Source organism: Paenibacillus sp. CF384, from assembly GCF_900106745.1.
Taxonomy (GTDB): Bacteria; Bacillota; Bacilli; order Paenibacillales; family Paenibacillaceae; genus Paenibacillus_Z.
The window spans coordinates 1-57,671 of record NZ_FNNV01000012.1 but is presented as its reverse complement, the minus strand read 5'-3'; the positions used below and the strand labels follow the sequence as shown (position 1 = coordinate 57,671).

The window sequence follows — 57,671 nt, the reverse complement described above, 5'->3', positions numbered from 1 at the left end:
GGCCCATGTTGGTGCCGATGAAGTCGATCAGCTGCTGTAGCGGGAAGATCATGTCCTGCGGACAGCCGGCTTGCACCGTCTCCTCGTTCTTAAGCAGGCTAAACGTTAACTGCGTGAAATCCTCCACGCCTGTGAACGGCACAAACGGACTCAGCACCGCAGAGCCGACGAAGCCTTTGGCCAGCAGCCAAGGATGGCGCTTCTCCTTCAGCTTCGATTGCACATCGCGCGCCGTCAGGTCGATGCCGAGCGCAATGCCGTCCACCAGCTCTTCGGCCTTCATGCCCGGCCGATAACTCGCTCCGATGCGCACCACAACCTCCAGCTCATAATGGATTTCGCCGATGGTGCTGGGCAGTTCAAGCTTGCCTACTGCGGGATGAAGCGCATGCGTAGGCTTGGAGAAGATCATCGGCTCCTCCGGCACATCGTTGCCGAGCTCTTTGGCATGCAGCGCATAATTGCGTCCGACGCAATAAATATTACGAATTGATTCCATGGATAAACGTCCTTTCGCTAATGGCGGTTAGTGAGTTTTATCAAAGTTCTAACGCTTCTAACATCATAGCACGACAGAGGTGCTTTCATTAAGTTTTGAAAGTAGTCCCGAAAGTGGTCTCGAAAGTGGTTTGAAAGTTGCAAACCGCTCGCCCCCCATACATAACTCACCGGCAAATGCTTGTAAACCTTTACATATTTGTTTGAATCCACCGACTAAAGCCGCGTTTTCTCGTCTTCATATCGCCTCAGAAGCAGTCTGTTTTTTCACATAACCTTGAAAAAGCAAACCTCACTCCTTAATTTCGCGCATTGTTGCTGATGGCTCTGTGCATGATAATAAGCGTATATCAACCCGAGGGGGAATAGAGAACATGGCAAGCAAAACGATGAAAACAACTGCAGTTGCGTTGACGGCAGCAGCATTGCTGCTTGGAGCAACAGCATGTGGTAACAAAGACAACAACACAGCAGATAATACGAATACAGGTACAAATGCCGGTACAAACGCTGGCGGCAACGCAAGCGACGAGAAAGTAACGATCACGTTCCAGAACATCTACCCGGATCCTGAAACGCCTTCGTACAAAATGCTTCACTCCATCGTAGATCAATACACGAAGGATCACCCGAACGTAACGATCGAGCTGGATACGCTTAACACGGACCAACAGAAGCTGAAGCTTAAAACACAAGCCGCTTCCAAAGAAGTGCCGGACATCACAATCGTGAACCCTTCCGCACAAATGAAGCCTTTCGTAGATGCTGGCCTCTTCGCTCCGCTGAACGATATGCTGGATCAGAACGGCCTGAAAGATACATTCCAAAAAGGTCTTCTTGACTACTACAGCTTCGACAACAACGTATACGCGTTGCCAGACGGCAACAACATCGAAGTTGTTTACTACAACAAAGATCTGTTCGCACAAGCAGGCATCACTGAAGTGCCTACAACTTACGAGCAGTTCATCGATGACGTGAAGAAATTGAAAGCGAAAAACATCACGCCAATCGCAATCGGTGAGAAGGATTCCTGGACAGGTTCGTTCTTGTTCATGAACGTATTGCTTCGCACGAACGGCGGCCCTGGCTTCCTGCAAGACGTACAAGACGGCAAGAAAACATTTAACGATCCTGCATTCGTAGACGCAGTATCCAAAATGCAAGATCTGATCCAAGCTAAAGCGTTCAACGAAGGCGCAACTTCCGTTGACTACAACACTGGCGGTAACCTATTCAAAACAGGTAAAGCAGCTATGATGATCATGGGTACTTGGGAAACTGGCGCAATCGATGCTTCCTCCGTTGGCGGCAAAGTGGGCGCATTCAAATTCCCAACTGTAGGCGGCAAAGGCGATCCAGACCAATTCATGCTTGCTCCGGGTTCCGCATTCGCAATCTCGGCTAACAGCAAACATCTGCAAGCTACAAAAGATTTCTTGAACTACTTCATGCTGAACATGCCTAAGAAACAGTTCGAGCTGAAAAACGCAGTAGGCAGCGGTCAAATCATCGAAGGCGACTTCAAAGCAGCTGGCTACTCCGACCTTGCAATCAGCGTACTTGATCTGTTCAAAGGCGTTAAAGGCGGCGACCTGGCGTTCGATAACACAATGAAACCGGCTATCGCACAAGCTCACCTTAGCAGCATCCAAAACATGTTCGTTCAAAAGGTTGACCCTGCAGCAGTAGCTCAGGAGCACCAAGCAGCATTTGACGCTAACAAATAAGAATGACTAAATAGCTAGTTGTTTGCGGGTGGAGGCATACTTAGCGGCTTCCATCCGTTTACGACTTATTTTCAATCTATTACGATCAGGAGGCAACCCCAGTGAATGTTTTAAAAGTCCCGGCCCGCACTATTGCTGTTTTCGTCCTGCCGTGTCTGCTTCTCTATATCTGCCTCGTGTTCGTTCCGATCGTCGTTTCGGTATACGACAGCTTGCTGGATTGGGACAGCATCAACAAGGCGAAATTTATCGGGCTCGATAACTTTAAAACGATCCTGACTGAAGATACAAACTTCTGGCCATCTGTTCGCCGCACGTTAATGTACTCGGTATTTTCCATGTTGGAAATTCCGATCTGTCTATTTATCGCAGCACTGATGAATCGTTACGTACGTAAAGCAAACACGCTGGTTTCTCTTTATTTTGTACCTGTTATCTTGTCAGTCGTTATTATTGGTCAACTTTGGAAAACGATCTACAACCCAACTGAAATGGGCGGAATGCTCAATGGCGTTCTGACCGCGATTGGACTGGAAAGCTGGACACGCAGCTGGCTGACAGAGCCTAAGATTGCGATGTACTGTTTGTATTTTGTATCGCTATGGCAATACTTCGGTTACCATCTGCTCATTCAATACACAGGTGTGCAGAACATTTCGAGTGAAATTTATGAAGCAGCTAAAATCGACGGTGCGGAAGGCTTCAAATCCGACTGGTACATCACGTACCCAATGGCGATTCCGATCTTCAAAATCTCCATCATTCTTGCCTTTATCGGTTCCTTGCAAGCCTTTGACCTTGTTTGGGTTATGACAGGCGGCGGTCCTGCACATGCGACGGATACGATTTCGATGCATATGTACAACATGTCGTTCCTATCGCTCAAATACGGATACGGAAGTGCACTTGCTACAATCCTTGTTATGATTTGCTTGATTTTCACTGTCGTCATCAATTTCGTCTTCAAAAAAGTCGAAGCGAAATACAGCTAAGAAGGGAGAACAAAGAACATGGCAGGTATTAAAAAAGGGCTCGTGTATCTACTTCTCTCGATCCTTGTCGTCACGCAAATTTACCCATTGCTCTGGCTTGTGATGTACTCGCTCAAAACGAACGAGCAAATTCTCGGCGGTCATTTCTTCTCACTGCCGACCACGCCGCAATGGGGTAACTATAAAGCCGCTTATACGAGCGGTCACTACTTGAAATACTTGAGCAACAGCCTCATCGTAACGTCGATCACACTCATTTGCGTAATCGTGCTGGCCTCTATGGTCGCTTATGCGATTTCGCGTTTCAAATGGAAGTACGGACCACTGGTAACATTGATCTTCTTGCTCGGGATGATGATTCCGATGCAAGCAACGCTGCTGCCGCTGATGGTTATTTTCAGCCATTTGGACATTCTTAACACGCGTTTGTCGCTCATTCTGCCGTATATCGCGTTCTCGACGCCGATCGCCGTCTTTATCCTCAGCGGATTTATGCGCGGCATCCCAGCCGAGATCGAAGAGTCGGCCTTTATGGACGGAGCTAGCGTATACCGGATCTTCCGCAGCATCATCCTGCCGATATCGGTACCGCCGATTATGACAGTCGTCATCCTGACGTTCATCACGATTTGGAACGAGTACATTATGGCAGCGACGTTTATTTCTGCAGAGAAGTTGAAAACTCTTCCTTTCGGCATATATAATTTCGTTAGTCAGTACAACGCCAATTTTGGTGCAATCGGTGCATACCTTGTACTTGGCGCCTTGCCTGTTATGCTCGTTTACTTCGTACTCTCCGAGAAAATCACGAAGGGTATGGTAGCCGGAGCGGTGAAAGGGTAAGGAATGGGTTCATGAGAGGCGGAAAGGCCAGTGGCACGCGGATTTCACTCCATTCAATACCGATTATTCGTGCTGTTCCTCATCAGTATGTCTGCAATCTTACTGATCGTCAGCATTCTGTACTATAACCGAACGACGGTGCAATTTCATGAGAAGGTCAGCGGCTTATCCAAGCAGAACGTATCGCAGACGGTAGGTTTGTTTGACCTTCTTCTGAAAAGCTATGACAGTCTGTCCAAGTCCGTCATCGGCAATAATGATCTAGCTCGGATCCTGAGCAATCCCGTAGTCGACAGCCCTGCTGTCGATTATTTTAATGAGCGGAACATTACGAATATCCTTGGCGCAGCCTTCCTGTCGCAGGAGGATATTATCGGCATTCATGTATTAACGGACAAAGGGAAAGTGTATAACTACGGAAACTACGCCAATGTAGTGGACCCGGACTATGCGCAGACCGATTGGTATAAGCAAATCAAAGCCTCTACCGGCAGTATGGTATGGCTAGGTGTGTTTGAACGCTCCATTATCGATCAGGTGGAGAACCGCTCTGTGTTTGCTTTTGGCCGACCGATCTACGATCTGAATAATCATAAGCAGGTTGGTATCGAGCTGTTCGAGACAAGTCCGAGGGCGATAATTGCGGCTATGGAGAATTTGAAGCTTGGCGCGCATAGCCAGGTTTTTTTGATGTCCGGCGAGGGGAAAGTCGTCTCCACGACCTCTATCACTTGGGATGAACCTTGGCTTGCGAGCTTAGAGCGCCCGATTGACGGGATACCGGTCGTGATGGAGAAAGATGATCAGCTAATCGTAGCTTCGAAGCTTCCTTATGCAGATTGGACGGTGCTCAGCGTGACGCCGGATAAGGATCTGAACGTGGAGCTGGCGGAGACGCAGCGGTTTCTGCTTCTGGTAGGCTCAGCGCTCGTTCTGGTTGCGACGCTTATTGCGACGATTTTCTCGCGGACGATATCTTCGCCGCTTAAGCGGCTGATCTCCGAGATGAAGCAGGTCGAAATCGGTAATTTCCGCGGCTCGCTGAATGTGACCTCGTATCAGGAAATTAACATACTGGTCGCTTCTTTTAATCAGATGGTGAATCAGATCGCCGAGCTTATTGAACGGGTGAAGATCTCATCTGTCAGTGAGAAGAATGCGGAGCTGAAGGCGCTGCAGTCGCAGGTGAATCCCCATTTTCTCTATAACACGCTCGATATGATCTACTGGATGCTCGATGAGAAAGGCCATGACAGGTTGGGCGAGGTGGTGCTGTCTCTATCGCGGCTGTTCCGTTACAGCAGTTATTGGGAAGATCATGCGGTCAGCATGCGGGAGGAAATCGAACAGACCGAGCATTACCTGACGATTATTGTGACGCGGTTGGAAGGACGCCTAACGGTGGACATCGACGTAGGGGAACCTTGGCTGAACATCCCATTGCCCAAAATGACCCTGCAGCCCATTATTGAGAACGCGGTGAAATACGGGTTGGAACCTCTAGTTGATCGGTGCGGCTCGCTGCGCGTCTACACGGAATCCGATGAACGTCAATTGCGCATCATCGTGCAGGATAACGGTGCGGGGATGGATGAGGCAGCGCTGGCGAAGTTGAATGCATCGCTGTTGAATCCGGAGGATGAGGCTGAACATGGGGAGCATGAGGCAGTCCGGCATGAAGGCGGCATCGGTCTGGTGAACCTGCAGCGGCGAATTCGGCATATGTATGGTGATGCCTACGGCGTGGAACTTAGGAGTGTGCTGAACGAAGGGACAACCGCAATCATTACGGTGCCGCTTCATCTGCCGCCGACCAAGGAAGGAGCAACTGTCCATGGCAGTGAATATTCTCATCGCGGATGATGAAGGCGTCATTCGTGAAGGTGTGAAACGGACGATCAAGCGGGCTTTTCCCGACTATTCCATTCATTTGGCAGCTTCGGCGGAGGAAGCGGTTAAACTCATGGACAGTCAGCCGATTGATATTGTGCTGACCGATATATTGATGCCCGGCATCGATGGCTTGGAGTTCATGAAGATGTCTCGCCGTAAGTATCCCCATGCCAAATGGGTCGTGATCTCTGCGCATTCCGAGTTCTCGTACGCTCAGAAAGCAGTGCGGCTAGGTGCGCGCGACTACCTCCTTAAGCCGATCGGCAAAACGCGTCTGGTCGAGCTGATGGCGCAGCTTGCCGATGAAGCGAAGCAGGAGTCCGCGATTACGAAGGAAAGCGAGCTGCTGAAGACGAATCTGAAGTACTTGCGGGAAGCTGTCTTTCAGCGGCTCGCGTCGGGACTCGATATCGGCAACTTAGACATCGGCGAGTTAATCGAGCGATACCCGGAATTCCGTTTGATTATGGTGCGCATAGAAGAGGCGGTTAAGAACGTACAGCTGGAGCATTTTATTATCGAAAATGTACTGTCTGAGCTGATCGATCGGCACGGACAGGGGGTTGTCGTCAACTTCGACCGTCAGAGCTTGCTTGGGCTTGTTCAATTGGAGGATAACCGGACGGAGGGCGAGTTGCTGCAGGAGCTGCGCACGCATCTCAGCCATTATCTGAAGGTGCCGTTTCATATTACGTCTTCGGATATGATTCGCGAGTTTACGCACATCCCGGACGAGGTCAGGCGTTTGCGCCAGTCGTCGGTGATGATGGCAGGCGATCGCCAAGAGGGCGGGGACAAGGCAATCGAGGTGGCCTTGCAATACTTGAAGGCACATTATAACGAGGAACTGTCGCTCGAGAAGGTGGCGTCGGTCGTGTTCTTGAATCCGATCTATTTCAGCCAGCTGTTCAAGCAGAAGACAGGGCAAGGGTACAAGGACTACGTCATCAGTCTGCGTATCGAGCAGGCAAGGGAGCTGCTGCTGCAGCCGGGCCTCAAGCTGGCCGAGATCGCCGAGCGAATCGGCTACTCGGACGTGCGTCATTTCACGCAGGTGTTCCGCAGGAAGATGAACGTAACGCCGACGGAGTACCGCCAGCAGCTTCTGGCGGAGCGGTAGCGGGGCTGGGCGAGCCGCAGTTGTAGTAGTAACAGTTCAGGGCTGAGTGATCGTATGCGATCACTCAGCCCTGTTTGCATCTAGGAGTTACACTCGGAGTGAATATGTTGCGCGATATGCAACATTTTCACCTTGCAGCAGCCTTTACTTCGAAAATGCTGCTCAACATGCAACATTCGTATGATTTTCGCCATATCTAGCCCGAAACAACCTGAAATGTTGTAGTGCATGCAACATTTGGCGATTTAGGTGAGCAATTGAGCTGAAATGCTGCATATCATACAACATTTTGCCAAAGTAACTCTACGGGAGGTGAGTAAGAGGTTAATGCTCCTCCTCATCATCCACGGCAACGCCAAGCTGGCGATTCTTCTCCTTGAAGCGCGAGTTGTGCGAGGAGACGTAGGCCGTCTTGTCGGCGGCAGGGTCGAGATAGGTTTTGACGCTGTTCGACGCGTTCACGGCATCGGTGAATGTGCCTGCGATGAGATGCACTTTGCTGTCGTGCATGACGAAATCGCCTGCTGCGAAGACGCCAGGGAGGTTCGTTTCCATTTTACTGCTGACATGGGCGTTCCATTCTCCCATCTCGACGCCCCAATCGCGAATCGCGCCGAAGTTATACCGCAGCCCGTGGTTGACGATGACCGCATCGACACTAAGCTGTTCTACTTCGCCGGTTTCCACATGGGTAATCGACACGCGGTCGATGGCACTCCCGTTGCTGCTGTGCAGCGCTTGAACAGCGTACGGCGTCCGAACGGATGCAGATGATTCCTTCATCTTCGTCACATTGCGCTCATGGCCGCCGAACTTATCCCGGCGATGCACGACGGTCAGGCTTGCCGCGATCGGCTCGATCATGTTGGCCCAGTCAACCGCAGAGTCGCCGCCGCCGGAGATGAGCACATGTTTGCCGCGGAACTCCTCCAGCGACTGCACGGTATAATGCAGGTTCGTTACCTCGAAACGATCCGCACCTTCGATCTCCAGCTTTGCCAGCTCCAGAATGCCGTAGCCGATCGCGAGCACGACCGAGCGTGTCCAGTGCTTCTCTCCGGATGCGGCAGTAAGCATAATCGTACCGTCTGTTTGCCGCTCGAGACCGATAATATGCTGACCGAGCACGACAGTCGGCTCGAACGTCATCGCTTGTGTCACTAGCGACTCGATTAAGTTGGCGCCAAGCGTCGGTGTTAGGCCCCCAACATCCCATATCATTTTCTCCGGGTAAATGAGAATGCGTCCGCCAAGCTCTTCACGGGCTTCGATCAGCTTCGTCTTCATCTCCCGCATGCCGCTATAGAAAGCGGTGTAGAGGCCGGCCGGGCCGCCTCCGATTATGGTAACATCGAATAATTCCAGTTGATTGTTCATGTATGTGCCTACTTTCTTCTACGCTATTTAAGTGGGTGTCCGCCGCTGCTCGCAACGTAATGATTAATGGTGTATATAAATGAAAGCCCATGAATCAAACTCAATGATACTGAGAATCATTATCACAATAATCATCATACAACGAAAGTAGGAGAAAGAAAATGAACAAAATGTTAATTTATATAGAAAAGACCGAGCAGCGAGTCCCAGACTCTCTGCTCGGTCTATACGGTTGCAATTACGATTGTGGGAAGAACTGCGGCAAATAGTCTTTGTTCGCTTCCAGCATCTCATCCAGCAGTTTAATCGCGATTTCTACGCTCGGTACCAGCGGGTGGTGAACCATCGCTTGGAGTGCGATATCGCGGCTGCCGGTGACGGCTGCTTCTATGGTTAGCTGCTCGTAGGTCTTAACGGCATGAATTAATCCTTTGACATGCAGAGGCACATTCGTCAGAGGAAGGGGCAGCGGGCCGGTCTTCGTCACGACACAGTTCACCTCAATGGATGCGTTGTCCGGCAGGAAGTCAATCGTGCCATTATTAGCGACATTAAGCGTTTGAATGTCGTTCTTGCCGTTGTAAAGCGACTTCATGAGATTAACGGCAGCCTCGGAATAATAGGCACCGCCGCGCTGCTCGAGCTGCTTGGGTTTCTCGCTCAGGTTAGGGTCTGCGTACAGCTGGAACAGCTCATCTTCTACGCGTTTCACGACTGCTGCGCGGTTGCCGTCTCGCTTGAAGGATTCCTGCTGCTCGGCCAGCATCTCATCGGTCATATAGAAATACTTCAGATAATAGGAAGGCAGTGCACCAAGAGAGCGAAGGAAATCCGGATTCCAGCCTGTCTGCGGGACGTTCTTGCCGCTGAAGCCTTCCGTATTGTTCAGCAGCTCAGGAAGCTTATCTACGCCGTTAACGTCTACACGCGTGACCCAGTGCAGGTGGTTCAAGCCAACGAACTCGGTGTAGATATGCTCTGGCGCTGTTTCGTATGCCGTGGTCAACCATTTGGTCAGTCCGATCGGAGCATTGCACAGACCGACGCTGCGTACGCTCGAATGCGTGTGGATAGCCTCGGTAACGATACCCGCCGGGTTCGTGAAGTTAAGGAGCCATGCTTGAGGCGCCAGTTCCTCGATATCCCGGCAGATGTCCAGCAATACCGGAATCGTCCGCAAGGCTTTCATCATGCCGCCTGGGCCGGTCGTTTCCTGGCCGATTACGCCGTATTTCAGCGGAATGGACTCGTCTCTGCCGCGCGCTTCGAGCATGCCGACGCGCATCTGGGTGCTGATGAAATCAGCGCCTTTGATCGCCGTGCGGCGGTCTGTCGTCAGGTGCACCTCGATCGGAAGGCCGGAGCGTTCCACCATACGTTTGGCTAAATTGCCGACAATGTTCAGCTTATGAAGACCTGCCTCAATATCGACGAGCCACAGCTCACGTACCGGAAGCTCATGATGGAAGCGAATAAATCCTTCAACCAGCTCCGGGGTATAGGAGGAACCGCCCCCAATAACAACAACCTTCAATCCGTCTGCCATCCCAGTCACATCCCATTCCATATCGTTAGTTATGCGTTATTGTTTGATATCATCGAATTCGCCAAGTGCTCGCATGCGGTCATATACATGCTGCTCAATCGTTAAGCCATCGGCTTCCATGGCAGACCAGACCGCGCCGAAGACCGGATCGACCGTCAATGTGACAAGTGTTGCCGCCGGTGCGGCGGTCGATACAAGCTCTTCAAGCGGCCCGCGAATCCAGCCGCCGCGGTCTCCGCGTGTCAGCAGACTGCCCGCCAGCACGACATCAAAGCTGTCGCCGGTCATCCCGAGGCGCCGCGCTACAGCGACTACCGACTTGCCCAGCTCTGTTCCTTGATGGTGAAGGATAGCGATTGCGGCTTCATCACCAAGTGCGGCTGCTTCGAATAACAGCTTCGTTACATCGACAGGGACCTTCTTGTTATGATCGAGAAAATCGTTAAACATCGTTTCTACGTCATCATATCCCAGGTAACGAAGCAGTAAGTCGGTGAGCAGCGTAGGCTTCTCACGACCATCCCAGGCGCGGATTACGGTACGGAATGCTTCTATGTTAAGGGAGCCGCCTCCGCCAAAATCGCCATGCATATATTCAAAGCCGCCGCATTGTAAATGGATACCTGCTTGGTTACGGCCGGCACAGTTGGTGCCGGTACCGCAAATGACCGAAATCCCATAGGAACGATCTGTTCCGGCGCGCAGTCCGATCATGGTATCGCAAGTAATCGAGTAGCGAGGTAGGCCGATCGCACTCACGATGGGATGCAGGATTCGATAATCCGCTTCCCGGTCAGCGCCTGCAAGACCGAAATAGGCATGTTGTACATCCTCATGGTTGATTCCTGCTTGCGCTAGTGCCGCGGATACGGCTTCCGCCAAGTGCCGAGCAGCGCCTTCCGCATCAAGCTGATGATTGCCGTTGCCGCTTTGGCCTTTGCCAAGCACATTCCCTTGTTCGTCGGTGAGCAGGGCGTGTGTCTTGGTGCCCCCGCCGTCAATGCCCAGATAATAAGCCATTCGTGCCACTCCTGTCTCCGTAGGTAGGTCAAGCCATTAAATATTGTTCACGGTAGAGGCCGATGAAAGTTAAAGCGGTTATACTTTACTTCAAAATAATATGGGATCTTATCCCGATGATAATTCATTTTATTGTTCTAAAAGTTAAAGTGCTTTAACTTTAGTCGCTTATCCCTATTGTAGTGGAGGCCACTTTGTTTATCAAGTGTAATTTCTGTTCCTTCCTATACAAGCTATCGCAAAAAGCATATAATAAATCCAAAATTACCCGTATGCATAAGCTGGAGCGCCGGAAGAGCTGACGAGCGCGAAGGCGGCTTGGCGGAGGAAGAGACAGACCTCGGGTCATGTCTCTTTTTTCTTGCTTTTAGGGCTGTTTTTGCAACTGATTCGTATGAAGTGGTATGGTGTAAAGAAGCACTAGTAGGAGGAAGAACATGGCGAACGATTCGAGAAAAAACAAACATATTGCTAATATATCGCTTGGCATCATGGCGACGGGTTTCGCGGCTACGCTGCCTTTCGGCGGCACGGGGATTAGCTTGCTGCATGTCGGCTTCGAGGCTGGCGTCATCGGGGGGCTCGCGGACTGGTTTGCCGTGACGGCCCTGTTTCGCCATCCGCTGCGCATTCCGATTCCGCACACGGCGCTGCTGCCGCGCAATCGCAAGAAGATGTCGGACGGCATCGTGCGCGTGCTCGAAGATCGGCTGCTTGCCAAAGAGAGCATGATCGAGAAGCTGCGGCAGATCGAGCTCGCGAAGCAGCTGCTGCCTGCTCTTCGCCAGGCTGCTCACTCGGCGGTACACAGCGAGCGTTTGCCTCATCTGCTTGAAGGTGCGCTCCGTGCGATCGAGATGGAGAAGCTAGTCCCTGTTCTCTCGGGGGAAATTCGTTCCGCGGTGGAGCGAATTGATTTGGAAGCAGCGCTGCGCGGCTTCTTGCGCAACGCCGTGGAGAATGGCGTAGACGAGCGCCTGCTCGATCTGCTGCTGGAACGTGCGGAAGAATGGGCAAGCACCGAAGGGATGCGCCGCGAGCTCGGCAATGCGGCGATGCAGCTCGTGAAAGGGCTGAATCTAGGCGGCCTGATGCAATTTGCTGTCAACGCGTTTATCGGTTATCTGGATGAGGATCGGCTGGGCACGATGCTGCAATCCTTTATCCTAACGAAGATTCATGAACTCAAGGTTCAAGGCACGGATCGGCGTGCTGTTATTATGAAGCATCTGCATCAAGGGCTGGAGATGTTGATCTCACGTTTGGCCGAAACCGGACAGCTCGATGCGCTGCGCGATGAATTGCTTGCTTCCTTCGATCTGGATGGCGAGATGACACGGTTGTTCGAATCGCTGCGCGAGAGGGGCATTACGTTCCTTTATTCGGAGGAGTTTGCAGCTAAGGTTTGGCCGATGCTGGAGGGTCTGCTTGACCGCCTGGAGGAGAACCACGGCTTGGTTCAGGATGCCGAGCATTGGTTGAAAGGGCAGGTCGCCGGACTCATTGAACGCAATCACGCGAAGATCGGCTCGTTCGTCAAGGAGAACCTCGATCGCCTCGACAATGATCAGCTGGTGGAGTTAATTGAAGATAAAGTAGGGCAGGACCTGCAATGGATTCGGGTGAATGGTGCCGTCTGCGGCTTCCTGATCGGGCTATTGTTACGATTAATTGAAATGGGCTTCGGTTATAACTAGCGCGAAGCATGAGGCAGTCTCTTCTATTTCGCCTTATTTGTGAGAAACGGCAAATTAGTGAGGTAGAAGGAGACTGCTTGCGATCTACTCCGTTGTAAGCGTTATATTCGCGTCAGTTGGCTGGAAATGAGAACGAAACCGTTTGCGGCATTCCTTTACAAAAGACATGCGCAGGCGTAACATACGATTCATGCTTAATCTTCTGCTATAGCGCTGAATTTCTCAATAGAAATCGGGGGAACCACTCATCTGGGGTGAATCTTGAAGAACGGACCGCTTGGTCGATGCTTCAAGTAGGGCGACTCTCACGCCCGAATCCGTCAGCTAACCTCGAAAGCGTATAAGAGAGGCAACGAATGTTCGTGCAATAGACACTTTGATGATAACTTGTGCCTAGAAGCCGCGAGAGGCGTTCCTCTGTGTTAAAGAGGCAATTCCCCTGCAGGCTTCTTTTTTGTGCGTTTTATGGGATAAGAATGGACACAAAGAAGAATAAGTTTGCGAAGATTATGTAAGTTTAAAGGTGTAGAAAGGAAGGCGAAGTTGTCATGGCTGGTTACCGCCGCAAAACCCCTGAAGAAATGCTCTTATCCATCTCCAAAATTCATCGCGGCCGTCTTAAAATTTATGTTGGTGCCGTGAGCGGCTCAGGCAAAACCTATCATATGCTGCGTGAAGGCCAAGCGCTTATGCAGCAGGGCATCGAGGTTGTGATTTGTGCAGTATCGACGATGCGCCGACCTGAAACGGTGGAGCAACTCGCTGATTTGGAGCGGATTCCGAGTATCCATTGGTACAAGGGGGACGTGGAGAAGAAAGATCTTAATTTGGATGCCATTCTGGAACGGAATCCGGAGGTGCTGCTCGTTGACGGGCTGGCGCACGAGAACCGTCCGGATGCGAAATTCCCGACCCGTCTGGAGGACATCCAATTTCTTCTGAGTCATGGTATCAGCATCATCACAACCGTGAATGTATACGAACTCGAAGGGGTAACCGAGCTTGCGCAGAAATTGACAGGCATCACAGCGGAATGCACGGTGTCCGCGGATCTGCTGGAATTGGCGGATGAGGTGCGGTTAATCGATGCTTCACCGGAAACGATTCTGTCACGCCTGAATGAAGGGCGTTTAAATAATATTAAAGATCTCGGGCTGCTCAAGCGCGGGAATCTCGGCAAGCTCAGAGAGATTGCGCTGCGGCTGATGGCCGAAGGCGTGAACGAGTCGCTGGAGAAATACCGCGAGGAGCAGGGCTTCATCGGACCGTCCGGCGCGACGGAGCGCATCTTGGTAGCGGCGCAGTATCACTGGAATGGTTCGATCTATATCCGTCGCGGGCAACAAATCGCCAAACGTCTTGGCGGCGACTTGGAGGTTGTGGTCTTCGTCGATTCCAGCCAGGAGCCTACGAAGGAGAGAGATGACTTCAAGCGATCCATAATGAAGCTGACCGAGAAGGTGGATGCCGGCTTCAGAGAGATCCTGGTCAATAATAGAAGACAAATCCCGCGCGCGCTCATTAAATATGCGATGCTGATTAATGCCACCCGTATCGTTATGGGGCATTCCAAGCAGACGCGTGCACAGGAGATTGCACAGGGGTCCATCGCGGGCAGCGTGCTGAAACAAATGCGCAACATAGACGTTTTCTTCATGGCGGACAGAGCCGATCATGAGGGAGAGCGAGTACTGCCGACGAAACGGTCGACCCCGAAGATGACAGCCGAACCGTACCGGAGGCTGAGCGCGCAAGAGGTCGAGAAGAAGATCGAGCGGATTCGCCGCGGTAAGTTCAAGGTCTATGTCGGCGCAGCACCAGGTGTGGGCAAGTCCTACATGATGCTTCGCGAGGGCAATGATCTGCTGCGCAAAGAGATCGATGTTGTCGTTGGACTTATGGAGACGCATGACCGCGCGGAAACGCAGGATCAGGCCGGACGGCTTGAGGTTGTGCCACGTCGGACCGTTGAATGCGATGGCCAGGTTTACTCGGAGATGGATGTGGACGCGATTATTGCGCGCAATCCGGAGGTTGTGCTGATTGATGAGCTGGCTTCTACCAACGCACCGAGCTGCCGCAACAAACGGAGGTACGAGGATGTTCAGGAGATCTTGGACGCCGGCATATCCGTTATTGCGACAATGAACATTCACCATCTGGAAAGCTTGAAGGATGCGGTGGAGCAAATTACAGGAACTGCTGTCAAAGAGACGGTTCCGGACTTGATGCTGCGCGTTGCCGATGAGGTGGAACTGATCGATGTGGCGCCTGACACGCTGCAGCAACGGATGCGGGAAGGTCAAATATATAAAATGTGCGACGTTGAGGACGCGCTCTGCGGCTTCTTCAAGACAGGCAATTTGATTGCGCTGCGCGAGCTTGCTTTGCGGGAAATCGCCGACGATGTCGATGAGCGCCTTGAATCATGGGAACGCAACGGTTCGCTTCGCGGTCCATGGCGGCGTCACGAATCGATCTTCGTTGCGGTAACGGTGAACAAGAAAGCGGAGCGACTCATTCGCCGCGGCTTCCGTATTGCGCATAGGCTCAAAGCGGATTGGCATGTTCATTACGTGCAGACGGATGCGGTGCCAGGTGAAGAGGAGCGGATTGCAGAGCTGCAAGAGCTGACGGCGCGACTTGGCGGTACGTTCGAGGTCGAGCACAACGTCTCGCGTAACGATGTGCCTGCTGCTTTGCTGGCGAAGGCAAATGCATTGAAGAGCTCCCAAATGGTGCTTGGTCAATCCGGTCAAGGCTTCTGGAGCAAGCTGCGGAATAAATGCGTGGTAGACACCATTTTGCGTGATGGACGGCATATGGATGTGCTTGTTGTAGCGGATTTTAATCCAAACATCGAAATTGGAGAAGAATAGATACTGGGGTGCAGATACACATTTATTCACGGTCACGAATAACCATTTATTTTGGTAATATGTGAGATTACCTGACAATTTAAAAATTTAAATTGAAACAGACCACTTTTCTTGATAGAATCTTAGTTAATTAAAGCTACTAAATAGGGGGAAGCAGAATGAAAAAGTGGTATATTATAGCTATTCTTACATTAGTGACAGCAGTAATTCTCTCTGGTTGTGGCGCGAAGAACAACAGCAATAACGCAGGCAGCGAAGCAGGCAATAGCAGTGACGCTACTACGTACGTGTTTGGAACAGATGCGGCTTATGCTCCAATGGAATATATGGACAAAGACAAGATCACAGGATTCGACATCGAATTCATTGATGCTGTCATGGATGAAGCCGGCCTGAAGCATGAAGTGAAGAACACAGGCTGGGATGGCATGCTGGTTGGCGTAGAGAAAGCTACAGAACTTCAAGCAGGTATCTCCAGTATTTCGATCACCGATGAGCGTAAACAAACTTACGATTACTCCATGCCTTATTTTGAATCCATTAACGTAATCATGGTTAAAGAAGGCAGCGATATCAAGAGCGCGCTTGACCTGAAAGACAAGAAGGTTGCCGTGCAAACCGGTACTACTGCGGATACTCTGATGACTGAGATCATGGGTAACAGCAACACGGATCTGAAGAAATTCGACAGCAACGCAGTTGCTCTGCTTGAGCTTGATCAAGGCGGCGCAGATGCAGTCGTTGCGGATATTGCAATCGTACGCGACTACATTAAGAACAACCCGGACAAGAAATACGTAGAAGTTTCGGATACAACGAACTTCACGCCGGAGTATTACGGCATTCTGTATCCAAAAGGCAGCGAGTTGAAAGCGAAGCTGGATCCGGCGATTAAGACAGTCATCGAGAACGGCAAATATGCAGAACTGTATAAGAAATGGTTTGGCGAAGAGCCGAATACGGCTAATCTGTTGAAGTAAGAAAGCGCCAAGGGCATGCGTGATTGCGCATGCCCTTTTGTTCGCTTAGCCTATCATCGATGTAAAGAAGACGAAAGGGCGAATATGGATGGATTTAAGATTTAGATTTGATATCATTATGGATTATGCGCCGCTTCTACTAAAGGGGACGCTGTATACCATCGGGATTTCCTTATCGGGAATCATAATTGGTTCGATCTTGGGATTACTCGTTAGCTTCGGCAAAATGTCGACTCGCTGGTTTCTTCGGTGGCCGATGCAGTCTTACATCAACTTCTTCCGCGGAACTCCGCTGCTTGTGCAGATTTATATCGTGCACTTCGGTCTTATTCCGCTCGTTTACGGGAAAACAAATGCGATTGTTGCGGCTATCACCGCTTTATCTTTGAATGCTGCAGCCTATACGGCTGAAATATACAGGGCTGGTATTCAGTCCATCGACAAAGGTCAGACCGAAGCGGCGAAATCGCTTGGGATGACCCATGCCCAAACGATGCGTTTCATCGTGCTTCCGCAGGCGATCAAACGGATGATTCCGGCTTTCGGTAACGAATTTATCGTCCTTGTGAAGGACTCCTCGCTGGTTGCGCTTATTACGGCGCCTGAGATCATGTATTGGAGCAACGTTATGAAGGGGCAGTACATTCGTGTATGGGAGCCGTACCTGACGGCTGCGCTCATCTACTTCATTCTTACTTACTCGTTAAGTAAGCTGCTCAATGCATTGGAAAGGAAAGTGTAATGCACATGAGTCCAATTATTCAAGTAACCGGGTTGTCCAAAGCGTTCGGCACGAATGTCGTACTCAAAGATATTAATGTAGATATCAGCAACCAAGAAGTTGTCGTGGTCATCGGTCCGTCCGGATCAGGCAAATCGACGTTTCTGCGCTGCCTTAACCTATTGGAAGAACCGACAGGCGGCAACATTGTGATCGAAGGCCAGTCGTTGATGGATAAGAATACGAGCATCACGAGCATCCGTACTGAGGTTGGCATGGTGTTTCAGCAGTTTAATTTGTTCCCGCATCTGAAGGTGCTGGACAATATTACGATCGGTCCTATTCAAATTCGCAAATGGCCGGCTCAGAAAGCACGCGCCAAAGCGATGGAGCTGCTCGAGAAGGTAGGCTTGGCGGACAAAGCGAATGCGTATCCGGCTTCGCTGTCCGGCGGTCAATCCCAGCGCGTTGCGATTGCGCGTGCGCTTGCGATGGAGCCGAAGATCATGCTCTTCGATGAGCCGACATCGGCGCTCGATCCGGAGATGGTCGGCGAGGTGCTAGCGGTTATGAAGCAGCTCGCGAAGGAAGGCATGACGATGGTCGTCGTCACGCATGAGATGGGCTTCGCCCGCGAAGTAGGCGACCGCGTCATCTTCATGGAGCAGGGCTACATCGTCGAGCAAGGCACGCCGGCACAGATCTTCGAGCATCCGCAGCAGGAGCGGACGAAGGCGTTCTTGTCGAAGGTGCTTTAAGAGAGGAAAAGTAAAAGCACCACTCCTTGTGCCGAGAGGCAGAACAGAGTGGTGCTTTTTTTGTGCGGTTACTTATTAGAACGCCCAGTTGCCGTTGCGGAAGATCGTTTCCTTCGTGCCGTCGACGCGTTCGCCTTCGATGTTCAACTCTGCGGAGCCGATCATGAAGTCCACGTGGACAAGGCTGTTGTTGAGGCCGTTCGCGACTTGTTCTTCCTCGTTCATCGTTTTGCCGCCTTCGATACAGAAAGCGTAGGCTTTGCCGATCGCCAAGTGACAGGAAGCATTCTCGTCGAACAGCGTGTTGTAGAACACGAGGTTCGTGTCCGAGATCGGGGAACGATGCGGTACAAGCGCGACTTCGCCGAGGTAAGCGGCGCCTTCGTCTGTGGCCACAAGGTTCTTCAGGACTTCAAGTCCTTCTTCGGCTTGCACGTCAATGATTTGACCGTCCTTGAACGTCAGCGAGAAGTCTTTGATTAGGTTGCCGCCGTAGCTAAGCGGCTTCGTGCTGGAAACAGTACCGTTCACACCGCCTCTAAGCGGAGCAGTGAACACTTCCTCTGTCGGCATGTTGGCGACGAAGATATCGCCCTTCGCGTTCTCGCTGCCTGCGCTGATCCAGATATGGCCCGGTGCCAGCTCGATCGTGAGATCAGTTCCCGGCGCCGTATAGTGCAGCTTGCGGAATTTCTTCTCGTTCAAGTGGGATGCTTTCGTATCCAGCACTTCAATATGCGACTTCCATGCCGCAACCGGATCTTCTTCGTTCATGCGGGTTGCTGCGAAGATCGCATCCCAGAGCGCATCCTCTTGGCCGCTTGGCTCTACGTCCGGGAACACTTTGGCAGCCCAATCCGGAGATGGAACGGCAACGATGGACCAGCTGACTTTGTCGGACATGGTGTAGCTTCTCCACGTCTTCAGGGCGATGCCTGCCGCTTTGTTCGCGTTGGCGATCCGCTCAGGCTTCGTGCCTTTCAGCAGATCCGGGTTAGGTGCGATGATGCTGAGGAAAGCCGCGTTGTCGGCAGCCATCTGCTCCCAGCCCTTCGCACGCCATTCCGGATATTCCGTGAAGGCTTCGTCTGGGGCAAGCTCATACTTCGTGCGAGTGACGACATCGTCGTTCCACTCTACATGCACGTTTTTGGCGCCGATTTCATAAGCTTTCTTCACGACAAGACGCACGAAAGGCGCGCATGACAGGGATGTGGAAATCACTAAAGTTTGGCCAGGCTGTACATTTACGCCGACCTCAACAGCAAGAGCTGCGTAACGCTCGAGTTTTTCTTGAAAATTAGGCAATGGACTCACTCCTACAGGACAGAATAGATTTATTCTAACATAGAAGCCTAGCTTTTCCCTAAGGGGGGAATTTCTCAGAGGTCAGCAGGGGGATATCGCTCAACTTTCCTTGCAGGGGCAGGCCGTATAGGGTGTATACTAATAGAGATTAAAGGAGGTGCGTCATGACGCCATTTACAGCGCAGGTCATTGCAGTTATCTCGAAAATCCCATCAGGCACGGTCATGACGTACGGTCAGATCGCGGCAGAGGCCGGCAGCCCAAGAGGGGCGCGGCAGGTAGTACGTATTCTTCATTCCATGAGCGAGAAGCATGGATTGCCTTGGCACCGCGTCATCAACGGTAAAGGCGAGATCGCCATCGGCGACGGCGACGGGCGCTACATGCAGCGTGTGCTGCTTGAGGGCGAAGGGGTCTACGTGAGTCCCGCCGGCACGATCGATTTGGGGGAATTCCGTTACGAGCCTGAGCCGAATTATTAAGGAATAGAAAGAAGGATTACAGGTTGCCCAGACTCATCTATGTCGCACTTCTGCTGTTAAGCCTCATCTGGGGCGGTTCGTTTTATTTTATCAAACTATTGCTGCATGACTTTGGCCCGTGGTCGATCGCGTTTCTGCGTTCATTCTGCGGACTGGTTGTCGTGCTGTTCATTATGCTGATTTTCAAGAAGCCTTTTGCCTTCCGAAGCCTGCCATGGCCGGCGATGTTCATTATGGCACTGATCAATACGGCGCTGCCTTGGACCTTGATTGGATTCAGCGAGCAGCATCTGACGAGCAGCATGGCTTCGATCCTGAATGCGATGACACCGGTGTGGACGATCATCGTGGGCATTCTGTTCTTCAAGAGCAAGTCGCATTACATGCAGTGGGTAGGTATTGGCGTAGCGACAATCGGCCTGGTGATTCTGCTCGGCATTCGTCCCGGCGCGCTGCTGTCTGTCAATGGCATTGGACTGATCGGCATGCTGACGGCTACGTTCTGTTATGCTGTGGGCTCGCAATTGTCCAAAAGGCTATCCGTGCGAGGCAGCTCCATGTACCAAATTACATACGGCACGCTGCTTAGCAGTACGATTGTCAGTGGCACGCTGGCATTCTCTACGGAGTCGATAACATGGGGGCACGTAAGCGATATGAGCAATGTGCCGCATATTATCGGGCTTGGGATCTTTGGCTCGGGCTTCGCCTATATCTTGTTCTATTATATGGTCGAGAAGGGCAGCGCAGAATTCGCCTCCATGGTCACGTATTTGGTGCCTTCCACCGCGCTGATTTGGGGCTCGGTGCTCCTAGACGAAGCGATCAAATGGAATATGCTCGCAGGGCTCGTTATTATCCTCTTCGGCGTCTTCCTGGCAAGCCGGAAGCCAAGGCGAGAGGCAGCGTTGAAGCCGCGAAGTGTTCATTGAGCAAGAAGTGTCGCGAAGATAGGTTGAGACGTTAGACCCGCTTTTGGCTGTTATTTGGGATGCAGCTCGAAGGCGGGTTTGCTTGTGGAAGTATAGCGAGGTTCGTTTGCAGCAGGCAGGAGGAAATATCCAATCTTGGGCAAATTACTATAAGGATACCAGGTGCGATGTTGGTACATTGCCGCAGCAAGAGGTACAATCAAAGCAGTAACTTTTGGCAGAATGAATAAAGGGGGCAATATCTTGTCTTTCGTGACACGGCTTCAGTGGTTCTTTAAACTCAGATGGATGCATTACACGCTTGCCATCAGCTTGATGACGGTGGTGAGCCTGTTAACGACGGTTCCGCCGAAAATGATCGGGAACACCATTGACCGCATCCGCGAGCATACGCTGACGGCTTCTCAGCTGAGCAGCACCGTGCTGCTGCTGGTTAGTCTCTCTTTGCTCTTATATGTGCTCGTATATATTTGGATCACCACGCTGTTCGGCAACTCGGTGCTGATCGAGAAGCTGCTGCGCGGACGGTTTCTGGCGCATATGACTCGTATGACGCCTTCATTCTTCCAACGCAACAACACCGGTCAGCTGATGGCGCTGGCTACCAACGATATTCTGGCCATCGGCAACACGGCCGGATACGGGGTAATGACGCTCGTGAATACGCTCGTCGGCGCATCGGTCGTCATCATCACGATGATTTCGCTTATTGACTACAAGCTGATGATAGCCGCGTTAATTCCGCTGCCGCTGCTGGCTGTCGTCATCAACAAGCTGGGGAAACAAGTTCGGGTTCGGTTCATGGCGGCTCAGGATGCTTTTGGCAAAATGAACAATCATGCGCTGGAGTCGATCTCGGGTATCCGAGTGGTTCGTTCCTACGTACAGGAGAAGCATGATCTGACTGCCTTCGATCAAGTGACGACGGAGGTCATGGATCGCAACCGTGAAGTATCGATTCTGAATGCGCTGTTTCAGCCGCTGATCTCGCTTATTGTGGGTGTCAGCTACTCCATCGGGATCGGCTATGGGAGTTATCTGGTGTTTCACGATGAGATTACGCTGGGACAGTTAATCTCCTTTAATATTTATTTAGGGATGTTAATTTGGCCGATGATTTCCTTCGGCGAGTTTATCAACGTCCTGCAGCGGGGCAGTGCTTCTGCGGATCGGTTGGAGCAAGCGTTCAAGCAGGAGCCGGATCTTGCGGATGTCGCATCACCGGTAGAGGTGGCTGTCCCGACGACGATTGAAATGAAAGGGCTGACGTTCACCTACCCGACAGCCAATCAGCCTAGTTTGCGCGAGGTATCGTTCACACTTGAGCGTGGGCAGACGCTTGGCATCGTTGGCCGTACGGGAAGCGGGAAGAGCACGCTGCTGAAGCAGTTGCTAAGGCAATACCCCGTTGATACGGACAAGCTGTTTATCTCGGGGGTGCCTGTTGAGCAGATCGCCATTGATCAAGTGAAACGCTGGATCGCTTATGTACCGCAGGAGCATCTGCTGCTCTCGAAGTCGATCAGCGATAATATCGCGCTCGGCAAACCTCAGGCTTCGGAAGCTGAGATTGCAAAAGCAGTCGAGATGGCTTCCTTCACCTCGGATATCGCCGCGATGCCGGAAGGCCTTGGCACGATCGTCGGCGAGAACGGCGTCATGCTCTCCGGCGGTCAGAAGCAGCGGCTTGCCATCGCGAGGGCGCTGCTCATCGATTCGGAAATTCTGCTGCTGGATGACGCCTTGTCAGCGGTGGATGCCAGAACGGAAAGCCGCATCCTGCATAATATTCGCTTGGAGCGTTCAGGCAAGACGACCTTTATCGCCACGCACCGCTTATCCGCCGTCAGTCATGCGGACTGGATTCTGGTGCTCGATGATGGGCGGATTGTGGAAGAAGGCACGCACGAAGAGCTGATGCATTTCGGCGGCTGGTACAGACAGCAATGGGATCGGCAGCAGATGGAAGCTAGTTTGGAGGACTAGCTATACTAGGCGCGATTAGCGGCCTTAGTGAGCTAGGTATGCCAGTACGAGGCGCGATTAGCGGCCTTAGTGAGCTAGGTATGCCAGTACGAGGCGCGATTAGCGGCCTTAGTGAGCTAGGTATGCCAATACTAGGCGCGATTAGCAGCCTTAGTGAGCTAGGTCTATCGGAAAAAGGCGCAAGCCATCAAAAATAGCCCGCTTACGGGCATCCGAATACAGGAGGTAGCTATGAATCCATCGACGACGAGAAGGCTTCTCGGCTATGCACTCGTCTACAAATACCGTATTATCGCGGCGCTGCTCATCCTTTGCATCGCGGTTGGCGCTGAGCTCGGCGGACCGTATATTACCAAAACCATCATCGACAAGCATCTATCGAGTAATGAGCGAGACATCGGCGCAGTGCTTAAGCTGCTGGGCCTCTACATGGGGCTGCTGCTCACGGCCAGCGTATGCAACTTTTCACAATCGTACCTGCTGCAAGCCACGGCGCTTCGCATCATTAAGAACATGCGGATCGACTTGATGCGGCATATCGGGCGAATTCCGCTGAAGTATTTTGACAATACGCCGATTGGGCAGGTCGTCTCGCGTATCGCGAACGATACGGAAGCTGTGCGTGATCTGTTTATGAGCTTCATGGCGACCTTCGTGGTCAGCCTTGTTCAGTTGGCGGGGATTTACACGGCACTGTTTATATTGGATGCACGGCTGGCGCTGTTCGCGCTGCTGCTTCCGCCACTGTTCGTGATCATCATGTATGTGCATTTGAAATACTCGAAGGTCTTCATCACCATCATGCGCGCTCGGTTAAGCGACATGAACGCGATGATTAATGAATCGATTGTCGTCATGCCGATCATTCAAGCTTTTCGCAGGGAAAAGGTAACGATCGAGGAGTTCGAGGTGCTGAACGAGGATCGTTATGTGAATCAAGTAAAGCAGTTTCGGGTATTCTCTCTGTCCTCGCGTAATATCGTCGGCACCATCGGCAGTTTGGTTACCGCTTATGTGGTGTGGTATTTCGGGAGAGAGTCGCTGTCCACGGGAATCTCCTTCGGGGTGTTCTACGCGTTTATCGATTATATGGGCCGGATCTTCCAGCCGATTATCGGGATATTCGATCAATTGACCAATGCGCAGCGGGCTTTCGTCTCGGCCGAGAAGGTGTTCGCGATTATGGACATCGAAGGCAAGGAAGTTGAGGATACTGCAGGCGTTAACCGTCCCGAAGGCGTCGTGAAATTCGACAACGTGACCTTCGCTTATAAGGAAGGCGAGAATGTGCTGAAGGGCATCTCGTTTGAGGCGCGCCGAGGGGAGACGGTTGCGCTTGTCGGCCATACCGGCTCAGGCAAAAGCTCCATTATGAACCTGCTGCTCGGCTTCTATGAGCCGCAGCAAGGTATCATCACCATCGATGGACGTGATATCGGCAGCTTCTCGAAGCAGGCTTTGCGCAAGCATATGGGCATCGTGCTGCAGGATCCGTTCTTGTTCGCAGGCGATATCAAGTTCAATGTCAGCTTGTACAACAAGGACATTAGCATCGACCGCGTGAAGAATGCGCTGCGCGAAGTCGGTGCCGCGCCGTTCATCGAGCAGCTGCCCGGCGGCTATGATGAACTAGTCGTGGAACGCGGGAGCACGCTGTCTTCCGGGCAGCGGCAGCTGATCTCGTTTGCTCGGGCGCTGGCGTTCGACCCTTCCATTCTCATTCTGGATGAGGCGACGGCCAGCATCGACAGTGAAACGGAAGGTTTGATCCAGCAGGCGCTGAAGGTCGTCAGCGAAGGACGCACGACGCTGGTCATCGCGCACCGTCTCTCGACGATCCGCGAGGCGGATCAGATTCTCGTGCTGCATCGCGGCGAGATCGTGGAGCGAGGCAATCACCGCGAGCTGATGGCGCTGCAGGGCCGATACTTCAAGATGTATCAGCTGCAGACGGGCGAGCAGGCGCCGGGTCCGGCTGATGCTCCAGCCGGAACGGATGCTGCCGCGACAGCTGCGGCGAGCAAGGGTTTGTAATAGTGAAGGACTGTTTCAAAAGTGTGCTAGGTGACTTTTGAGATGGTCCTTTTTTTGTTGAGTGGGAAGGGGGAGGAGAGGAGCGGGGGTTGTAGAGTTGATGGGGTTGCTGAATTGTTAGAAGTGCTGGAGGTGCTGGAGGTGCTGGAAGTGCTGGAAGTGCTGGAAGTGCTGGAAGTACGGAAGTGCTGGATGTGATGGAGGTAGTTGCCATAGTAGTCTCGGTAGTTGTAGCTACTATTGCGTTAAACATGCAGTTAGTGAGTGGAGTGGGATGGGTTGTATGTGGATGAGGTGTCAGAACGTGAGAGGAGTGAGCAATTGTTGCATAAAGTGCAACAAATCAGCGGTCACAAGGGTACTGGAGCGTTAATTGTGCAGGAAATGCAACATTTCTGAGCAGATGAGCGCCATATGAGCGTATGGAACCGAAAATGTTGCATGTTATGCAACATCTCCTAGAATAGGCTCGATATTGACTGGAAATGTTGCAGAAAATGCAGCATTTCTTGTGACCGAGCAACTTAGGAGGGGGAGGTGTTTGGAATCTGCTGCTAGTATGCGGCGTGGCAGCTGATTTCCCGCGATACCGTGCGGATGGTCGTTTCATCTGCTTCATTTTCCATGTACAATAGGCGTTATATGGGAATGTTCCCAGTGGAGTAGGAGGTGGCACGCGTTGAAGGAAATCGTACGGCCGGATGGGACGCTGGATGATCGTCGAATCTGGAGAAGAGATATTCTCTATACGGGTACGAACGGGAAGTGCGTGGAGCGCGTCTATGTGTCGCCCGATGAAAGTTACATATTCAAGCCGTTAACGAATGAGAGTCAGCTTGGGCAAGAGGCCTGGGTGTATGAGCATATATTGAAGGGGATGTCTTTCCCCGCCGTTTATCCGCAGCTGCTGGCTGGCTCGGAGCTGGCAACCAGCGAGCACAGCTGGCAGCTGTTCGAGGACTTGGGGCCTCTGGAGCACAACTTCGAAGCGGAGGCCGCGCTTGAACTGGTCGCGCATGTGGCGTGGTGGCATGCCTTGCCTGTGGAACACTTGCAGCAGCAACAGCTGCTTGGGCCGAAGCCGTTCATCGAGGATATTGCGAAGCAGGTGATGGACCTCAGTCACCGTAATGAGCTGCTAGAACCACTCGCGACAAGGTTCACGAATGCAGAGTCAGTCCTCGAGCATCTGGAGTCACTAATGATGCAACCAGCAGCAACTGCCACCCAGCATTGGTCGAGAAACGTAATCTCGCATGGTGATCTGCACCTTGGCAACTATGCACGGGTGAAGGGCGCTGTCAGCGTGCTCGATTGGGAGCATGCGCATCTGAACAGCCGCTACTGGGATCTGTTTCACTTGATCGATTCGACGCATCCCGTGTTCCCGAAGGCCATGACCTCAGAGCTGCGCGAAGAGCTGCTGAATCGCTACATCCTTCAAAGTGCAAGCCACGGAATCGAGCTGGAAGCGAGCGCATTCAAGCAGGGCTATTACTTATTCACCGCGCTGTTCTCGTTATGGATGGTGCTTCTAATCGCAGGTGATCTGCGGCGTCTCAACGGCGTTGACGGCAAATGGTCCATCCAGCAGCTGCAGGAGCAGTTGAAGGAAACGCTGGACAACCTCGAACAGTGTGTCAACAGGTTAGCCGCGCAATCATAATCCCTCTGAAGGAGTGACTCGTCAATGACGAACAGGAATCATTCACAGCGGATCGCCTTAGTGACCGGCGCAAGCGGTGGTATGGGACGGGCAACGGCCGCGATGCTTGCAGCGGAGCACGGTATGAAGGTATTCATGCTTGCGCGAAATCGGGAGAAGGGGCAAGCAGCGGTTGACTATGTGAACCGCAAGTCCGGTCGCGGAGATGCGGAACTCGTGCTCTGCGATCTCGCTTCCTTCGCGAGCATCCGAGAGGCTGCGGCGGAGCTGGCGAACCGGACAAGCCATCTCGATGTGCTGGTCAACAATGCAGGTGTCATTACGCTGAAGCGGGAAGAAACGGCGGATGGGTTCGAGCGGCAGCTTGGCGTGAACCATCTGGGCCATTATCTGCTGACGGGCTTGCTGCTGCCGCTTCTGCGTCAGAGTCAATCGGCGCGGATCGTCAACGTATCCTCGGGTGCGCATAAGATTGGCACGATGGACTATGGAGATCCGGGAATGAGCAAGAGCTTCACGGTGTGGCGTGCTTACAGCCGCTCGAAGATCGCGAATATTTGGTTCACGAAGGAGCTTGCGCGTAGATTAAGCGGAACCGGCATTCCGGTCTATGCGCTGCATCCCGGCGTAGTGTCGACCGATATCGGGGTGAACCGGAACACGGGGTTCGGCGCGCTCGTCCATAAGCTGATGCGTCCATTCTTCCAGACGGCGGAGCAAGGCTCGGCGACAGCCGTGTTTCTGGCGAGTGCGGCTGAGTCTGAGATTGGCGGCAAGTCCGGCGATTATTTCTACAAGCTGAAGCCAATTGCGGTTTCGCAGCTGGCAGCATCTGCGGATGAGGCCGGCCGATTCTGGTCGTGGAGCGAGCAAGCGACGAGGTTCACCTATTCCGTTTAACAGAGGAGGCGTAATATGGCGACGATTCAATATCCGTGGATGGCAAAGGGAGCAACAATCGGGGTAACGGCACCTTCGTCCGGAGTAGATCCGGCGGCCCACGGACTGCTGGAACAGGTTAGTGAGCGGTTAGCAACGAAAGGCTTCTGTCTTGAAATTGGAGCTACAACCTATACGCAAAATAAAGCGAAATCCGCTCCCGCTGCAGTGCGCGCACAAGAGTTTAATGCGATGATGCAGGATGCCGGAGTCGATCTGATCATTCCTCCCTGGGGAGGCGAATTGTTAATTGAGATGGTGGATCAAGTAGAGTATGAACATCTGCCGGCCAAATGGGTGCTCGGGTATTCCGATCTAAGCGTCCTCCTGCTTGCCATCACGCTTAAGACGGGAATCGCCACGGCGCATGGTACGAATATTGTGGACCTCAGAGGAGAAGTGCCTGATGAGACGACTGCCATGTGGCAAGCCGTTCTCTCGACCAAAGCCGGCGAATCCTGCGAGCAGCGGTCCTCGCTTCATTATCAGAAGGACTGGGTGAAGGACAATCCGAACGTGTTCAATCTGACGGAACCCACCTATTGGCGCAAAGTGCTGCCTAGCGGCGAGATCGAATCACCTGGCGGTGAGAACGATGAGCGGTTCAGCGGCACAACCGTCATGAAAGGAAGATTGCTCGCGGGCTGCATCGATGTCGTTCGGCATTTAATCGGTACGCCGTACGGCGATGTTCGGCGGTTCAGAGAGCAATACATACCCGGGGAACCGGTAGTATGGGTGCTCGAGAATTGCGAGCTGAACACGGCGGATGTACGACGATCGCTGGTTCAGATGAAGCTGGCAGGCTGGTTCGACAACTGCTCCGGTATTCTATTCGGGCGGAGTCCAGCTAATAGCCCTGTTGAGAATTACACCATTGAAGATGTGTACGCCGATTTGGCCGCGGAGCTTGGGCTGCCTATAGTCGTTGACGTCGATTGCGGGCATGTCCCACCCCAGATCACTTTGATTAATGGCGCTTATGCGGAGATTGAAGTGGAAGCGGGCCGAGGGACGGTTAAGCAATCTTTTGTATAGTAGGATCAGCAGTGGGGAAGCTACCGAACATTCGGTGTAAGGAAGCTTCGGAAGGTAGGGATAGGCAGTGATACTTAAAGGGAAGAGAATTTACTATGTGCTGGGTGCAGTGCTCGTGCTGCTTCTGGTCAATACATTCATGGGTACGCGCAACAGCTCCACCGTGGAGGAAGTGCTTAATAAGGGCCACATGAAGAAGGTGCAGCTCCTGTACCAAACGAAAGTGGATCAAGGGGATACACTGGCTTTCTACCTGAGCGTACCGGAGGAGCAGGCGGTAAGTGAGTCCAAAGACCTTGCGGTAACGGATATGGGCTATGGATTATTGAAGAAGAATATTTTTGGCAAATGGGTAATCAAGCAGTCGGCGGAATATGGCAGCCTTAAGGCTTACCTCGCGGATGACGGGTTTACAGGAGAAATCGCCTTGTCTCCGACGATGCTCTATGGCGTTATCAGCGATGATCGCATCGGATCCATAAACGTGACTTATCAAGATGGAGATCAACAGGTGTTGACGAAGGCGACCATCGTAGACACCAAACCGATCCGGCTCTGGTATGCGCCTTCGGATGAGCGGATTGCGGATCGTGTAATCAAGCTGGAAGCTGTCGGTCAGGATGGCAAGGCGATAGCGACGAAGAAGGTTTCTTTTTAATAACCCGTGGGAGGGCGCCTGAACTTGCAGGGATATAATGTACTGATGATTTACAGCAAGAACGAGGAACGACTGCTCATGTGCAAGCGACTGAAGGAGCCGTATAAAGGATTAAGTAATTTGGTAGGCGGCAAAATCGAACCCGGTGAATCAGGGATCGACGCAGCGTATCGGGAGCTGGCGGAAGAAACCGGCATTTCGCAAGAGGATGTCACTTTGCATCATGTCATGGACTTCACCTATTATCTGCAGGATTGTTATGTGGAGGTTTACGCTGGTAAGTTGAAGCGTGATGTGGAGCCGGCAGGTGATGAGAACGAGCTCTATTGGTCGGAGCTGCATCATGATTTCTTCGATATGTCGCGCTATGCCGGTGAAGGCAATATCGGTCATATGATCGAGCAGGTGAACATGAGCAAGGTTCTGGCGATGGATGAACAATAAAGAAAATAAAGAAACGCCCTTTACGAAGTTCCGCTAAGAAGCGGTCAAGTAAAGGGCGTTTCTTGTTACCAAGGTTAGTCCGCCGCAGAGCCTTCCAGCCCGGCTGCTTCAGCCACGATCTCATAAGACCGCAGGCGCGCGGTATGATCGTAAATCTGGGAGGTGACAATTAGCTCGTCGACCATCGTCTCGCTCAGAATTTCACGCAGGCGAGCAGCTACGGTTGCTTTGTTTCCGGTAATCGCATACTTGAATTTGGACTGCAGCGCATCCCGCTCATGCGCCATCCACAGCTCATCCATGTTGTCGATCGGCGGCTTCAGCTTGCCCGGACGGCCGCGGATGAGGCTGAGGAATTGCTGCTGCTGCGAGGTCGAGAGGAAGCTTGCTTCCTCATCGGTGTCTGCGGCAACAATGTTGATGCCGATCATGACGTAAGGTTTCGCGAGTGCTTCGGACGGGCGGAAGCTGCTGCGGTAGAGATGGATCGCCGGCATGAGATACTCCGGAGCAAAATGGCTCGCGAACGAGAATGGCAAGCCTAGCTCGCCGGCCAGCTTCGCGCTGAAGCCGCTTGAGCCGAGCAGCCAGATCGGCACATCCAGGCCTTCGCCCGGAGTAGCGCGTACCGGCCGAACGGAATCCGCCGGCGGATGAAAGTAAGCGCGCAGCTCGGACAGCAGCTCCGGGAACTCCTGACCGTTCGAAGCCAGATCGCGGCGAAGCGCGCGAGCCGTCGTCTGGTCAGAGCCCGGTGCGCGGCCAAGGCCAAGATCGATTCGGCCCGGGTACATCGACTCCAGCGTGCCGAACTGCTCGGCAATGACAAGCGGCGAGTGGTTCGGCAGCATAATGCCGCCGGAGCCGACGCGAATGCGCTTCGTGCCGCCGGCTACGTAGCCGATGACGACCGAGGTAGCCGAGCTTGCGATGCCCGCCATGTTATGGTGCTCGGCGAGCCAGTAACGGTTATAGCCAAGACGCTCGGCGTGGCGCGCGAGGTCCAGTGTATTGCGGAACGCATCCGCAGGCGTCCCGACATCGGTAACGGATGCCAAGTCTAATACGGACAGCGGTACTTTTATGGAATCAGTCATTGTTAACATGACCTCCTGTATCATTGGTAGTTGGTATGCGGTAGTGCGCCATTGATTATCTTTATTATGGAACACCTTCGGAGTTAATTCAAGCTGCTAACTAATTACAAGTAAATAACCATTATACATTGATGGGCCGGGGAGGGAATTGGCGATATGTGGAGAATTATGTAGCATACTCCTCCTGATCCGTGTGTTCATGCATCCTTGGACTCGTGCATGCTCATCACAGGTGGAGCGTTTCCTGCATGATTGAAGCAACTCTATGCCGGGGGTGGCAAATGCTGCTGAATATCCTGAAACGCATCGCTTCTGTATCTATATTGCCCAAGCTTGTCCTCACTTTCCTTGTTACACTCACACCGCTTTACATCATCAGCTGGAAAATGAACGAAACCGGCTCCTCCCACGTCCAGAAAGAAATCACTGACTCCCTTGTATCGCGGACCTCACTCTATATGAACATGCTGGAATTCGATATCGACAGTGCCATTCGGCAGCTCCAGGAATATGTCAATGACGACGATTTGCTTAAGCTGTCCTCCTCCTCCGAGGTAATGACGGAAATCGAGAAGATGCAGGCGCAGCTTCGATTGAAGAGCCGCCTCGATGCCCTTCAGAAATCCAGTAAATTCGTGGATAATGCCATCGCCTTCATCCCTGCTATGAATCGTACCGTGTCTGCGAAGGCCAATGTCATCGGCATTTTTGATCAAGAGCAATTCCAAGCGCTCAGCAAGTCGACAAATCGGTTTGAATCCCCTTTTCTATTATGGAAGGATCGGATCTTCATTAGTATTCCATATCCCGACCCGGCTATCTCAAGCCGCAGAAGCCCTGTCTTCCTCCTTGCCATTGAAATCTCGCGTCCAGCATTAAGCAAGGTACTGCAGGAGTTTACGAATGAAGGCGGCCATACGGTGCTGGTTGGAAACAAGCAGCCTTTTCTCATCACCGGAGGCTCAGACGCGGTGGATGAAGAGCTTATCCATGATTTCCAGCACGAGGAAGATGCAGCGGAGGAAGGGAAGCTGCAGTCGGTAGAATGGAAGGATGAGTCGTATATGGTGGTCTCCAATCATTCTTCGCGGCTCGACATGACCCTCCTAATGTATGTGCCTGCGAACAAAGTGAACGCATCGCTGCAGGTCTACCGCTTCTGGTTCTATGTACTGTCGGCCATGTCCGTCTTCCTGGTTCTATTGTTCTCCTACAGTATTTATCTCATTATTCATCAACCGCTCAAACGGCTCGTTCGTTCCTTCCGGCGCATCGAACAGGGACAGTTCAATCTGGAGGTCCATTACCCGCTGCAGGATGAATTCGGTTATTTGTACGGACAGTTCAACGGCATGGTGAAGCGGCTTGATGTGCTCGTCCATGAAGTGTATGAGCAGCAGTATCTGGCCCGATTGGCAGAGCTGCGCCATCTGCAGTCGCAGATCAATCCGCATTTTCTGTACAACAGTTATTTTATTCTGTACCGAATGGCGCAGCAGAGGGACCATGATAATGTGATCTATTTCACGAAGCACTTGGGTGAATATTTCCAATACATCACACGCGACGGTTCGGATGAAGTACCGCTGGCAAACGAGATTCACCATGCCCGCACGTATGCGGAAATCCAATCGATCCGATTCTCCGAGCGGATCATGGTGGAGTTCGAGGAGGTGCCTGAGGAGCTGCGCGCGTTCCCCGTTCCTCGTCTCATCGTCCAGCCGATTATCGAGAACGCCTATAACCATGGCCTGGAGCATAAGCGAAGGCATGGTTTAATTACAGTCGCATTCCGCACGAAACCCGGGGCGATCGAGATTTCCATTACCGACAACGGGGAGAACATGGATGAGGAGAAGCTGCGAGAGCTGCAATTGAGCTTGCTCGACAAAGCGCAGCCGACAGAGCATACCGGTCTGCTTAACGTACACCGGCGCATTATTATCAAATACGGGGGAGGCGGTCTTACGCTCAGCTTGGGCGAGGAACGAGGCCTCAAAGTGAAGATGACGATTCCGAGGGAGGCGGGTACAGAGGATGAACCGCTTATTGATTGTGGATGACGAGAGATTCACGGTTGACGGCCTGTATGAAATGATCGAAGACACGCCTGGACTTGAGCTGGACATCTATCGGGCCTACTCCCCGGAGGAAGCGCTGGAGTGGCTGACGCGGACGAAGATTGACATTGTGCTCAGCGATGTACGTATGCCCGGCATGACCGGACTTGAGCTGCAGCAGCGGATTGTGGCGCAGTGGCCGCGCTGCAAAGTTATTTTCCTGACCGGCATTCATAACTTAGAAACCGCGCAGCTTGCCATTCGGACAGGCTCCATTGACTATATTCTCAAAACCGAAGGCGACGAAGCGATCATTCGCAGCATTCGCAAAGCGATCGATAGTCTGGCTGCGGAATCGCAGAGCCAGCAATTTATGCTGCAGGCCAAGGACCGATTGAGCCGTGCGCTGCCCTTGCTCCACCGAGACTGGCTAATGGCGGTGTTGGAGTCGAGCGAGGCTCATTCTGTCGTGACGGAAGACAAACTGCAGGAGCTGCACATACCGCTGCGCAGTGATGCACCGGTTATTCCGCTCATCGGACGCATCGACCGCTGGGGAGAAGGAAGCTATCACGACAGGGCCTTGCTGCTCTATGCCGTCCAAAATATTGCTTCCGAATACTATGCGCCGCTAGTGGTGTTTACTGCGAGCTTGGATATGCATCATTTTATATGCCTCCTGCAGCCGGCAGCGCAAGCTAACGAGCAAAGTGAAACATGGCGGGAAACCGTCAGCTTCGTACAGGGCACGATGGAATCGATTCAGCAAACCTGCGACAAGCTGCTGAAACTGCCGGTCTCACTGATTTGCGGTGCACAGCCCGCGGAGTGGGAGCAGCTGCCTCGCGTATACGAGCAGATGAAGAAAAGGTTGATCGTCGGACTCGGGACGAGGGACCGCATGCTGCTGATCTTAGACAGGCGTGAAGAGGGAATCGTTCCTGAGGCTGCCCTGCCGCCGCTGCGAACACTGATGCTGCAGCTGGAGCATTTGCTGGAGGATGGTACCGAGGAGGCTTTCGCTGGGGCGATTAAGAGCTATACCTCGCTGCCTACTCAATATGCTGAATATACGCTGGTCTATTATGCCATTGCCAATCTGCTGCTCAGTCAACTGACGCAGGGAGGGGAGGGACGCACAGGCGAAGGCGATGTCGCTGTCAGGGACGGATTGATGAACCTCTCTGCCCATCCATCGCGTGAGGCTGCGCTTAGCTATCTGCTTCAGACGTCGTCCACGATCTATGCAAGGCGCAAATCGATTCAGCATGAACGGACGCATCAGCTGATTGCGCGGCTGCATCAGTATATTCGGGGCAATCTGGGCGGCGATCTGTCGCTTACGAGCTTATCGGAGATCGTCTTCTTAAATCCTGCGTACTTGTCCGTTCTCTATAAACAGCAGACAGGCATGAATTTATCGGAATACATCGCCGAGCTGCGCCTGGAGAAAGCCAAAGAGCTGCTCACAGCCACGCCGCTCAAAATCCATGAGATCGCCGACAAGGTCGGTTTTGAAACATCGGGTTATTTTATCCGCTTCTTCAAGAAACGGATCCAGCTGACTCCGCAGGAATATCGGGCAAGAGAATAGCTCCGCGAGAGATTACCTATACAGGAGACCACGAATCTATAGATTGTTCCATAGTGAAGCAAAGTGCCATTATTCTATACTGAAGGAGTAGGAAGCTTGCAGAATAAAAGGGAGGTTAGGGGAATGCGAAAGCCATTCAAATGGACTGCGGTTCTGCTTATGACTTTTATTTTTGTTTTTGTAACCGCTTGCAGCTCGGGGAACAACAACAACAAGAATACTTCCGATTCCACGGGGAATGACAAAACCAATACATCGACGAATACGGCAGATACGGGAAACAGCACCAACGCGAATACGAACGAGCCTGCACCTGCGGCAGAGCCTGATCCGTATTTCGGCAAGTATGATCCGCCAATCAACATTACGAGCGTGCGTGTCATCAACGATACGTATAAGTTCATGGAAGGTCAGACGATCGACAACAACATGTGGACGCAGCAGCTCCAAGAGAAGCTTGGCATCAATGTCAAATATGACTGGGTTGTCAGCGGCGATCAGCCGGGCGGCCAAGGCGAGCAGAAGATGAACGTTTCCATCGCCTCAGGCGACTTGCCGGCATTTATTCCGGTAAACGCCAAGCAGCTCAAGCAGCTGCAGGAAGCGGATGAATTGGAAGATTTGACGGCTGTTTACGAGAAATATGCTTCTCCTTTCCTGAAGGAAATTCTGAATCAAGACGGTCCGGCCGCACTCGCTTCTGCTACATTTGGCGGTAAGCTGATGGCGATTCCGAATACCGGTTCCTCCATGGATGGAGCGGCTATGATCTGGATCCGTAAGGATTGGCTCGACAAGCTTAGCTTGCAGCCGCCGCAAACGATGGCTGACGTGCTTGCCATCTCGGAAGCCTTCACGACGAAGGACCCTGACGGCGACGGTAAGCCTAACTCCTACGGTATTGCCATGAACAAAGACTTGTACGGCGGCTTCGCTGATATTACAGGTCTCATGAACAGCTACCACGCCTATCCGAAGTCCTGGATTAAAGACGCAAGCGGAAACCTGGTCTATGGCAGTATTCAGCCTGAGATGAAGACTGCGCTGGCTGTGCTGCAAGAGATGTACAAGAAAGGTCAGATCGACAAAGAGTTCGGCGTTAAAGACGGCGGTAAAGAGGCGGAATTGACGGCTTCAGGCAAAATCGGCATGCAGTTCGGCCAGATGTGGAATCCGCTGTGGCCGCTCGTCGACAACAAGAAGAACGACCCGAACGCACAATGGCAATCGTACCCGCTCGCTTCGGCTGACGATCAACCGGTTACACCGCAGGTGGGCTTCTCGGTCGGACAATATTTTGTCGTGAAGAAGGGTGCCGAGCATCCGGAAGCGCTGCTGAAGATGCTCAACCTGTTCGTGGAAACAGGCTGGGGCGAAACGACAACACCTGAGAACTACGCGAAATATTTTACGGGCGATGGCTTCGAGAAGTTCAAAAACATGCCGTTCCAAGCATGGCCGGCTCGTAAAAACTTGGATATCTACCTCCATGTAACGGCTGCGCTGGACAGCAAAGATACGTCGGCTCTCAATCCGGAAGAGAAGGATAACCATGATAAGATCGCTTCTTGGATGGATGGTTCGAACAAAGAACCGTTGAACTGGGCGTATGAGCGTGTCTTCGGCAAAGAAGGCTCGTTCAAGGTCATCGATCAGTATGTCAGCGGAAAAGCGCTCAAGCTGACGGAGTTCTACGGTGCTCCGACGCCTGCCATGGTTGAGAAGGAATCGAACCTGCAGAAGAGAGAGCTCGAGACGTTCACGAAGATTATCATGGGTGACTCGCTCGATACGTTCGATAAATTCGTCGAAGAGTGGAAGAAGCTTGGCGGCGATGAAATTACGCAAGAAGTGAATGATTGGGCGAAGAACAAGTAAGTGGCATGATGCAGGCGGGGGAAGCGACGTCTTCCCCCGTCTTTTGACTAGACAGGGCAGGGAGGGAACGCTTTGTTGCGGAGAAATTGGAGCGGAACGCTTCCGCTGCACTTGATGATTTTGCCGGGTCTCATCCTCATTCTGATTTATAGCTACGGTCCAATGTTAGGCTTTGTCATTGCGTTCGAGAAGTTTAAGCCCGCTATAGGCGTGTTTGAATCCAAATGGGTGGGATTCGATAATTTTCGTTACGTGATGGAAATGCCGGAGTCCAGACAGATCGTATGGAATACGATCTTGATCGCCATTATGAAAATCGTCGCCGGCCTGGTAGCGCCGATCGTCACAGCACTGCTGCTGAACGAGGTGCGGAAGGAAGTATTCAAACGCGGTGTTCAGACGGTTGTTTATTTGCCTCACTTTCTGTCGTGGATCATTCTCGGGGGCATTCTGATCGATATTTTGTCGCCGACGAGCGGGATTGTCAATCAAGTGCTGGGGTGGGTCGGCATTGAGCCGATTTATTTTCTGGGGGATAATAACTGGTTTCGCTATGTACTGGTCATCACGGACACGTGGAAGGAGTTTGGTTTCAATACCATCGTTTATTTAGCGGCCTTAACGAGCATTAATCCGACGCTGTATGAAGCGGCTATCGTCGATGGAGCAGGCAGGTGGAAACAGACGCTGCATGTGACGCTGCCGGGGATGATGCCGATTATTATCTTGTTAATGACCTTAAGCTTAGGAAATGTGCTGAACGCCGGGTTTGACCAGGTGTTTAATTTATATAGTCCGCAGGTGTACGAGACAGGCGATATCATTGATACCTTCGTCTATCGAATCGGTCTGATTGATGCGCAGTATGGGGTGGCAACGGCAGTCGGTATTTTTAGATCCGTCGTCTCGCTGTTCAGCATATCATTGTCCTATTATTTGGCTTATCGATTCGCCAATTATCGTATTTTCTGATGAGAGGAGAGGGCGGGAGTGCTGGAGTATTACACGGTTGGTCGCAGATTCTTTCTATCCTTTAACTACGTCTTTCTTGCCTGTCTCGGTCTGCTATGTATTTTGCCGATTATACACGTCCTTGCCATATCGTTCAGTTCAAGCGCGGCTGCTCAGGCCGGTTACGTCAAGCTTTGGCCGGTGCAATTCTCGCTGAGCTCCTATGAATATGTATTGCATAAACCGGCCTTCTTCAAATCCATTCTCGTTACCTTGAAGCGGGTCGCCCTCGGTATTCCGGTCAACATGCTGCTTACCGTGCTGATTGCCTATCCGCTTGCCAAAGAAGCCAAGAAATTTCCGATGCGGACGTTCTATGCCTGGGTGTTCGTCATTACGATTCTATTCAGCGGCGGATTGATTCCGCTCTATATGACGATTAAATACACCGGCATTATGGATAGTATCTGGGCGCTGGTGCTGCCAGGCGCAGTACCGGTGTTCAACGTAATCTTGCTGCTGAACTTCTTCCGCGGGCTGCCGAAGGAGCTGGAGGAAGCGGCGTTCATGGATGGCGCGGGACATTGGACGACGCTGTGGCGGATCTTCCTTCCGCTGTCGCTGCCGGCGCTGGCGACGATCACCTTATTCGCCACGGTTAACCATTGGAACTCCTGGTTTGACGGGCTGATCTTCATGAACTCGCCGGATCACTATCCGCTGCAAAGTTACCTGCAGACGGTGGTCATCAACCGGGATTTGACCTTGATGTCCTCGGCGGACATGAAGTCGCTCACCGAGGTGAACGACCGCACCGCGAAGGCGGCGCAGATCTTCCTCGGCGCGCTGCCGATCTTGATGGTGTATCCGTTTCTGCAGCGGTTTTTCATGAAAGGGATTGTGCTTGGAAGCGTGAAGGAATAATTATAAGGCGATCTCAAAAGTGGGCAGGGCTACTTTTGAGATCGTTTTTATTTTTGCTGCTGAGGCACGTTCCCCACCACCTATGGCAGGTTCAGTTCCAAACTAAATGAAGCATCTGAGGGCTGGCCTGACAGATCGAGCCGGGGCGAAATGTTGCATAAATAGCAGCATTTTGAGTATTTGAATAGGCGCAGACCCCGAATGTTGCAGAAAAGGCAACATTTTCACAGCGAATGGGTATCCTGGGGCTATTTCGGGACGAAATGTTGCATAATGCGCAACAAGTCCCCACTCTCACCCGCGAGAAGCTACTTTTGTTGCATAAAAGGCAACATTTTCGTAGAGCGCGAGCAGCACCCATGCTAGGCCCAGCCCCACATGCATGATTGTGAAAAACAAGCTTCCATATTATGCTAGAGTTTGGGCGTGTAGTCGACACTGTAGTAGGAGCGGGCAAGCATGAGAAACATACCGAATGCTTTGAAATTTGCAGTGCGTTATGGTTCGAGAATGATGAAGATCAGTTTCATACTGTGTCTTGCGGGCGTGTATCTCACCGTATATAACATCCCCGGAAATCCTGAGGGAGTAGCGTTATCGGCAGCACTGCTTTTCTTTGGCTGCGTACTTAGTTACGTTAGCCTGGTAAGGGCTAATAGAAAAATTAATCTCCTCGAGAGCGGACATCAAGCAGTAGGTACGTTCCAAGAATGGAAAAATTCGTTCATCACCTATAATAACGGTACTTTAGTTTTCCTGTGCTACAGCTACGTGGATATGAGGCGGAAGAAGCAAGAAGCACGTACCCTTTCTACAAGTGCGGATGGGCTCGAGAGGACAAATGTCTTTTATGACGAAGAGGATAGTACGATACTGGAGTACCTGCCGGGTAAACCGAGCATAAACTCGCAAAACGAATTCGAAGTCGGCTCACGCATACCGACTCTATTGTTCTACGCTGCAGTGTTTCTGGTTTCGCTTGCAGCCACCGCTACAAGCCACTTAGATTGATAGGGAGGAACGCGACATGTTAAACATGGACAACATCTACCTCATCACGGATATTCCCGGCTTTACGCCGCAAATTAGCCGACTGCTCTCGATGATGAATTATGCCCGCCATACGACGGTTGAGTCGGTGCAAGATCTGACCCAGGAGCAGCTGGATTATCTGCTAGACCCGCAAAGCAACTCCATCGGCGCGCTGCTGCTGCATTTCGCGGCTGTTGAATATGCGTACCAGGTGGTGACCTTCGAGCAACGTGATTTAAATGAAGAGGATATGGCGATATGGGGGGCGGCGCTGGATCTCGGCGACGCAGGCCGGGAGAACATCAAAGGTCATGACCTCACGTACTACCTCACTAAGCTGGAAGAGGTTCGGAGCCGCACCTTTGATCTGTTCAAAACGGTGGACGACGAGTGGTTATGCAAGCAGGAGGAATTCTGGTACGGGAAACAGGCGAACCATTACTTCATGTGGTTTCATGTGTTCGAGGATGAAATCAACCACCGCGGTCAGATCAGATTAATCCGAAAGAGACTTCCTCAGTAGAGCAGCGCATCAGTTAACCTCAAAGGGAGATGGACGATATACCTTCATTTTTCTCGCGTCATACGACAGAGCACTTCATCGCATACTCCAACTCGCATATAGCGGTGCTCGCGATTATGGTGGTGCTGGCTGTTCTCATGTTCGGGTATAGATTCAGTATCAGGCTGAAGAAATCTGCCAAAACAATCATCCTTTACACCATTCTGCTAGGCCTGCTTGTCCCTCAGCTCATCCTCTACTATTGGTATGCTGACCAGGGACTGTGGGACATCCAGTATACGCTACCGCTCGAGCTATGCAGTATTTCACAGGTGCTCGCGATCATCATGTTAATTACGCGAAGCCGACTACTGTATCAAATTGTGTTCTTTGCCGGTATTGGCGGGGCGCTGCAGGCGATGCTGACACCGGATCTGGATTATCCGTTCCCGCATTTCCGTTTCTATCACTTCTTTATTGTACATATTGCGATTATTCTCGCAGCGCTTTACATGACCTGGATCGAAAACTACCGACCTACTTGGAGATCAATCGGAATTACGATGATCTTCCTGAATGTCCTCCTCGTCGTTGTGGGAGGGACAGACCTCTTGTTAGATGCGAACTATATGTTCCTCAGGCATAAGCCGGAAGGTGCTTCTTTGCTCGATTTGCTAGGGCCTTATCCGTACTACTTAATCGTGGAAGAAGTCATCGCGCTGCTTATTTTTACGCTGATGTATCTGCCGTTTGTACGGTGGGGAAGGAAGCCAGTGTAGAACGCAAAAGATGCCGAAACTACCTGCAAATTTGGCTATTCGAGTCATGCAAAAAGCCGTGTGAGGTGGTGGCGAAGGAGAATGTTGCGCTTTGTGCAACATTTCTGCTGTTTAAGGGGGTTAGAAGAGGAAATGCTGCGTTTTGTGCAACATTTTCGCTTCAAATAGCCACTTGGTTGCGAATCTAGAGCCAAATGTTGCTTATTATGCAACATTTGGCTGTTTCTGGCTGCTGTAAGGTTCAAATGTTGCAACAACTGCAACAACTCCCGATGTTTCCTCGCCCAGTCACCCCCAATGCCCAGAATTACTGCCACCGAACGACGCTCATCACCACGCGCTTTCCGCTGAGGCGACGAACTCGCACAACCTCTCCATGAGCCAGACAAAAGCTTCCCCGAAAGCCACAATGCGCTTTCGGGGAAGCTTTTTCATTACATCCGATCCTCAACCCAAACCGCCATTTCCCCAATGCCGCGATTGGCCCAGGCATAGTAGGGGATGAAGGTTGCTTTCATGGGGGTGTTTTCCCATTTCATATCGCTAGCGTACAGCGATTGCTGCCAGTCTGCGGCAGGACCTCGCCTTACTGCATCTGCAGTAATCGTGCAGAGACCGCCAAGCAGCTGCGGATTAAACTGCACCTCAAGGTCACCGCCACGAAGCAGGGCAACCTGATGCAAATGGGCGCCGTTATCCGCTTCCTCCATGCAATAAACGAAAGGGCCTCGCTGCAGGGTTGTTTTGCCGAAAGTATGCCGAATGAGAGGATGGCCTTTCATACGCAGGATCGGCATATCGAATGTAAGTTCGACCGTATCGCCGCTCTGCCACACTCGGTTCAATTCAACATATCCGCCGCCGCGCGCTGCTTCACTTGAATGCGAATCCGAGGAGGAGGACTTGGCCAATTGGCCATTAATAAGGAGGCTGTACCCGCCGCCGCTCCAGCTTGGAATCCGCAGTGAAAGCGTGAATGCCACAGGTACAGCAGCGGCATGCTCAACCCGCATGCGAACGGCGCCATTCCAAGCGTAATCCGACTCTTGCACAAGGCTGATTACATTACCGTCAAGCACCCATTCGGCTTGCCCGCCTATGTAGAGATGGGTGTACAGCGTCCGATCGCGCGTCGTGTACATATATTGACCGAGTGACGCGAGCAGCCTCGCGATATTAGGCGGGCAGCAGGCGCAGCCGAACCAACCTTGGCGTTCGGGCTTGATATGCTTGTAATTATGATTGTGACTACAGGCTTCCGGATGCACTTCAAGCGGGTTCACATAGAAGAAGTGCTTCCCATCGCGAGACATGCCGCTGACTACGGTATTATACAGCGCGCGTTCAAGCACATCGGCGTATCCGCCGTCCTTCGGCTCGATCTGCAGCATCCGCGCCGCGAAGAAAATCAGCCCGATGGATGCGCAAGTCTCCGCATAGACCGTATCGCTGGGCAGGTCGTAATCGTAGGTGAACGATTCTCCGTGCGCCATGGAGCCGATGCCGCCGGTGATATACATCCGCTTGGTCACCATGTTTGACCATAGCTTCCGGCACGCCGCGAGCAGTTCCGCATCACCGGTTTCTGCTGCAACATCGGCCATTCCGGCACACAGATAGACGAGTCGAACGGCATGACCGTCGGCTGCTTCCTGCTGGCGGACAGGTAAGTGAGCTTGGCTATAGGCATAATCATGAGACATCAGAAGACCCGGGAAATGGACTGTTTCGCCTCGCTTCTCCCATTCCAGCTTATAGAAATGCGGCTGCGCACCGCGCTGATCAAGGAAGAATCGGCTGAGCGAGAGATACCTGTGTTCACCTGTTGCCCGGTACAGCTTTACCAGCGCCAGCTCAATCTCCGGATGACCGTCATACCCCTGCAGCTTGGCTGGCTCAGGGCCGAATATTGTATCGATATAATCCGCGAATCGGCGGGCAATGTCGAGGACTCTCATATTGCCGGTCGCAGCATGGTAAGCGACGGCGGCTTCGATCAAGTGCCCTGCGCAGTATAATTCATGACACTCGCTCAGATTCGTCCATCGTTTGCCGGGTTCTCTCAACGTGAAATACGTATTGAGGTATCCATCCGGCTGCTGAGCTCGCGCGAGCAGGTCGATTACCTCGTCGGCCAATGTTACAAGCTCTTCATCGTGCTCGGAGGCAAGCAAATAGCCGACGGCCTCCAGCCATTTGGCAACATCGCTGTCCTGAAACACCATGCCGTAGAAAGAACCTTGTTCGTCGCCTGCGGCGATTTGGAAGTTGCGAATGGCATGACTCGGTTCGGCACCGGGAACGCGGTCATTAAGCGCCTCCCATTGATAAGGAACGACAACCTCGCGTACAAGACGAATGTACTCGGACCAGAAGCTATCTTGAATGCGAACACTGCTTAGCGGCAGCGGACGTGAACGGTTCATTGCTGAAACGAAAACGGAGTCTTTCTCCATCTGATCCATAGGTCTCATTCCTTTACCCCTTAATCCCGGTCGTTGCAATGCCTTCGATGAAGTAGCGTTGACCGATTAGAAATACGATGATGGCGGGACTAACAACGATCGTGGTTGCGGCCATCAGGAGGTTGTAAGGTGTATTCAGCGCGCCGCGGAGAGAGGACAAGCCAAGTGCGACCGTGTAAAGCTGCTCCCTGCCCAAATAAATGAGCTGTCCGAGAAAGTCATTCCATACGCCGATAAAGGTAAACAGGAGAACGACGACCATAGCCGGCCGAATGAGCGGCAGAATGATTTTGGAATAGACCGTGAAATAGCTGGCTCCATCGATAATGGCCGATTCATCCAGCTCTCGCGGAATCGTCAGCAGAAACTGCCGGAACAGAAAGATATTAAAGGATCCTCCTCCGAAGAACGCAGGCAGAATAAGCGGCCAGAACGTATTGGTCAGCCCGATCTTGGACCAGCCCACATAGAGGGGGACGAGCGTAATAATGCCGGGAAGCAGAATAGTCATGATGACAAGCGCAAACCAGAAATTTCGCAGCGGAAACTCGACTCTGGCGAACGAGAAGGCCGCGATACTGCTGGTAAACGCAACGCCGATGAGGACGGGGATGACGATGATAAACGTGTTCTTAAAATTCCGCCCGAAATGGACGCGGTCCATGACATCGGTATAGTTGCTGATCCGAAAGGCGGATGGAATCCACCTTGGCGGAAACTGCATGGTCTCGACGAGATTCATCAATGAGGTGCGAACAATCCAGTACATCGGAAGCAGCACGATGGCTGTCAACAGAAGGAGCACGAAGTAAGTGAGCAGCCGGCTTGATAAACGCTTGGCCATCAGCTTCTGCCCCCTTCGTAGTGGACCCAGAACCGAGAAACGCGAAACAGCAGCAGCGTGAAGAGCGAAACGATCACGAACAGCACCATCGCAAGTGCGCAGGCATAGCCCATATTCATATGCTTGAACGCTTCGCGGTAGATAAGGAAGGCGTAGAATAACGCAGAATCATTGGGGCCGCCGCCTTGCGTGCCCAACGTATAGGTCTGCGTGAAGGTAGTCACCGAATTGACGAAGGCCAGAATGATGTTATAGAAAATAACCGGTGACATCAGCGGAATCGTGACGGAGCGCAGCTTGCTCCACCAGTTGCCGCCGTCGATTTCCACCGCTTCTAACAGATGACGGGGGACATCCTGCAGCCCGGCAAGGAAGATGACGATGATATTGCCTGACGCCCACACGGACATAATGATAATCGACGGTATAACAGTGCCCGGACTGCTGACCCACATCTGCTTCGGAATGTGAAACCAGCTGAGGATATGGTTAATGACGCCGAAATCAATATCGTAGAGCCAATACCAAATCAAGCTCGTTGCGAGAATCGGGATAACGGAGGGCAAGTAGAACACGGAACGAAAGAAAGCTCGGCCGCGGATGTTCTGATTGAGGAGCAGCGCAATAATGAAACAGAAGACAATACAAGCAAGTACGTTCCCGATGGAATAATAGGCAGTCACGCGAAGTGATTTGGTGAAGAAGAGATCCTCTGTGAAAATCTTGTGATAATTGTCGAACCCCACCCACTGCTCCGAGTGAAAAATATCCCACTTCGTAAAGCTCAAATAAAAGCTGTACAGCAGCGGCAGGACAGTGAACAGCAGCACGCCCAGTATGGCAGGCAATATGGTCAAATAGGCAAACAAGACCCGCTGCCGGGTATGATTCCTATAGCTTGTTGTCTTCCGAATCGCCACGGTTCGTTCCTCCTCCGGCCGGAACGTGGAGGAGGCCATGATTGCAGCTCATGACTCATGGTCTCCCCACACGCAGATACGTGATCGTTATTACTCGATTGCTTTGCCGCTGTCGAATATCGCTTGGATTTTGGGCATCATCTCGGTAATCGCTTGCTGCGCGGTCTTCGTGCCGAGCCATACCGGGTCAAGGCCCGGATTGAGCACTTCGCCGATGCGGCTGTAGGTCGGGAGAAAGAACCATGGCGTTGGATAAGTCGCTTTGAGCGCGTAATCGATAACGGCTGTTCTGTACTCCGGCGGATGAACAGGGCTCGCCGTCCATTTCTTAATCAGCGCATCATCCGTGTACCAGTTGGCTTCCGTAGGCATCCAGACGCCGCTGTCGAAGTTGGCCTGGCTGTTGTTGGGATCCATAATATATTTGTAGAGCTCGACTACTTCATCCTTATGCTTGGTCGTGTTGAAGATGACTACAGGGGTACCGGTATTGGTCGTCGCCGGTTTCTTGAAGATCGGCAGGACGCCGATGCCGTTCTTGAGGCCTTGGCTAAGCTGGGGATTAATATTGACGAGCTCCCATTGGCCGGAGGTGACCATGGCAACCTTCTTCGTGAGAAGACGTTGGCCGACATCGCCGAGATTAGCAGCCTGAGCAGGCAACGGTGCGACATGCTCCTTCAGCGCGAGATCGGCAACCTTCTGAATCGCTTCAATCGTTTCCGGTTTATCGAGCAGCAGTTCCTTGCCGTCTTGGCTTACTTCGCCGCCGCCATTGCTTATCGCGAAGGGGGTCCAGAAGAAGTCAGCGGCCGTCGTGATTTGGATGCCGTATTGGACGATGTTGTCTTTATCGAAGCCTTCATCGTTCGGGTGCTTGCCGTTTTTGTCCAGCGTCAGCTTGCGAGCTGTATCCAGCATTTGATCCCAGGTCCAGGCTTTCTCGGTTTCGGCCGGCGGGTAAGGGAGACTTGCATCGTCGAACAGCTGCTTGTTGTAGTGGAGGAGGATGATTTCATTGGCGATGCTGTAGCCTAGCAGTTTGCCATCCGGGGAGACGAACTTGTTGCTCTCGATCTTCGGTGTTACGGTGCCGTTCTCATAGAAAGCAGTGAGGTCGAGCAGTTTGCCGGATTCATTCCATTTAAGCGCATCCGCTTCGAGCAGGTTGCCGATATCAGGGAGGGTATCCGAGGCGGCCATGGCTGTGAGCTTCGCACCATAGTCATTGTAAGGAATGTTCTGGTAGTCGATCTTGATGTTCGGATGCAGCTCTTCAAACTTGTCGAGCACTTTGCGGTAAGACTTGGCTTCCTCGCTGTTTGCCCAGTCGGTGTACGTAATCGTCACCGTTTCCTTCGAGGTATTCACGTTCTTGGACGTATCCGTACTCGTGTCCTTGTCGTTCGTTGAAGCATTCTGATTCGTTGCTTTGTTGCCGTTGTTGTTGGAATTCGAGCTGCAGCCCGCGATAAGTGCCACAGTAAGAAGGACGAGCGAAGCCAATTTCACAAATTTACTGGCTGACCCCATACAAACGCCTCCAATGTAGTCAATATACTTAAACCTTTGCAGGTTTTAAGTCGAAATCTAAACGTTTAACTTTATGGAAATAGAAGAAACGCCAGTCGCCGTCCCATGCAGGTGCGGCGAGTTACTTCTCAGAGGCAGGAAAAAGGGATGCTGTGCGGTCACCCTCTGGGCGGAGCTACGGAATCCCGTTCGATGAGTGTGCATGATGGCAGCGGGTTCAGATCGAGAATTTCTCCGCGGATAATACGTGTGAGCGAGTCCATGGCTTGAAAGCCCATTTCGTGAAGTGGAAGATCCATGGTGGTAATACGGGGGATGAGGTAGCTGCTGAATTCACGATTGTCGAAGCCGACAACGGACAAGTCTTTAGGAATATGTACGTCAGCCTCGGATGCGGCTCGCAATACGCCGACAGCCATGACGTCGTTCATGGAGAGAATGGCAGTTGGCCGATCAGGCAGGGCAAGCAGTTCTTGGGTTAGTCGATAGCCGGATTCCGCTTCCCAGTCGCCCATCTTGACTAATTGGGGATCGAATGGAAGCTGGTGCTCGGTGATGGCTTTGTAATAGCCGTTAAATCGGCGCTGCGACGGAAGGGAGTTCATGATGCCGCTGATGATGGCGACTCGGGTATGGCCTTTCTTGATCAAGTGGCACATGGCTTCATAGGAGGCTAACTCGTCGTTGTATTGGATGGAGAGATCATTCTGCGTGTAACAGTAGGTGTATACGATGGGTTTGCCTGCGGTATCAATCAGTCCCGTTAGCTCGCGGGGGTGCACGCCGATATAAATAATGCCTTCGACCTGCTTGCTGAGCAGCTCGGAAACCGCGTTGACCGCATATTTACGGTAGTTCTCGGTGTGCTCGAAGTTACGTCCGATTCGCTTGTGAAGCCGTAGATTCGTTAGCAAGATATGCATATCATGCTGGTCGGCAAAATCGTTAATGCCATCGATGATTTCCGGCACATTGAATACGGTCACATCCTCGGCGATGACGCCGATGGTGTTCGTGCGTTTAATCTTAAGGCTCTTGGCGATATCATTGGGCTTATAGTTCAGCTCCTCAATCACCTTCAACACGCGCTCACGAGTCTTCAGCTTGACGTTCCGGGTGCCGTTGAGTACGTAAGATACGGTGGCCGTGGATACATCAGCCATCGCGGCAATTTCTTTAATGCCGATTTTGGTCATTGGCAGGACCTCCGCTCCACCCTTCACGTTCAGTTATCTAAACGTTTAGATTTCTTGATTTCGTTATACCATGGGCCATCCATTTTTTGCAAGCGTTATTTTGTAAGCGCTTTTCCGAAACTAATAATTGCCTTATACAATTCTAATATTTATCTGAAACTCTACTGCTACGATCGGGATAGGTATTCATAGAGGGAGAGGATTAGATGACACCCATCAGTAAGGAAGTACAGTCACTGGTTAATCAACTTCATCTGTCAGACAATGAAATCGCAGAGAAATTTCAATTCGCGCTGAGTGGTCAGCAATTGTCGCCGGAAGAATCGAAACGGTTTATCGCTTTTCTCAAACAAGAATTAGCGGTTGCGGCAACCTAATCGATCGCATAGATCCTATATAAACAGTCTCCCTCTGTGAAGTAGAGCGTCATCTAATAGCAGGGGGTTCTTTGTGTCTGTTTACTAAGATAACGGCTAGCCTAAGCTATATAGGTCTTTAGATGCAGATACAAATTACCACTGTGCTAGGAAACAAAATCCAGTATAATGGATGTCAAAGACTAGCATGGGAGTGTTCGAATGAATTATTCCGGAGATTTATCTGTATTGAATGCCATGGAGCCTATTGTGGTGTCCGTATTGGAGGAGCACTACGTGAAGACAGGTATCCTCAAGTGCGGCTGTGACCGATGCAAGCTGGATATTCTGCTCTTAACACTTAACCATCTTCCCACTCATTACACTTCATCTCAACAGGGTGAAGCTTATATTAAAGCTTATTATTTGAACCCGCAGCAGCAGTCAGATGTATTGCGCGAGATCACGGAGGCTGTCAAAGTCATTGAGTTAAAACCGCATCATTAATGAGCTTGCAGCCATCCGTTCGTCATGAACGGGTGGTTTTGTTGTTTGAGAGGGCGGCTTTTGCGAAGGAGCTGCCCAATATGGCAAGATAGAAACATACGGCAATAGAAGGAGTGGAAGGTATGCGTCATGTGCTGGTGCTAGGTGGTACGCGTTTTTTTGGCAAGAAGCTGGTGGAACGTCTGTTGGAAGCGGGAGATCAGGTCACGATCGTAAGCAGGGGAGCACAGGAGCATCCATTCGGTGACCGCGTGCAGCATTTGCAGGTCGATCGGACGGATGCGGAGGCGCTGGAGTCCGCAATCGGCGAGGGTCGTTATGATGTCGTTTACGACAACATCTGCTATAACCCGAAGGAGGCAGAGGAGGCGGTTAAGCTGTTCGCCGGCCGCACAAGTAAATATATCGTGACCTCGACGCTAAGCGTGTATCCGTTCGGGGAGCCGCGGAAGTCGGAGTCGTTCTTTGATTCGGTGACGTACCCCATTCCGCAGCCTTATCCTGCCGAAATCAACTATGGAGAAGGCAAGCGATTAGTAGAAGCGGTTTTCTTCCAAAAGGCTTCGTTCCCCGTTGCGGCAGTCCGTTTCCCGATTGTGCTCGGAGACGATGACTATACAAGGCGGCTGCACTTCCATGTGGAGCATGTGCAGCAAGGGCTGCCGCTCGGTATTCCGAATGCCGATGCGGTGATGTCCTTCATCGATGCGGATGAAGCGGCTGCGTTCCTGGACTGGCTGGGTCGCAACGCGGAGACCGGTCCGTTCAATGCCTGCTCTCGCGGGGAGATTTCGCCGGGCGGCATAGTGGCATGGATTGAGAAGGCAACGGGAAAGCAAGCCTATGTGGCGCTGGAAACCGATGAGCAGCACAGCTCGCCGTTTGGCGTACCTGAGCCGTGGTACATGGATACGGCCAAAGCTGAGGCAGCCGGTTACAAGTTCCGTGAGCTTCACGAATGGATGCTGCCGCTGATTGAGCGTATCGCACAAGAGAAGAAGTAAGCCAGAATAGCTGCCGGGTGTCGCAGATTTTGCGATGCTCGGCAGCTTTTCTCTATATACAGGGGTTTAGCCGCTCATATTAATTGGGAAAACCGCCCATACTACTTCGGAAACACGAAGGAATAGATGGAGGGTATATGAAAAAGAGTCGAATGACACATGCCGGGAGCCGGCTGCTCGCTGCGCTGTTCATGGTTGTTATTGGTGCCTCACTTATCGGGATGAATGGGACGATCGTGCGGGCGGCGGAGTCCATGCAGGAGCCATCGCAGGTGCAGGCACAGGAGCAATCCCAGGATCAGGAGCCGCCGCAAGCAGAGGTGCAGAATCAGGAGCAAATGCAGGCGCTGCCGCCGTCGCCGTCGCAAGAGCAGGAGAAACCTTTAACGGCTGCGTTTGTACGTGGTGGTGCGCTGTGGATGAAGATAGGCAGCGAGGAGAAACAGCTCACGCAAGCGGAGCATGTCCTTTCGCCGAAGTGGTCTAACGACGGACAATGGCTTGCCTATGCAGCCGGGGAGCAATCCAATGAGCTATGGATGCTGGATGTATCGACAGGAGCGAAGCATCTGGTTGCCGCGAACGGCGGCCGCAATTATAAATGGTCACCGAATCGACTGCTGCTCGCTTTCGATGAGGAGCAGCGGCTCTATGTTGTGGACTCGCAGGAAGCGACGAAGCCGGTGGAGGTGAGCTCGGCGATTGGGGCTATCAGCAATTATGGCTGGCTGCCGGAAGGTGACGGCTTCGTGGTTTCGACGCAAGGGACATTTAACGGTCAGACGCCAGTGCGCATCATGCAGCTTGCGATGCAGCCGGATATGACCGGGGCAGGCTCCGTTCAAGCGAAGCAGCTGTACGTGATGCCTTCACAGCTGAATGAACTGCCTGTCGTTGGCACAAGCGTGTTCAAGTGGTCGGCAAACGGCAAATGGATGGCGTTCCTCGCGATTCCGACGGCTTCCCTCTCAGCAGACAGCAACACGTTATGCGTGCTGGCAGCGGACGGCTCCGTCTTCAAGCCGGTTGATCAGATGGTGAACCATGCCGGTTGGATACAATGGTCACCGCAACGCGACGAGCTGGCTTATATCGGTGGGATTGGCAGAGAAGCGACGTCTAATAAACAGCTGCGCGTGACAAGTGTTCCGGATATTCAGCCGAGGAATGACCTGACGCCGGCAGGCTTTGTCGATCAAGATTTCACTTGGCGGAGTCCGGTGAATATCGTCGTATCACGCGCAAAGGCGAGCGATGGAACGGACAGCTCAGGGAATCGACCTTACCCGAATTTGGTGAGCGTGAAGTTGGATGGGGGACAGCAGAAACGAATCACCAAGAACGCAGATGGCTACGGCGATTTTGGCCCGGTATCGCTTGGAGCAGCTGGGCTTGGCTGGGTGAGATCGAATCGGAGCATGGCCAACGTGCTCGTTGCACCTCCCGGTCAGGGTGAGAACAAGGCGGTACAATGGATCGCGAACATCGATATCGGTACTAATTACTATGAGCAATGGAATTGGAATTCAGTGCTGAAATTCAGTGGTAAATAGTGTAATAAAATCAAGCGAAATAGCCACAAAATCAATGTTTTGACTTTGCGGCTATTTCGTATGTACAAACAAAGTTTACGTACATCTTCCTGTAAGTAAAACAAATAACATTGTTGCCATAATTTAAATATAAATTGGAAGAAACTAAATGAATGATTTTCGGGTATCTACGATTATAGTAGAAGTTATATGTAATCATTGTGCGACTTAAGTCCTATAATGCCAATAGATTTTTAACGATAGAGGAGAACAATATGCGAATCATCCTTTTATCCGGGGGGTCAGGGAAAAGATTGTGGCCCCTGTCGAATGATTACCGCTCGAAACAATTTATGAGGGTTATGGCTGCTCAGGATCCCTCGGAAGATGTTCAAACCTCGATGATACAGCGTGTTTGGGCGAAGCTGGAGGAACATGGCCTTGCGGCATATTCAGTCATAGCTGCCAGTAAAGATCAACAGGAAATCATACAAGCTCAAATCGGGCACGAGGTGCCGCTTGTTCTCGAGCCTAGCCGAAAGGATACCTTTCCTGCGATTTGCTTGGCATCCAGCTTTCTTCGCAGCGAATTAAAGGTCAATGCCGACGAAGTCGTTGTCGTGATGCCGGTCGATGTGGATGCGGACGACAGCTTTTTCTCCTCCATTAAGCAGTTAGCTGTTCAATTTAACGATACAGTGGGTAATCTTGGATTAATGGGGTTAAAACCAACGCATCCCTCTGAGAAATTCGGATATATTCTCGCTGGCGCCGTGCACGAACAATCCAAGCTGCTTCAGATTGATAGATTTGTAGAAAAACCATCCATCGAAGAGGCTTCCGCTTTAATTAATCAAGGAGCGCTTTGGAATTGCGGCGTATTTGCTTTCCGGTTGCAGTATATGTTGGATTTGCTTCAGGAGGGATCGTGGCCGGTCGATTACGAGCGTCTTCTGCTTCACTATGCTAGCCTGCCCTCCATTAGCTTCGATTATCAGGTTGTAGAACGGGAACACAGCATTCTCGTGTATCCGTATGACGGACGCTGGAACGACTTGGGGACATGGGATGAGTGGACTGAAACGATGCCCCATCGCCTCAATGGCAAAGGCATCCTCAGTGACGATAGCGTAAACACTTACATTATTAACGAGCTGCAAATTCCGGTCGTCGTGATGGGGATAACGGACGCGATCGTTGCTGCAAGTCCGGACGGAATCCTGGTCATTGACCGGGAAGCCAGTCCGAGGCTGAAGGATCTCGTGCAATCCATTTCCTCACGCCCCATGTACGAAGAAACCGAATATGGCTGGTACCGCATCATCGACGAGGAGAATCAGTCCGAGAGCCGCCAGGTCGTGACGAAACGCGTTCATATTTGGGCGGGGAAATGGATCCCTTATCATGAGCACGAGTTCCGGGATGAAATATGGACGTTCATCAGCGGGACGGCGGAGGTATTGGTAAACGAACGAAGGTTTCATGCGAAGGCCGGAGATGTGATCCACATTCCTTCCGGTACCAAGCATGCGATCAAAGCGATAGATCCCATTAACCTCATCGAGGTTCAAATCGGAAACCCTATAAGCGATTCCGATTTGCGCCGCTGCGACTACGATTGGGAAGCAACGAAGTAGGCAAGGAAAGGATGACCGCAAGTATGCAGGCAATAAGGATTGGGGATGCCCTCCTGAAGGAAGGCTTAATTACAGAAGCCGAATTAAAGGAAGCCGTAGACTACCAAGCTAAATTCGGTGGTCGGATCGGCGATATTATTGCGGAATTATTCCATCTTGATCGCGAGCTCATTCAATGGGCAACCAAGAAGGTCGCTGCCAAAGGGCGTCTCGGTGAAATGCTCGTGCAGACTGGTGAAATTACGCAGGAGCAGTTGCGCGAAGCGCTTGCTTTCCAGCAGAAAAGCGGCGGCGTTCTGGGCGATATTCTGTTGTCGTTGCGGTTTATTGAGCCGGATCGGCTGTACAGAGCCATCGCGACGCAGAACCAGGTAGGGCGCATCGGGAGCGAGTTCTCCATCGAGCAAGAGTTGAAGCTTCCCGAAGCGATGGCCAGAGCCTATAACGCCATTATTATAAATAGCGATAAGAAACGGCTGTTAATAGCCGTAGGTTCGATTCTAACGGCAGAACAGTTAGCCGAGCTCGAACAGCATCTAGGACAAGCGGTTGAGCAAGTGCTGGCTACCCGTGAAGAAATGGAGTTTTTCTACAAGGCGGCTTACGAGCAGGAGCTTATGGATGAAAGCACGACGAAGCTTATGCTCGCGCAGCCCGAGAATTCAGCTCATATTACGATTATGTTATCCCAATGGTTGATGATCGGAATTATCGCGGCGATTCTGGTCGGCGGGCTAATATGGAATTGGCTATGGACGCTGATCATTGCCAATATCATTATTCAAATTGCTTATATCGGGATGTCCGTCTTCAAATACACCATTATCTTATTCGGCATGAAGGAGTCCTCTCAGCTTCGCTTTACTCCGCAGCAGATCGCCGAGATCGATGAACGAACGCTCCCCGTCTATACGATATTAGTTCCGATGTACAAGGAGAGCGCCGTCATCCCGCAATTGCTGAACAATATAGAGGGCTTGGATTATCCGAAAGCCAAGCTCGACGTGAGGCTTCTGATCGAGGAAGACGATACGGAAGCGCAGGATATGCTTAAAGCGATGAATTTACCGGCTTATTATACGGTTCTCGTCGTGCCGCACAGCCTTCCCAAGACCAAGCCGAAGGCTTGCAATTACGGACTGATTCGGGCATACGGAGAATATGTGGTCATCTACGATGCGGAAGATCGGCCCGACCCCGATCAGCTCAAGAAGGTTCATCTGGCTTTCCAGCAAGAACCCGAGAACTGCTGCTGTATTCAGGCGAAACTGAACTACTTCAACAGTGAGCAGAACCTGTTGACCAGATGGTTTACTCATGAATACAGCATGTGGTTCGAATTATTGCTGCCGGGCGTTATGCAATTGGACATTCCGATTCCGCTTGGGGGAACTTCGAATCATTTTAAGATGAGTGTGCTGAAGAAGTTAAATGCTTGGGATCCGTACAACGTTACCGAGGATGCGGATTTGGGAGTACGGCTGTACAAGGAAGGCTATAAGACGGCTATCGTCGATTCCCACACGTGGGAAGAAGCCAACAGCCGCTTAGGCAACTGGATTCGTCAACGCTCCAGATGGATCAAGGGTTATATGCAAACCTGGCTTGTTCATATGCGAAACCCGATCAAGTTATGGCGAGAAATCGGTACGAAAGGATTCATCGGCTTCCAAGTCATGATCTTGGCGACGCCGCTGCTTCCGTTATTGAATCCTATTTTCTGGCTGATGCTTGTGGCGTGGTACTTGGGTAAAGTGGATGCGATTTCGTTGTTCTTCCCGGGTCCGATTTATTACCTGGCCGCAATTGAGCTGTTCTGCGGGAATTTCCTGTTTGTTTACAGCAACACGATGGGTGTCTACCGCATTACCGAACAGCTGCACAACAAGAACAAATCGGTATTCTCGTTTGGCAACATCAAATACACGCTGCTTACGCCGATCTATTGGATTCTAATTAGCATTGCAGCGGTCAAAGCGGGCATTCAGCTTATTACAAACCCCTTCTATTGGGAGAAAACCACGCATGGACACGCACCTGCGAGCGCAAGCGAGAAGATTGGTGCATAGTCGCTGCTTACCTTATTAATGGAGGCTCGCAAAAGATAATGATTAGTCAATCTCCTCCTCATCAACAAACTAGGGCGGACAAGCTGCTAGCTTGGATGTTGTTCGTATTCATAAGCCTGACCGCGTTCGCGGTAGGCTTCTATATCAGCTATACGCAGGGGTATATGCATTCCGATTCTGTCAGTCGGGTTGCTAATGCCTTCTATGTTCTCTATAGTCGGGATCCCCATCTTGGCGCGATCGGTTTCGTTTGGACGCCGCTGCCAAGCTTATTGGATCTTGTCGTTCTGCTGCTCTATCCCTTGTTCCCGGCTTTAGCGTCTCACGCGCTTGCTGCCGTCGTTGTCAGCAGCATCTTCTCGGGACTCGCTGCCGCGTTGTTATACAAGACGGGAATTCGGTTCGGCTTGCCACGATGGTTAACGCTGAGCATCGTAATCTTGTATTCTCTGAACCCGTTTATCTTCTTATTCGGCGTTAATGGCCTAAGCGACTCGCCATATTTATATTTCCTGCTGTATGCCATGATTCAGTTTACGGATTGGATGGAGCGGCGGGACTCGACCGGTTTGGTGAAAGCGGGCTTTGCTCTGGCGCTCGCATTCTGGACGAGATATGAAGCGGTACCGGTCGGATTCGCGATGGCATGCGCTGTATTCGTGGTCATCTGGTTTATTTTCGGACATGCCCATCCGGAGGAATCGAGGAAACTTCAATATAAGCGGAAGTACCATCATATCGAAGCAACGTGGATTCTCCTGCTGCTTCCAGTTGTATTCTCGGGTCTCATTTGGATTTTCTTTAACTATACGATTATGCACAATCCGCTCTATTTCTTGAACTCGGAATACTCGAACGTCGCGCAATCCGATTCACTTAAGGCAGACGCTAACTTCGAGAAAATATTCAATAGCCCGATCCTTGCGCTATGGCTCTGCATCAAGAAAACAGCGTGGTTCTCAGCCCCGCTTATTGGTGTAATCTTACTTGGATTGATGAACAAGCGACTCTTCAAGTGGGACATCGTGGTTCTTGTGCTCGTCTTTTGCTCGATTCCGGCATTGCAGTTTCTGCTGCTGCTAAACTCTTCCTCCTTTGCCTGGTTCCGTTACTTCATGTACGTGTATCCGATTACGGTAGCCTGGCTGCCTTATGAATTAAGCAAAGTGAAGATCAACTTCCGGAATTGCGCGGTTGTGCTGACCAGCCTTGTCGTGACGGTAGGGCTGCTCACCTATGCATTGACGAATCCGCTCATTGCACCGGATGAGAATACATTCCTCACGTATAAGCAGGGCAGGCATATCAAGAGCATTCAATTGGATCGTTCGGTAGCCAAATGGTTGGACGAGAACCTGAAGAACGATACGATTCTAACCGACAGCGCCGCATCGTTCATGATCATCGTGAACAGCAAATATCCGAAACGGTTCATGATTACGAGCGATTATGATTTTCGAGATGCTGTAACCGATCCGAAGGGAAATGGGATCGATTATATCTTAATTCCTCGATTGCCCGTGTACAGTACGATTAATAAAACGTATCCGAATTTATTCGAGCATGGCAGCGAGTTTGCCACGTTCTACAGAAGTTTTGAAGACCCGATGCATCGTTATGAATGGCGATTATACAAGGTGGTAAAGGGGGAACAAACAGATGAAGGACATTGAAATCTCAGTCGTGATCCCCGTCTATAACGAAGCGGTTCATATCGCGGATTCGCTCCGAACCGTATCGGATCAATTGCAGTTAACGACATCCTCGTTCGAAATCATCGTCATTGATGATGGCTCCCGGGACGGGACTTGGCACGAGCTGTCAACGCTTAGCCAGCATTTGCCCGAGTTGTACTCCTTCCGGCTTAGCCGTAACTTTGGCAAAGAATACGCGCTTTCTGCCGGCTTGGATCAAGCGAAGGGAAGAGCCGTCATTGTGATGGACTCTGATATGCAGCACCCGCCAAGTCTGCTGGCCCAGATGATTCATCTGTGGAGGAACGAGGGGAAACAAATCGTCGAGTGCGTCAAAGTCAATCGCGGCAAAGAACGATTCGATAAAGCGCTTGGCGCCTCTATCTTCTACCGGTTATTGAATCGCTTATCCGGACTCGACCTGCGCGGCGCCTCCGATTTCAAGCTATTGGATCGCAGAATCGTGGATGCGTGGAAGTTTATGCCCGAACGAAATACGTTTTTTCGAGGGATGACGGCATGGGTCGGTTTCGAACGTGCGCAAATCCCTTTCGAGGTACCGGAGCGGGTCGGGGGCAACAGCCAGTGGAGTCTATTTAGCCTCATTAAACTTGGCGTGCAAGCCATCGTTGCGTTCTCCTCCATCCCGCTGCGAATCGTAAACTTATTCGGTGTTATCTTCTTGATCGGTTCCGCCCTCTTAGGTATTCAAACGTTGGTTCGTTATTTCATGGGAACTGCCGTAAGCGGATTTACGACCGTTATTCTGCTCCTTCTCTTTACGGGTAGTCTCATCTTAATCTCGCTTGGTATAATAGGGGAGTATATGGCATCGATCTATATGGAAGTCAAAGGAAGGCCTCGCTATTTCATTCGTGAAGCTGCCTATGGAGCAGCCTCCTCGAAGGAGACGTTGGACTATCGTGCGGAAGTGGCCGCGAGCATCGAGAAAACATGAAACTTAAGATCATGATGAAGTATGGTGTTGTCGGCGTTATCGGAACGGCGCTTCACTTTATGCTGCTTATTGCATTGGTCGAACGGATGGGCTTGCATCCGGCCTTGGCATCGGCAATCGGCTTTATTGCGGTATTGGTATTATCCTATTATTTGAATCGAAATTGGACGTTCGCCGCCGCCGCGCCTTCCGGATTACGCTCGATCGTCAAGTATACGGTCGTGTCCGTGAGCGGGTTGCTATTAAATACCGGCATCATGTATATCTCGGTTGAGGTTTTGCATTTCCGCTATACCGTCGGCCAGCTGCTGGTTACGGTTGTCATCCCTCTGTTTAACTTTGTCCTGAATTATTACTGGACGTTCCGCAGTGAGGAGAAGGTGACGTTAGCGGTTGAGGAAACCTGAGGTTGAGGAACGCTAGTGAAGGGTGTTCAGGTTCAGTCTGCCGGAGAATGTCTCGACAGCCACTTATTTGTCTATGATCATGAATGTTAGGTTTAACTATGATGAACGTAAAAACAGCCCCGTATTTGCTTCAAGTCGTAGGTTAAGAATGGAAGTAGAACACATCCATTTTCAGAGCTACAAAGCAAAGG

47 protein-coding genes and 1 riboswitch (1 of these 48 running past the window's edge) are annotated in these 57,671 nt (G+C 51.7%); of the genes, 36 read left to right on the top strand and 11 right to left on the bottom strand.

Annotated features, from left to right (window positions below; translation table 11 throughout):
* Nucleotides 1-499: the 5' portion of a fumarylacetoacetate hydrolase family protein gene (locus BLW29_RS19160; protein ID WP_090982551.1), read on the bottom strand. 137 nt of this gene lie to the left of the window's left edge; only the first 499 of its 636 coding nucleotides appear in the window; its start codon is at nucleotides 497-499; its stop codon lies off the left edge, out of view.
* Between the two features lie 373 nt (nucleotides 500-872).
* Here BLW29_RS19160 and BLW29_RS19155 point away from each other — a divergent pair, with 373 nt between their 5' ends.
* The 5 genes from BLW29_RS19155 (at nucleotide 873) to BLW29_RS19135 (ending at nucleotide 7,076) form a co-directional block, all read left to right on the top strand.
* Nucleotides 873-2,228: an extracellular solute-binding protein gene (locus tag BLW29_RS19155; protein WP_090982549.1), complete on the top strand. Its 1,356-nt coding sequence runs from the start codon at nucleotides 873-875 to the stop codon at nucleotides 2,226-2,228.
* A 101-nt stretch (nucleotides 2,229-2,329) separates the two neighbouring features.
* A complete protein-coding gene (locus tag BLW29_RS19150) occupies nucleotides 2,330-3,220 on the top strand; it encodes a carbohydrate ABC transporter permease (RefSeq protein WP_090982547.1) in 891 nt (296 codons plus the stop codon).
* A gap of 18 nt (nucleotides 3,221-3,238) precedes the next feature.
* Nucleotides 3,239-4,063 (top strand): carbohydrate ABC transporter permease, encoded by an 825-nt coding sequence (locus BLW29_RS19145; RefSeq protein WP_090982545.1) that lies wholly within the window; start codon nucleotides 3,239-3,241, stop codon nucleotides 4,061-4,063.
* Nucleotides 4,064-4,093: 30 nt separating this feature from the next.
* Nucleotides 4,094-5,926 (top strand): sensor histidine kinase, encoded by a 1,833-nt coding sequence (locus tag BLW29_RS19140; protein WP_090982544.1) that lies wholly within the window; start codon nucleotides 4,094-4,096, stop codon nucleotides 5,924-5,926.
* On the top strand, nucleotides 5,904-7,076 hold the full coding sequence (locus tag BLW29_RS19135; RefSeq protein WP_090982796.1) for a response regulator: 1,173 nt from the start codon (nucleotides 5,904-5,906) through the stop codon (nucleotides 7,074-7,076). The genes BLW29_RS19140 and BLW29_RS19135 overlap by 23 nt, the downstream gene beginning before the upstream one ends.
* Nucleotides 7,077-7,400: 324 nt before the next feature.
* Here BLW29_RS19135 and BLW29_RS19130 read toward each other — a convergent pair whose 3' ends face one another.
* The 3 genes from BLW29_RS19130 to BLW29_RS19120 all read right to left on the bottom strand — a co-directional run bounded on the left by BLW29_RS19130 (nucleotide 7,401) and on the right by BLW29_RS19120 (nucleotide 11,019).
* A complete protein-coding gene (locus BLW29_RS19130; RefSeq protein ID WP_090982542.1) occupies nucleotides 7,401-8,453 on the bottom strand; it encodes an NAD(P)/FAD-dependent oxidoreductase in 1,053 nt (350 codons plus the stop codon).
* 238 nt (nucleotides 8,454-8,691) lie between these two features.
* On the bottom strand, nucleotides 8,692-9,999 hold the full coding sequence (locus BLW29_RS19125; RefSeq protein ID WP_090982540.1) for a 6-phospho-beta-glucosidase: 1,308 nt from the start codon (nucleotides 9,997-9,999) through the stop codon (nucleotides 8,692-8,694).
* Nucleotides 10,000-10,035: 36 nt separating this feature from the next.
* Nucleotides 10,036-11,019, bottom strand: a complete 984-nt coding sequence (locus BLW29_RS19120; protein ID WP_090982538.1) for an N-acetylglucosamine kinase — start codon at nucleotides 11,017-11,019, stop codon at nucleotides 10,036-10,038.
* A 437-nt stretch (nucleotides 11,020-11,456) separates the two neighbouring features.
* Here BLW29_RS19120 and BLW29_RS19115 point away from each other — a divergent pair, with 437 nt between their 5' ends.
* The 5 genes from BLW29_RS19115 to BLW29_RS19095 all read left to right on the top strand — a co-directional run bounded on the left by BLW29_RS19115 (nucleotide 11,457) and on the right by BLW29_RS19095 (nucleotide 18,054).
* Nucleotides 11,457-12,716, top strand: coding sequence for a DUF445 domain-containing protein (locus BLW29_RS19115; RefSeq protein ID WP_090982536.1), 1,260 nt, complete (start codon nucleotides 11,457-11,459; stop codon nucleotides 12,714-12,716).
* Nucleotides 12,717-12,917: 201 nt separating this feature from the next.
* A riboswitch (cyclic di-AMP (ydaO/yuaA leader) is annotated at nucleotides 12,918-13,070 on the top strand.
* A 194-nt stretch (nucleotides 13,071-13,264) separates the two neighbouring features.
* Complete coding sequence (locus BLW29_RS19110) at nucleotides 13,265-15,595, top strand: histidine kinase (RefSeq protein ID WP_090982534.1); 2,331 nt, start codon at nucleotides 13,265-13,267, stop codon at nucleotides 15,593-15,595.
* Between the two features lie 158 nt (nucleotides 15,596-15,753).
* Nucleotides 15,754-16,575 (top strand): basic amino acid ABC transporter substrate-binding protein, encoded by an 822-nt coding sequence (locus tag BLW29_RS19105; RefSeq protein ID WP_090982532.1) that lies wholly within the window; start codon nucleotides 15,754-15,756, stop codon nucleotides 16,573-16,575.
* An 88-nt stretch (nucleotides 16,576-16,663) separates the two neighbouring features.
* A complete protein-coding gene (locus BLW29_RS19100; RefSeq protein ID WP_090982530.1) occupies nucleotides 16,664-17,317 on the top strand; it encodes an amino acid ABC transporter permease in 654 nt (217 codons plus the stop codon).
* A 14-nt stretch (nucleotides 17,318-17,331) separates the two neighbouring features.
* Nucleotides 17,332-18,054, top strand: a complete 723-nt coding sequence (locus BLW29_RS19095; protein WP_090982794.1) for an amino acid ABC transporter ATP-binding protein — start codon at nucleotides 17,332-17,334, stop codon at nucleotides 18,052-18,054.
* A 75-nt stretch (nucleotides 18,055-18,129) separates the two neighbouring features.
* On the opposite strand, the gene BLW29_RS19090 is transcribed toward BLW29_RS19095, so the two are convergent.
* The gene (locus tag BLW29_RS19090; RefSeq protein ID WP_090982528.1) at nucleotides 18,130-19,362 is read right to left on the bottom strand and encodes an aminopeptidase; all 1,233 of its coding nucleotides are present in this window, start codon (nucleotides 19,360-19,362) and stop codon (nucleotides 18,130-18,132) included.
* 164 nt (nucleotides 19,363-19,526) lie between these two features.
* Here BLW29_RS19090 and BLW29_RS19085 point away from each other — a divergent pair, with 164 nt between their 5' ends.
* The 9 genes from BLW29_RS19085 (at nucleotide 19,527) to BLW29_RS19045 (ending at nucleotide 29,541) form a co-directional block, all read left to right on the top strand.
* Nucleotides 19,527-19,844, top strand: coding sequence for an MGMT family protein (locus BLW29_RS19085; RefSeq protein WP_090982526.1), 318 nt, complete (start codon nucleotides 19,527-19,529; stop codon nucleotides 19,842-19,844).
* A 23-nt stretch (nucleotides 19,845-19,867) separates the two neighbouring features.
* The gene (locus BLW29_RS19080; RefSeq protein WP_090982524.1) at nucleotides 19,868-20,776 is read left to right on the top strand and encodes a DMT family transporter; all 909 of its coding nucleotides are present in this window, start codon (nucleotides 19,868-19,870) and stop codon (nucleotides 20,774-20,776) included.
* Nucleotides 20,777-21,016: 240 nt separating this feature from the next.
* Nucleotides 21,017-22,762 carry an ABC transporter ATP-binding protein gene (locus tag BLW29_RS19075; protein WP_177186719.1) on the top strand — a complete coding sequence of 582 codons (1,746 nt, stop codon included), beginning with the start codon at nucleotides 21,017-21,019 and terminating at the stop codon, nucleotides 22,760-22,762.
* A gap of 231 nt (nucleotides 22,763-22,993) precedes the next feature.
* On the top strand, nucleotides 22,994-24,796 hold the full coding sequence (locus BLW29_RS19070) for an ABC transporter ATP-binding protein (protein WP_090982522.1): 1,803 nt from the start codon (nucleotides 22,994-22,996) through the stop codon (nucleotides 24,794-24,796).
* 679 nt (nucleotides 24,797-25,475) lie between these two features.
* Nucleotides 25,476-26,462, top strand: coding sequence for a phosphotransferase (locus tag BLW29_RS19065; RefSeq protein ID WP_090982520.1), 987 nt, complete (start codon nucleotides 25,476-25,478; stop codon nucleotides 26,460-26,462).
* A 24-nt stretch (nucleotides 26,463-26,486) separates the two neighbouring features.
* Nucleotides 26,487-27,362: an SDR family oxidoreductase gene (locus BLW29_RS19060; RefSeq protein WP_090982518.1), complete on the top strand. Its 876-nt coding sequence runs from the start codon at nucleotides 26,487-26,489 to the stop codon at nucleotides 27,360-27,362.
* A gap of 15 nt (nucleotides 27,363-27,377) precedes the next feature.
* The gene (locus tag BLW29_RS19055; protein ID WP_090982516.1) at nucleotides 27,378-28,439 is read left to right on the top strand and encodes a S66 family peptidase; all 1,062 of its coding nucleotides are present in this window, start codon (nucleotides 27,378-27,380) and stop codon (nucleotides 28,437-28,439) included.
* 67 nt (nucleotides 28,440-28,506) lie between these two features.
* Nucleotides 28,507-29,097 carry a hypothetical protein gene (locus BLW29_RS19050; RefSeq protein ID WP_143044431.1) on the top strand — a complete coding sequence of 197 codons (591 nt, stop codon included), beginning with the start codon at nucleotides 28,507-28,509 and terminating at the stop codon, nucleotides 29,095-29,097.
* Nucleotides 29,098-29,121: 24 nt separating this feature from the next.
* Entirely contained in the window at nucleotides 29,122-29,541 is a 420-nt protein-coding gene (locus BLW29_RS19045) for an NUDIX hydrolase (protein ID WP_090982512.1), read from the top strand.
* Between the two features lie 74 nt (nucleotides 29,542-29,615).
* Here BLW29_RS19045 and BLW29_RS19040 read toward each other — a convergent pair whose 3' ends face one another.
* Nucleotides 29,616-30,638 carry an LLM class flavin-dependent oxidoreductase gene (locus BLW29_RS19040; protein ID WP_090982510.1) on the bottom strand — a complete coding sequence of 341 codons (1,023 nt, stop codon included), beginning with the start codon at nucleotides 30,636-30,638 and terminating at the stop codon, nucleotides 29,616-29,618.
* Nucleotides 30,639-30,886: 248 nt separating this feature from the next.
* Here BLW29_RS19040 and BLW29_RS19035 point away from each other — a divergent pair, with 248 nt between their 5' ends.
* The 8 genes from BLW29_RS19035 (at nucleotide 30,887) to BLW29_RS19000 (ending at nucleotide 40,358) form a co-directional block, all read left to right on the top strand.
* Entirely contained in the window at nucleotides 30,887-32,701 is a 1,815-nt protein-coding gene (locus BLW29_RS19035; protein WP_090982508.1) for a sensor histidine kinase, read from the top strand.
* Complete coding sequence (locus tag BLW29_RS19030; protein ID WP_090982506.1) at nucleotides 32,676-34,292, top strand: response regulator; 1,617 nt, start codon at nucleotides 32,676-32,678, stop codon at nucleotides 34,290-34,292. The genes BLW29_RS19035 and BLW29_RS19030 overlap by 26 nt, the downstream gene beginning before the upstream one ends.
* A gap of 123 nt (nucleotides 34,293-34,415) precedes the next feature.
* Nucleotides 34,416-36,170, top strand: a complete 1,755-nt coding sequence (locus tag BLW29_RS19025) for an extracellular solute-binding protein (RefSeq protein WP_090982504.1) — start codon at nucleotides 34,416-34,418, stop codon at nucleotides 36,168-36,170.
* 114 nt (nucleotides 36,171-36,284) lie between these two features.
* Nucleotides 36,285-37,142, top strand: coding sequence for an ABC transporter permease (locus BLW29_RS19020; RefSeq protein ID WP_090982790.1), 858 nt, complete (start codon nucleotides 36,285-36,287; stop codon nucleotides 37,140-37,142).
* Between the two features lie 18 nt (nucleotides 37,143-37,160).
* Nucleotides 37,161-38,045 (top strand): carbohydrate ABC transporter permease, encoded by an 885-nt coding sequence (locus BLW29_RS19015; protein ID WP_090982502.1) that lies wholly within the window; start codon nucleotides 37,161-37,163, stop codon nucleotides 38,043-38,045.
* 459 nt (nucleotides 38,046-38,504) lie between these two features.
* Nucleotides 38,505-39,056 (top strand): hypothetical protein, encoded by a 552-nt coding sequence (locus BLW29_RS19010; protein WP_090982500.1) that lies wholly within the window; start codon nucleotides 38,505-38,507, stop codon nucleotides 39,054-39,056.
* A gap of 16 nt (nucleotides 39,057-39,072) precedes the next feature.
* On the top strand, nucleotides 39,073-39,600 hold the full coding sequence (locus BLW29_RS19005) for a DinB family protein (RefSeq protein ID WP_090982498.1): 528 nt from the start codon (nucleotides 39,073-39,075) through the stop codon (nucleotides 39,598-39,600).
* A 29-nt stretch (nucleotides 39,601-39,629) separates the two neighbouring features.
* A complete protein-coding gene (locus tag BLW29_RS19000) occupies nucleotides 39,630-40,358 on the top strand; it encodes a YwaF family protein (RefSeq protein WP_256208722.1) in 729 nt (242 codons plus the stop codon).
* A 434-nt stretch (nucleotides 40,359-40,792) separates the two neighbouring features.
* On the opposite strand, the gene BLW29_RS18995 is transcribed toward BLW29_RS19000, so the two are convergent.
* From BLW29_RS18995 to BLW29_RS18975, 5 genes are all read right to left on the bottom strand, one after another.
* Nucleotides 40,793-42,832, bottom strand: coding sequence for a glycoside hydrolase family 127 protein (locus tag BLW29_RS18995; protein ID WP_371264748.1), 2,040 nt, complete (start codon nucleotides 42,830-42,832; stop codon nucleotides 40,793-40,795).
* 4 nt (nucleotides 42,833-42,836) lie between these two features.
* Nucleotides 42,837-43,667, bottom strand: a complete 831-nt coding sequence (locus BLW29_RS18990; RefSeq protein ID WP_090982495.1) for a carbohydrate ABC transporter permease — start codon at nucleotides 43,665-43,667, stop codon at nucleotides 42,837-42,839.
* Complete coding sequence (locus BLW29_RS18985; RefSeq protein WP_177186709.1) at nucleotides 43,667-44,587, bottom strand: carbohydrate ABC transporter permease; 921 nt, start codon at nucleotides 44,585-44,587, stop codon at nucleotides 43,667-43,669. The genes BLW29_RS18990 and BLW29_RS18985 overlap by 1 nt, the downstream gene beginning before the upstream one ends.
* Nucleotides 44,588-44,677: 90 nt before the next feature.
* Nucleotides 44,678-46,120, bottom strand: a complete 1,443-nt coding sequence (locus BLW29_RS18980; protein ID WP_090982491.1) for an ABC transporter substrate-binding protein — start codon at nucleotides 46,118-46,120, stop codon at nucleotides 44,678-44,680.
* A 158-nt stretch (nucleotides 46,121-46,278) separates the two neighbouring features.
* Nucleotides 46,279-47,316, bottom strand: coding sequence for a LacI family DNA-binding transcriptional regulator (locus BLW29_RS18975; protein WP_090982489.1), 1,038 nt, complete (start codon nucleotides 47,314-47,316; stop codon nucleotides 46,279-46,281).
* Nucleotides 47,317-47,522: 206 nt separating this feature from the next.
* Here BLW29_RS18975 and BLW29_RS31475 point away from each other — a divergent pair, with 206 nt between their 5' ends.
* The 9 genes from BLW29_RS31475 to BLW29_RS18935 all read left to right on the top strand — a co-directional run bounded on the left by BLW29_RS31475 (nucleotide 47,523) and on the right by BLW29_RS18935 (nucleotide 57,480).
* Nucleotides 47,523-47,693 (top strand): hypothetical protein, encoded by a 171-nt coding sequence (locus tag BLW29_RS31475; RefSeq protein WP_177186708.1) that lies wholly within the window; start codon nucleotides 47,523-47,525, stop codon nucleotides 47,691-47,693.
* 201 nt (nucleotides 47,694-47,894) lie between these two features.
* Nucleotides 47,895-48,179 carry a late competence development ComFB family protein gene (locus BLW29_RS18970; protein ID WP_090982487.1) on the top strand — a complete coding sequence of 95 codons (285 nt, stop codon included), beginning with the start codon at nucleotides 47,895-47,897 and terminating at the stop codon, nucleotides 48,177-48,179.
* A gap of 122 nt (nucleotides 48,180-48,301) precedes the next feature.
* Nucleotides 48,302-49,183: an NAD-dependent epimerase/dehydratase family protein gene (locus tag BLW29_RS18965; protein WP_090982485.1), complete on the top strand. Its 882-nt coding sequence runs from the start codon at nucleotides 48,302-48,304 to the stop codon at nucleotides 49,181-49,183.
* Between the two features lie 137 nt (nucleotides 49,184-49,320).
* Nucleotides 49,321-50,736: a PD40 domain-containing protein gene (locus tag BLW29_RS18960; RefSeq protein WP_143044430.1), complete on the top strand. Its 1,416-nt coding sequence runs from the start codon at nucleotides 49,321-49,323 to the stop codon at nucleotides 50,734-50,736.
* A 254-nt stretch (nucleotides 50,737-50,990) separates the two neighbouring features.
* Nucleotides 50,991-52,352: a sugar phosphate nucleotidyltransferase gene (locus BLW29_RS18955; protein WP_090982482.1), complete on the top strand. Its 1,362-nt coding sequence runs from the start codon at nucleotides 50,991-50,993 to the stop codon at nucleotides 52,350-52,352.
* Between the two features lie 23 nt (nucleotides 52,353-52,375).
* Nucleotides 52,376-54,421 (top strand): cyclic di-GMP-binding domain-containing protein, MshE-related, encoded by a 2,046-nt coding sequence (locus BLW29_RS18950; protein WP_256208721.1) that lies wholly within the window; start codon nucleotides 52,376-52,378, stop codon nucleotides 54,419-54,421.
* Between the two features lie 38 nt (nucleotides 54,422-54,459).
* Nucleotides 54,460-56,094: an ArnT family glycosyltransferase gene (locus tag BLW29_RS18945; protein ID WP_090982478.1), complete on the top strand. Its 1,635-nt coding sequence runs from the start codon at nucleotides 54,460-54,462 to the stop codon at nucleotides 56,092-56,094.
* Nucleotides 56,081-57,073: a glycosyltransferase family 2 protein gene (locus tag BLW29_RS18940; protein ID WP_090982476.1), complete on the top strand. Its 993-nt coding sequence runs from the start codon at nucleotides 56,081-56,083 to the stop codon at nucleotides 57,071-57,073. The genes BLW29_RS18945 and BLW29_RS18940 overlap by 14 nt, the downstream gene beginning before the upstream one ends.
* Nucleotides 57,070-57,480: a GtrA family protein gene (locus tag BLW29_RS18935; RefSeq protein WP_090982474.1), complete on the top strand. Its 411-nt coding sequence runs from the start codon at nucleotides 57,070-57,072 to the stop codon at nucleotides 57,478-57,480. Before BLW29_RS18940 ends, BLW29_RS18935 begins: the two co-directional genes overlap by 4 nt.
* The last annotated feature ends 191 nt before the right edge of the window (nucleotides 57,481-57,671 follow it).

Coding starts and splice junctions, on each gene's coding strand:
- BLW29_RS19155 (WP_090982549.1), top strand. CDS start 873: ATGGCAAGCAAAACGATGAAAACAACTGCAGTTGCGTTGACGGCAGCA.
- BLW29_RS19145 (WP_090982545.1), top strand. CDS start 3,239: ATGGCAGGTATTAAAAAAGGGCTCGTGTATCTACTTCTCTCGATCCTT.
- BLW29_RS19130 (WP_090982542.1), bottom strand. CDS start 8,453: ATGAACAATCAACTGGAATTATTCGATGTTACCATAATCGGAGGCGGC.
- BLW29_RS19125 (WP_090982540.1), bottom strand. CDS start 9,999: ATGGCAGACGGATTGAAGGTTGTTGTTATTGGGGGCGGTTCCTCCTAT.
- BLW29_RS19120 (WP_090982538.1), bottom strand. CDS start 11,019: ATGGCTTATTATCTGGGCATTGACGGCGGGGGCACCAAGACACACGCC.
- BLW29_RS19115 (WP_090982536.1), top strand. CDS start 11,457: ATGGCGAACGATTCGAGAAAAAACAAACATATTGCTAATATATCGCTT.
- BLW29_RS19110 (WP_090982534.1), top strand. CDS start 13,265: ATGGCTGGTTACCGCCGCAAAACCCCTGAAGAAATGCTCTTATCCATC.
- BLW29_RS19105 (WP_090982532.1), top strand. CDS start 15,754: ATGAAAAAGTGGTATATTATAGCTATTCTTACATTAGTGACAGCAGTA.
- BLW29_RS19100 (WP_090982530.1), top strand. CDS start 16,664: ATGGATTTAAGATTTAGATTTGATATCATTATGGATTATGCGCCGCTT.
- BLW29_RS19085 (WP_090982526.1), top strand. CDS start 19,527: ATGACGCCATTTACAGCGCAGGTCATTGCAGTTATCTCGAAAATCCCA.
- BLW29_RS19070 (WP_090982522.1), top strand. CDS start 22,994: ATGAATCCATCGACGACGAGAAGGCTTCTCGGCTATGCACTCGTCTAC.
- BLW29_RS19060 (WP_090982518.1), top strand. CDS start 26,487: ATGACGAACAGGAATCATTCACAGCGGATCGCCTTAGTGACCGGCGCA.
- BLW29_RS19055 (WP_090982516.1), top strand. CDS start 27,378: ATGGCGACGATTCAATATCCGTGGATGGCAAAGGGAGCAACAATCGGG.
- BLW29_RS19040 (WP_090982510.1), bottom strand. CDS start 30,638: ATGACTGATTCCATAAAAGTACCGCTGTCCGTATTAGACTTGGCATCC.
- BLW29_RS19035 (WP_090982508.1), top strand. CDS start 30,887: ATGATTGAAGCAACTCTATGCCGGGGGTGGCAAATGCTGCTGAATATC.
- BLW29_RS19030 (WP_090982506.1), top strand. CDS start 32,676: ATGAACCGCTTATTGATTGTGGATGACGAGAGATTCACGGTTGACGGC.
- BLW29_RS19025 (WP_090982504.1), top strand. CDS start 34,416: ATGCGAAAGCCATTCAAATGGACTGCGGTTCTGCTTATGACTTTTATT.
- BLW29_RS19020 (WP_090982790.1), top strand. CDS start 36,285: ATGATTTTGCCGGGTCTCATCCTCATTCTGATTTATAGCTACGGTCCA.
- BLW29_RS19010 (WP_090982500.1), top strand. CDS start 38,505: ATGAGAAACATACCGAATGCTTTGAAATTTGCAGTGCGTTATGGTTCG.
- BLW29_RS19005 (WP_090982498.1), top strand. CDS start 39,073: ATGTTAAACATGGACAACATCTACCTCATCACGGATATTCCCGGCTTT.
- BLW29_RS19000 (WP_256208722.1), top strand. CDS start 39,630: ATGGACGATATACCTTCATTTTTCTCGCGTCATACGACAGAGCACTTC.
- BLW29_RS18995 (WP_371264748.1), bottom strand. CDS start 42,832: ATGAGACCTATGGATCAGATGGAGAAAGACTCCGTTTTCGTTTCAGCA.
- BLW29_RS18990 (WP_090982495.1), bottom strand. CDS start 43,667: ATGGCCAAGCGTTTATCAAGCCGGCTGCTCACTTACTTCGTGCTCCTT.
- BLW29_RS18980 (WP_090982491.1), bottom strand. CDS start 46,120: ATGGGGTCAGCCAGTAAATTTGTGAAATTGGCTTCGCTCGTCCTTCTT.
- BLW29_RS18975 (WP_090982489.1), bottom strand. CDS start 47,316: ATGACCAAAATCGGCATTAAAGAAATTGCCGCGATGGCTGATGTATCC.
- BLW29_RS31475 (WP_177186708.1), top strand. CDS start 47,523: ATGACACCCATCAGTAAGGAAGTACAGTCACTGGTTAATCAACTTCAT.
- BLW29_RS18970 (WP_090982487.1), top strand. CDS start 47,895: ATGAATTATTCCGGAGATTTATCTGTATTGAATGCCATGGAGCCTATT.
- BLW29_RS18965 (WP_090982485.1), top strand. CDS start 48,302: ATGCGTCATGTGCTGGTGCTAGGTGGTACGCGTTTTTTTGGCAAGAAG.
- BLW29_RS18960 (WP_143044430.1), top strand. CDS start 49,321: ATGAAAAAGAGTCGAATGACACATGCCGGGAGCCGGCTGCTCGCTGCG.
- BLW29_RS18955 (WP_090982482.1), top strand. CDS start 50,991: ATGCGAATCATCCTTTTATCCGGGGGGTCAGGGAAAAGATTGTGGCCC.
- BLW29_RS18950 (WP_256208721.1), top strand. CDS start 52,376: ATGCAGGCAATAAGGATTGGGGATGCCCTCCTGAAGGAAGGCTTAATT.
- BLW29_RS18945 (WP_090982478.1), top strand. CDS start 54,460: ATGATTAGTCAATCTCCTCCTCATCAACAAACTAGGGCGGACAAGCTG.
- BLW29_RS18940 (WP_090982476.1), top strand. CDS start 56,081: ATGAAGGACATTGAAATCTCAGTCGTGATCCCCGTCTATAACGAAGCG.
- BLW29_RS18935 (WP_090982474.1), top strand. CDS start 57,070: ATGAAACTTAAGATCATGATGAAGTATGGTGTTGTCGGCGTTATCGGA.